The following is a 57,671-nucleotide window of genomic DNA, read 5'->3' as shown; positions in this document are numbered from 1 at the left end:
ATAATTATTGATTCAAGCATGTCTCTCTCCTTTGTTCAGCTTTTGCCATTCAAGATTCACTATCCAAAATAGCGTGTTGCAATTTGATACGTGATGAATGCCATTAAATAAGCCAAACCAAATAAATAGATGGTCATGAAACTCACCGTCTTCAAGGAGCCAGTTTCACGTTTAACTGTCGCCAGTGTCGCCAAGCAATGTGGCGCATAAATAAACCACACCAATAATGATAGACCGGTTGCCAATGACCAACCCAATGACCCATCGCTACTAATTAAATTTGCCAGACCTTGAGACATAGCATCGTCATCTGTTGCAGACAAGGCATACACCGTACCCAATGCCGCCACAACGACTTCACGTGCAGCCATCGCTGGAATTAAGGCAATACAGATCTGCCAGTTAAAACCTAATGGTGCAAAAATCGGTTGTAATACATGCCCAAGCATACCTGCCAATGAATAATCAATATCCGGCAAGGTTGCGCCTTCTGGCGGTTGCGGGAAAGTACACAAGAACCATAACAAAATCGATAAAGCGAAAATGATGCCACCGACACGTTTCAAGAAAATCTTGGCACGGTCCAGTAAACCAATCCAAACACTCTTAATATCTGGGAAACGGTAGCTTGGAAGTTCCATCAATAAGGCATGCTGTGATTTATCTTTTTGGAAGAATTTCAGCACTGTTGCCACAATTAAGGCACTCACAATCCCGGCTGCATATAATGCAAATAACACCAAGCCTTGTAAGTTAAAGACGCCCCAGACCATTTGCTGTGGAATAAATGCTGAGATCAGCAAAGCATAAACCGGTAAACGTGCCGAACAGGTCATCAATGGCGCAACTAAAATCGTTACCAGACGATCTCGGGGGTCTTGAATACTCCGAGTTGCCATGATGCCCGGTACAGCACAAGCAAAGCTCGATAGCAGAGGAATAAAAGCACGTCCACTCAGTCCGGCTTTAAACATCAGCTTATCTAGCAAGAATGCTGCACGTGGTAAATAACCTGATTCTTCTAAAACCAAAATAAAGAAGAATAAAATTAAAATCTGCGGTAAAAACACCACCACGCCGCCTGCACCCGCAATGATCCCATCAACCACCAAGCTGTTCAGGAGTGGATGTGAAATATGTTCACCGACCAATTCACCGAACCAACCGAAGAAGGTTTCAATACCATCCATAAACGGCGCAGCCCACGCAAACACCGCTTGGAAGATAATAAACATCATCACCGCTAAGGTAATTAAACCAAAGACTGGATGTAGAAAAATTTTATCAAGGAAGTCTGAGCGTTTATCTTCATGATCAACAAACATCACCACGTCTTTTAAAATTTGTTCAATTTTTTCGTGGTTAGTCCCAGAAAGATTGGTATCACTTAATGACGCATCTGGTTTTCTGAAACCTTCAGCATCCAAAGCACCCATTAAGTTTTCAATACCTGCATTACGTACAGCAACGGTTTCTACAACAGGAACGCCCAAACGCTGAGACAGCTTTTGGGTATTGATTTGCATGCCACGACGGCGTGCTTCATCCATCATATTGAGGACAAGTAAAATTGGTCGACCCAAATCGATCATTTCCATGACCAAACCGAGGTGCAATTTTAAGTTTGTCGCATCAACTACACATAAAAAGACATCTTGATGCCCTTCTTCTGCAATTTTACCTTGCACGACATCACGCGTAATGGCTTCATCAGGACTCGTCGCTTCTAAGCTATACGTCCCCGGCAAATCCAAAACTCGAACAGATTTACCCGATGGCAAAGTAAATTGACCAACCTTGCGCTCAACCGTTACCCCAGCATAGTTCGCAACTTTCTGACGTGTACCCGTTAAATGATTGAATAATGAAGTTTTACCACAGTTTGGATTACCAACGAGGGCAATACGTAACGCATCACTCATGCTGATGCCCCTTCCATTGCTATTTCCACTTTTTCAGCTTCTATTTTTCGCAGTGCGAAACGAGTAAACCCAACTTGAATTAAAATCGGGTCACCACCAAAAATACCTTTGGTAATCACCTGTACTTTTGTTCCGGGAACAAAACCCAAAGTCTCTAAACGGCTAGCGACTAAATCAGCCGGAGCATTGTTGCCATTCTGGTTACGATGCAGCTTATGAATGACTGCGCTTTGTTTCACTTTCAAATCAGATAATCGCACGCAACTAACCCTAAAAAATTTTGAACATTATACAAACAAATGAGAATAATTAACAAATCGGATTCGATTTCAATTCTCATTTAACAATCTAGCATCGACACGACTATTTTTTTAAATTACATTGCATTAAACCATTGTGATTTCTTGGTTTAATTTCGAAAATGAGCGGCACATGTTAAATAAAAAACCACGTATTCCAACCCCAGTCCAAATTCCAGAATCACTCAGTTTTTTACACGGATATCGTGATCATTTAATAGCTCAAACCGTCAGTCCACATACACGAAATGCATATTTATCTGATTTAATTCAATGCAGTGAGTGTCATACGCATGTCATGACTGATTGGAGCAGTGACGACATTTCAGATGTCTTGCTTAGCCTGACGAAACAAGGAAAAAGCCCTCGCTCGATCGCCCGCTCACTTTCTGCACTGCGTTCATTTTTCAAGTTCTTACGCGAACAAAAAATACGCAACGACAATCCTGTTGCAATCCACAAAACACCCAAATTGGGTCGTGCCCTACCAAAGGACTTATCCGAAACAGATGTCGAAGCCCTGATCAATGCCCCAGACCTCAGCACCGCTTTGGGTCTACGTGATCGTGCCATGCTCGAAGTGCTGTATGCCTGTGGTTTACGTGTCTCTGAGTTATTAAATTTAAGATTAGAACTGATCAATCTGAAACAAGGCTATTTACGGATTACTGGTAAAGGCAATAAAGAACGCTTAGTCCCTTTAGGACAAGTGGCGGTGGAATGGATCGAGAAATATTTAGCCGAATCACGCCCCGTCTTATACAAAAGCGCAACCGATGCTTTATTTCTCACTCAACTCGGTGGAATGATGAGTCGCCAAAACTTTTGGTACGCGATTAAACGCTATGCGCTCATTGCAGGCATTCAAGCCGAATTATCACCACATACCTTACGCCACGCCTTTGCCACGCATTTGCTCAACCACGGTGCCGACTTACGTGTCGTGCAGATGCTGCTCGGCCACAGTGACTTGTCTACCACGCAAATTTATACCCATGTCGCGCAGGTTCGTATGCAAAAATTACATGCAGACTATCATCCGAGAGCTTAACGGCAGGAAATATCAGACCAAGAAGTTCTATTGTGCCCGATATTTTTTGCTATGCTTACTCACCTGTTTGATAAAGCTAAAAGAAAAGGGTTGTTTATGTTATTTACCCGTTCAAAAATTTTTCTCGCATCGACACTTGTTGCCAGTATGGCGTTAGTGGCTTGTTCTAATTCAAATAATGACGAAAAGAAAGATGCGACATTAACGGCAAGTACGCCTGCAACTGGTGAAGCTTCGAATTTATCTGAACGTAATGCTCAGCAGCGTTTAATTGATACTTTGCAATCCAATCTGCAAAAAGCCAATATCAATGCCAAAGTCACTGGGGTGAAAGCGACTGAAGTTCCTAATTTGTTTTGGGTAAGCTTTGAAGGCATGCCTGCGGTCTATGCTACAGCTGATGGTAAATACATTTTCCAAGGCGACGTGGTTCGTTTAGGTGAAAAGCAACTCTTTAATGTAGGCGATACCCTACAAGCAGAGGCTAACAAAAAATTATTTGATCAATTAAAAACTGAAGACCTACTGATTTATAAAGCCAAAGGTAAAACCAAACACGTGGTTTATGTGTTTACCGATGTCAGCTGTCCTTATTGCCACAAATTACATGAACAAATGGATGATATTAATGCCCGTGGCATTGAAGTCCGTTATATCGCTTGGCCACGTGGTGAACAACACATGCCAATGATGGAAACTATCTGGTGTAGCAAAGACCGTCGTGCCGCATTTGATAAAGCCATTGCCGGTGAGCAAATCGAGCCAGCATCATGTAAAAACCCAGTGCGCAGCATGTATGAAATGGGTCTAAATATTGGTGTGAATGGTACGCCAGCGATCTATAACGCAGAAGGCAAACACATCGGTGCTTACATGTCGGCTTCCGAACTTGAAAGTGCGCTTAAATAACTAATTTTTATAGGCTAAATGAATGTTTTTTATGGGTGGGAATAAAGTGATTTCTACCCTAGAGTCCGAACGTTTTTTTAGCTATGATCTAAACTCACTTAAAGCAATGATGAAATAAATGGAGTGTGACGTGAAACCAGTTCGTCTGGCAATCCTCGGTCTTGGTACTGTGGGTGGTGGTGCCCTTAAACTACTAAAAGAAAATGCTGCTGAGATTAAACGTCGCACCGGTCGTGAAATTGAAATTACCCATGTGGGTACGCGTCGCCCTCGTCCTGATTTAGAACTGCCTGCTTCAGTGAAGCAAAGTGCTGATTTATTAGATATCGTCCGTCAACCCGATGTAGACGTTGTAGTTGAAGTTATGGGCGGCATTCACCCTGCGTATGAAGTGATTCGTGAAGCAATCGTTCATGGCAAACAAGTGGTCACAGCCAACAAAGCGTTATTAGCTGAACACGGTAATGAATTATTTAAATTGGCCGATGATCATCACGTTCAGATTGCTTATGAAGCAGCTGTCGCAGGTGGTATCCCAATTATTAAAGTCCTCCGTGAGGGTTTGGCAGCCAATAAAATTGACTGGCTTGCAGGTATCATTAACGGTACTGGTAACTTTATCCTGACTGAAATGCGTGAAAAAGGTCGTGCCTTTGCAGACGTTCTCAAAGAAGCGCAAGAACTCGGTTATGCCGAAGCAGATCCAACATTCGACGTCGAAGGGATCGATGCGGCGCACAAGTTAACATTGCTGGCTTCTATTGCTTTTGGTATCCCACTCCAATTTGACAAAGTCTTCACTGAAGGCATCAGCAAAGTTACTGCGCAAGATGTCAAATATGCTGAAGACCTTGGTTTCCGTATTAAACATTTAGGTATTGCACGTCGTGCTGCAACGGGTATTGAACTTCGTGTACATCCAACGCTGATCCCTGAAGACCAACTGATTGCCAATGTAAATGGCGTTAAAAATGCCGTATTGGTTCAAGCCAATGCCGTTGGTCCAACGCTTTACTATGGCGCAGGTGCAGGTGCAGGCCCGACCGCATCAGCGGTGGTTGCTGATGTTGTCGATATTGTCCGTGACATCTCATATACCGAAGATGGCGCAGGTACAATTCCACAGCTTGCTTTTGAAGCACTGACCGATTTACCAATTCTTCCACGTGAAGAAATGACCACTGGATACTACATCCGTATTAATGCCGAAGATCAAACTGGCGTTCTTGCTGATGTGACGACGATTTTAAGCCGTGCGGGAATCAGCATCGATGCGATCATGCAACAACCGCGCTTAAAAGACCTTATTCCTATCGTGATTCTGACTGATCCAGTCAAAGAATCTAAAATGGATGAAGCACTTCAACAAATTCAAGCATTGCCTGTCATTCATGGCGAAATTGTACGAATTCGTTTAGAATCGCTTGATAATTAATCGGGTCGAGGGGAATATTTCAGTTCCTCTCGCCAAGCTCTACACACAATTGGAACATCATCATGTCTAATGCCAATCGTTATACTGGTTTAGTTGACCGCTATCGCGACCGTTTACCCGTATCTGCAACTACTCGCGCAATTTCTTTGGGCGAAGGTAATACGCCACTGATTAAGCTTGAGAATATTCCACGCATTATTGGCAAAAATGTTGAAATTTATGTGAAGTACGAGGGCTTAAACCCGACTGGTTCATTTAAAGACCGTGGTATGACCATGGCTGTAACAAAAGCAGTTGAAGAAGGCTCTAAAGCAATTATCTGTGCATCTACAGGTAATACATCTGCTGCAGCGGCTGCTTATGCTGCACGTGCAGGCATTAAAGCATTTGTGCTCATCCCAGAAGGCAAAATTGCCATGGGTAAAATGGCACAAGCGATGATGTATGGCGCGGTAACAATGCAAATTCACGGTAACTTCGATGACGGTATGCGTCTTGTAAAAGAAGTTGCAGATCAAGCACCAGTTACGATTGTAAACTCAATCAACCCATACCGTCTGCAAGGTCAAAAAACCATTGCTTACGAAATCGTTGACGAATTAGGTCGTGCGCCAGATTACCACTGCTTACCTGTAGGTAATGCGGGTAACATCACAGCACACTGGATGGGTTATACCGAAGCTGTGGCGAATCAGCCTAAAGAAGAATTTGTACAAGTGGTTTATGATCCTGAAACTGATCAATTTACAGGTCCAAAACCTGCGGGTCTACCAACAATGGTGGGTTACCAAGCTGCTGGCGCGGCACCATTCCTACGCGGTGCACCTGTAGAAAACCCTGAAACTGTAGCAACTGCGATCCGTATTGGTAACCCACAAAGCTGGAACCATGCTAAAGCAGTAGTCCGCGACTCAGAAGGCTGGTTCGATGAACTTCAAGATGCTGAAATCTTAGAAGCACAGCGTCTACTGTCTATGTACGAAGGTGTATTCGTAGAACCTGCTTCTGCAGCGTCTATCGGTGGTGCGATTCGTGACATTAAAGCAGGTAAAATTGCTGAAGGTTCTGTGATCGTATGTACTGTAACAGGTAACGGTTTAAAAGATCCTGACACTGCCATCAAGCAATGCCAAGATGCAGTAATGTTGTCGATTGATGCAACTATGGATCAAGTTCGCGATTCAATTCTGTCAAATATGTAATTCATATGCTGACTAAATAAAAAAGCCCTGCTCTTGCAGGGCTTTTTATATCTTGCATTCACTTCAGCATTTAAACGTTGAGTAAATCCAAATACTGAAAGAATGAAAAATCTGAAATCTTATTAAATACGTTTTGGTAACTGGCTCGCCCAATTCATTAAACGAGTCGCATCATTGGTTCGTGCAACTGAAGAATCCGCACCCAATAACACCACCACCGCTGGACGGTTATTCAGTGTGGTATGCATCACTACACAGCGCCCTGCTTCATTAATAAATCCAGTTTTCGAAATATTAATATTCCAACCACCATTACGCACTAAAGCATTAGTATTGTTTGATTTCAACACGCGGTAGCCCAAATTAAAGTCATAACTTGGTGTGGTTGAAAATTGGCGAATCAAACCATACTGCGAAGCGGTATTCACCAAAATACCTAAGTCACGTGCCGAAGCAACATTGCCTGGATGCAAGCCAGTCGATTCCATATAATGAGTCGAGTTCATCCCCAATGAGCGTGCTTTCGCATTCATCGCTGCAATAAATGCAGAACGACCACCTGGATAAGTACGTGCTAATGCCGAAGCCGCTGGATTTTCAGACTTCATTAAAGCAAACAGCAATGCTTCTGCGCGGTTCATACTGTCGCCAGCACGAAGTGTTGAACTTGAGCTTTTACAACCTGAACATGAGAAATCAGACTGTTGTAAGGTAATCTTTTCAGACATGTTTAATCGGGCATCTGAAATCACTACTGCTGTCATGAGTTTGGTAATCGATGCAATCGGTAAAGCGGTATTGCTATTTTTGCTATATAGCACTTCACCAGTTTGACCATCCATAACCAGTGCTGCACGCGCATTTACAGAGGGCTGTCCTGCGTATTGATTGGTATCAATAATACGGACCGTTTTCGATGGTGCTGTCTGTACCACACCGCCTGTACTACGTACAGAAGTAGTCACTTTAGTTGACCCTTGAGGAGATGGCTCTTCAGCGCTATAAGACACGTCACCGTTGAGTAACTGGTTTGCATCTTCAGATGACCAGCTAATATTTGACTGCTGATTTGCAGCACTATTCATCACAATTTCAGCAGAACTGAAACTGCTCATACTGAATAAAATTGACATGCCCAAAACGTGCATGAAGGATTTATTTAATTTTTTCACCATTGCTCACTCAACTCAGGATACTAAACATTTGCGCAAGACCAGCAATATGCCGTACATTGGTCACAACTACGAACATTTTTTGCTCACACATTGTGTATGAAGTTTTTCATTTCATATAAGAATAGGATTGCTAATTTTGTCGTTTCATTGCAAGCTTATTTTGCTTTATGTAACAAAAAAAACAGGTTTTGATTTGAGGGAGAGTGTAGGTGATCACAGTTTTGGTGGTAGATGACCATGAATTAGTCCGTACTGGTATTTGCCGTATGCTCGAAGACCATGCAGATATCCAAGTCATTGGACAAGCCGAATCGGGTGAAGATGCGATTACACTTGTTCGCCAACACCATCCAAATGTTGTTTTATTAGATGTCAATATGCCGGGGATCGGGGGGGTAGAAACCACACGTCGCCTACTCCAAACAGCGCCAGATACAAAAGTCCTTGCAGTCAGTGGACTTGCTGAAGAACCCTACCCGTCTTTATTGTTAAAAGCAGGTGCCAAAGGCTATATCACCAAAGGTGCACCAGTTACTGAAATGGTCCGTGCGATTAATAAAGTGATGCAAGGTGGCAAATATTTCAGTGCAGACATTGCAGAACAACTGGCCAGCTCATATTTGTCTGATACACAACAATCACCTTTTGACGCCCTGTCTGAGCGTGAAATGCAAGTTGCCATGATGGTGGTCAATTGTATTAGTGCACAAGAAATTTCTGATAAATTATTCGTTAGTGTTAAAACAGTGAATACCTACCGTTACCGCATTTTTGAAAAACTGAATATTGATAGTGATGTCAAACTAACTCACTTGGCAATTCGCTACGGGTTAATCAAACCTTAACACAACGTACATCCTGTTACTTATGACACAGCGTTCAATTCATAGTGAATTGAACCAGTATCATTTGGGCCTTTGGTACAGTGCTTATCGCTTTATCATCAGTGCCTGTCTGTTACTGGTCTTTTTACTGACCTACACTCAATTCACTTCAGATTATGAATACCCACGTTTATACCTATATGTATTGACGATTTATTTGCTGTTTACCAGCATTCAATTCATGTCGCTTGGACGTTTCAAAGTCCGTATTCCAAACCAGCTACTGCTGTTATTCATCGTAGATGTGATTTCGCTGAGCTTACTGACCTTAGCCATCGATGGACCCAATTTACATTTGAGTTTGCTGTTTGTGATTACGATTTTTGCAGCATCCCTGTTATTAGATGCCCAAAAAGCTTTGGTCATCACCCTCATCGCTGTGATCTGTGTAGTATATCAACTGTTTTTAGGTTCAATTCTTGAATTTACCTCACTTAAAAATTTAACTAACAGTGCGATTTTGGCTTTTTTATTTTGTGTAGTATATGGCAGTGCGCAAATTGCCGTGAAACGTTTCCAGTTATTAGAAAATCTGAATTTTTCGCAATCTTTAGAGCTCCATCGGCTACAAAACATTAACCGCTATATTTTAGAACAGATTGATACGGGCTATTTGGTTTTGGATGAAAACTGTCATGTGGTGCTGAGTAATCCTGCTGCTTGCCATTTACTCGGCATGCCAAATTCTTATCATCATGATCAATATCCACTGTATACCACGCAGCCCGACTTATTTGAATTACTCAAGTTTGAAGATTTAAAAAGCGGGGAAAAATTTCAATTTGAATCGCAACAAAGCCAATACCACATTCAGGTACTGGTACAAAAACTCGTTGTGCCGCATCAAATGCTGACCTTGCTGATTTTACAAGATGCACAAAAACTCAATCAGCAAGTGCAACAACTAAAATTAGCCGCTTTAGGGCAACTCTCCGCCAGTATTGCTCACGAAATTCGCAATCCTTTAGCCGCAATTGTGCATGCCAATGATTTATATCCGCAAAGTGATACCGAACAACAGCACATGTTGAATCATATGATTTCACGTCAAGCGGTGCGGATTGATCGAATTATTCAAGACACCCTAAATATGGTGCGCAATAAGGAAACCCATCCGACTCGTCTGAATCTAGAGCAATTTTTACCGCTGTTCCTACAAGAAGATCTGGCAGACATTCAACAGAACATTCGGCTCAATGTACAAGCCAAAACCTTTATCGATTTTGATGAGGCACAGTTCAGACAAATTTTAATCAACCTGATTCGTAATGCGATTCGCCATAACAATCCGGACATGTCGTATATCGAAGTGGTGGCGCGTACGGATCAGAAAAAAGTCCAGATCGATGTCCGAGATTTCGGTCATGGGGTTGCTTTACAAAACCGCGCACAGTTATTTCAACCATTTTTTAGTACCGAAATTACTGGAACTGGTTTAGGATTATATCTTGCTCATAGCTTCTGTGAAGCGAATCAAGCACAGCTTTCCTATGTAGAACAAAAACAGGGAGCTTGCTTTAGGATTGAGTGCTTACAAGCTGTTATTTAATTGTTTTTAGGGGAAAACTGTGGATTCACAACCACTGGTATTATTAGTTGATGACGAAGAAGACTTATGTATGCTGATGCAAATGTCTTTATCAAGGATGGGGGTTAAAACGCATGTCGCACATCGCCTCGACGAAGCTAAAAAAGCCTTGTCTACCTATAGCTACGATGCCTGCCTAACCGATCTCAACTTACCCGATGGTAATGGTCTACAGCTCTTAGATTGGATGAATGAACACTGTCCTGCCCTTCCAGTTGCTGTGCTAACAGCCTATGGCAACATGGACATTGCCATTGCCGCATTAAAGGCGGGAGCATTCGATTTTGTCAGCAAACCGATCAATCCAAAACATCTTGAACAACTGCTACAAAAAGCCCTGAATAAGCCTTTGGCCGAAGACATTACTTCGCAAGATGCTTTAGAACATAAAATGTTGATTGGTGAATCACTTCCAATCCAGCAATTGCGTCGAACTCTAAAGAAAATTGCACGTTCACAAGCACCTGTTTTTATTACGGGTGAATCTGGTACGGGTAAAGAGGTCGTAGCCAATCTGGTTCACCGTTTAAGCAACCGTAATGAAGGGCCCTTTATTGCTATTAACTGTGGGGCAATTCCGACCGAGTTAATGGAAAGTGAACTTTTTGGCCATAAAAAAGGCAGCTTTAGTGGTGCCACCCAAGACAAGCAAGGTCTGATTCAATCTGCACATGGCGGTAGCTTATTTCTGGACGAAATTGCCGAACTACCTTTAGCCATGCAAGTTAAATTGCTACGGGCAGTACAGGAAAAACGTATTCGTCCTGTAGGTTCAGACTGTGAAATTGATGTTGATTTCCGTGTGATCAGTGCCAGTCATCAGGACTTAGAAGCGCTCGTCCAACAAGGTCGATTCCGCCAAGATTTATTCTTCCGTATCCATGTGATGGATTTAGTGTTGCCTGCCTTACGTGAACGTGGCGACGACATCCTCTTATTGGCACAACATTTTATTCAAAAAATTAGCCTTGAATGGGAAATTGCCACTAAGCCTCTGACTGAACGAGCGAAAAACTTCTTACTCAACCAATATTATCCGGGTAATGTCCGTGAACTCCGCAATATTATCGAACGTGCCATGACCCTCTGCGATGATGAGCAAATTGATCTTCAACATCTGCAAAGTGCGCCATTAAGACAACCGAGTGCTCAGTTCAATTCCGCTCCAACAACGAATGATTCTGCTCAGCTTGCTGTAAACAGCAACGAACAGAGTGTGGTTCCTCGTAAACTACCTGAAGAAGGTTTAGAACTCTTTTTAGAAAATATCGAAAAAGAAGTGCTCATGAATGCGTTAAACATCACCCACTGGAACCGAACCCTTGCCGCAAAAAAATTAGGCATGTCATTCCGTTCATTGCGCTATCGTTTGAAAAAATTCGGCTTAGATACCGAAGACGAAGAGTAAAAGCTTTCCTGCTTATTGCTGTTTATTTTTGATTCAGTAATAACTCTGCAACATGATCGACATAGTGATCTTCACGTGCATCATGTTGCAGCGGATAGTTATAGTCTGGCTGCACCCCGATTCCTTCAATCATTTTGCCATTCGGTGTCAGATATTGCGACACAGTCATTTGTAAAGCCGCACCATTACTCAATGGAAATAGTTTTTGAACCACACCTTTACCATAACTTTTCTCACCCGCTACCCATGCACGTTTATGCTCTTTTAATGCTGCGGTAAAGACCTCTGCGGCAGAAGCAGAACGATTGTTGATTAAAATACCAACTTTCATATTTTGAAATTCAAAACTCGGTAAAGCCTGAAACTGTTGGTCACCCTCAGATCGACTTCGAGTCGACACAATAATGCCCTGATTCAAAAATAAATCGGCAGACTCTACTGCTGCGGACAATAACCCGCCGGGGTTATTTCTTAAATCAAACAATACGGCTTTGACACGTGAACCATGACTTTCAATTAAACGCTTAATTTCATTGGCTGTATCTTGTTGAAAAACTTTAACGTGTAAAACTAAAACCTGATTATTTAATAATTTAGATTCTATATCTGTTTCAACTTTAGTGTTTCTGACCAAATTGACCGGTTGACTTGCAGTTATCAGCTGTAGATTCAGCGTCGAGCCTATACTGCCGGTAAGCAGGTGTCGCACTTGATCTTGATTGAGTTTTTTGAGTTCTTGATCATCAATTTTAAACACCGCCGCGCCATTTTTCAGACCTAGCTTTGCTGAGTCGGCATCAGGCTTTAAATTGGTGATGACCCATTGCTGTAGACCTGCATCAAAGCGCAAATTGAAATCGACACTCGCAATATCCCCTTCAGTGTATTGCAAAAGCTGCTTATAGTCTTCAGGTGAAAGATATCGTGAATAGCGGTCTAAACCACTGACCATGCCTTTGATGGCTTGTTGGAATAATGCATCGTCATTTTTTTCAACGACATAATTTTCTTTGACAATGCCATAGATCTGAACAAATTGTTGGATGGATTCGACAGGTACTTCGGCATAACTTTGTTCATAGCTGCCATCAAATTCATCGAAAGCCGACTTTGCTTTGTCGGCTCCCCATGTCGAATGACTAGAACACAGCAGCAAGGCTGTAAGGCTTACAACTGACGTCCAGTGTGCTTTAGTCATTCATGCTTCCTTACATTTTAAGATTCAAGAGTAATCAAGTTACGACCTTGCATTTCTGTTGGTACAGGAATGTGCATAAGCGTTAACAGTGTCGGCGCTACGTCAGCCAAAACACCACCTTCTGCAATTGTTGCATTGGTCGGACCAACATAGATAAATGGCACAAGTTCAGTGGTATGTTGAGTATGCACCTGACCACTTTGGTAATCCTGCATTTGCTCTACGTTACCATGATCGGCAGTCACTAGCATGTGACCTTTATTTGCCATCACAGCTTCATATACACGGCCTAAGCACGTGTCTACAGCTTCAACCGCTTTGACTGCTGCATCAAACACACCGGTATGGCCAACCATATCACCATTGGCATAGTTCACCACCAGTAAGTCGTACTCACCTGAATTAATTGCGGCAACCAATTCATCAGTGACTTCATAAGCACTCATTTCTGGTTTTAAGTCATAGGTCGCAACGTTTGGCGATGGAATCAAAATACGTTTTTCACCCGGATATTCATCTTCACGACCACCACTGAAGAAGAAGGTCACGTGTGCATATTTTTCAGTTTCAGCAATACGAAGTTGTGTTTTACCCAAATTAGACAGGTATTCACCAATCGAGTTATGCAACGCTTCTGGCATATAAGCCACAGGTGCATCAATTGTTGCTTGGTAACGTGTCAACATGACAAATTTTGATAAAGCGGGAACCACTTTACGTTCAAAACCTGCAAAATCTTTTTCCACAAAAGCTTTGGTAATTTCACGCGCACGGTCAGCACGGAAGTTCATAAAGACAACGCTATCACCATCTTGGATCGGTGCTAAATCACCAATACGCGTCGCTTTTACAAATTCATCTGATTCTTCAGCAGCATAAGCCTGCTCTAGACCTTCAACAGCAGTCGCTGCTTTACGCACTGCTTCACCTTCAGTTAAAAGACGATAGGCTTGCTCAACACGATCCCAACGGTTGTCACGATCCATTGCAAAGTAGCGACCAATCATGGTGGCAATACGACCTTGACCCGGATACTGAGCAAACAGCGCATCTAATTTTTCAAGCGAAGGTTGTGCGCTTTTTGGTGGCGTATCACGACCATCAAGGAATGCATGAAGATACACTTTTGCACCGCGTTTTAATGCCAATTCAGCCATCGCCACAATGTGATCTTCATGTGAATGCACACCACCTTCAGACAACAAGCCCATGATATGTACAGCACGATTTGCAGCTTTGGCTTTTTCAACCGCATCGACTAATACGTCATGTTCAAAGAAGGCACCGGTACGAATATCTTTGGTAATACGAGTAAAGTCTTGATACAGTACACGTCCTGCACCAAGGTTCATGTGGCCCACTTCAGAGTTACCCATTTGTCCATCAGGTAAACCAACGTCTTCGCCAGAGCCTGAAATCAATCCATGCGGATGCTTTTCCTGCATTGCAGTCAAGTTTGGTCGTTTTGCTGCTAAAAAGGCATTGTCCTCGACCGCTTCGCGATGACCCACACCATCCATAATTACCAATACGTGTGGGATTTTGCCAGCAGTTGCATCCGTCATAATGAACACTCTTTCGTTTATAAATTAATCATACTATCTTACCGAATTTTCGGTGAAGACTCTATGTGACAACCATGGTTTATCTAGGTCATCAACATTGTTTTACTCAATCTTGCATGCACTTAACGTGCGCGGTGCAGCAGATAACCACCCGCTACAAACATCAAAATAATTGGTATAAAGACGAACCATGCAGGCGATGGTGCGTACACCAAACTTGCATAACCTAAGAAATCTTGTAAGTAGTAAAAGCCCAGTCCAGCAAATAAGGCAATCACCAAGCGGAAACCCATCGACTGTTGACGTAAAGGTCCAAAAATAAAAGAACACGCGATCACCACCAAGGCAATTAAAGCAAAGGGTGAACCAAACTTTTGCCAAAACGCCAATTGGTAAGTCTTCGGGACTTGGCTATATTCATGCATATAGCTCATAAAGCTCACCAATTGACTCGGTGATAGGTCTTCAGGGTCAATGGTAACCATATGCACATATTTGGGTTGCAAGGCCAATGAAAGCGGCTGTTCAGCATTTTGCTTAGCTACAGCATCACCCGTCGCTAATAGGTCGACTTGGGTTGAATTTTGCAGTGTCCAAGAGCCATTTTTGACAAAATTCCCTTGCTCCGCATCCAAAGTGCCTCGCAAACGATATTTTTCATCAAAATCAACAACCTGAACATCTTTAATTTGACCTTGCGAATTAGCATAGTCAATATAAATAAAGCGCTGGCCTTCACGTGACCAATAGCCTTTGACTTCACCCAACTCAGCCGCAGTGCGGTGACTTTTGACGCTTTTGGCTTGTTCATTGGTATAGGGAATGACCCATTCGCTTAATGCAAAGGATAAAACCACCAAAATGAGTGCCGAACGAATCACCCAGCCCACAATCCGCCATAGGCTGATGCCGACCGAACGCATCACAATCAATTCACTGTTTGAAGCTAGAGTCCCTAAACCCAGTACTGCACCAATCAAGGCTGAAATCGGCAAAATTTCATATAAATAATTCGGTGAACTCCATAACACATACTGCAAAGCATTCCATGCGTTATAACCTTCTTTCAGCGAGCCCAATTCACCTAAATAAGTAAAAAGCACTTGTAAGCCAGCCAATACCGCGGTCGCACCAAGCATGGCTAAAGCAGTAGTTTTGGTCACATGTTTTGCAACTATACGACGTGCCAACATTTTAAGACCTCACTCGCTGAATTTGTTTCTTAATTTTGGGCGCTAATTTTTGTTTACGCGAGAACAATGCTGCTGCAATGCCGTAAATCACTAAGACCAGTGGATAAGCCCAGATGCCCATTTCATCTTTACTGATCCGCGTTTTGATCGCCATTAAGGCTACGATTAAACTGGCAAAAATAAGTAAAGCTGGGAACAGTTTCAGGTAACGCCCTTGACGAGGACTCACTTCAGACAAAGCGGTAGCGAGTAATAACGCCACCAAAATAGCGAACGGCACAAACATCCGCCAACCGAGTTCGCTGGCAACCACAGGATCATGACGGTTATCCCATAACTTCGAGGTAGGTAAAGCTTCTACTTCGGTACTTTCAAATTTTGCTTCTTTATCATTTTCTAAACGTAAACGATAACTTTGGAATTCTGCTTGAGAATAACGCGGTTGCCCCGGATAGATTTCGTAACGGCGGCCTTCAACCAAATCCACCACATTGGCATTGTCATCGGGTACTTCGACGCGGGTCGCTTCTTTTGCCAAAATAATGACATCAGGCTTACCCTCTTTTTCTGCACGCTGATAAAAGAAAATATCTTTTAAGTTTTTACGGTCTTCTGACAAGTCCCCTGCATAAATGGTATAGGGCCCAGAGGAAATAAACTCTTTTGGTCGAACCAAGTCAAAGCCTGTTCGTACCGCTTGCGAAGTCGTTAATGCTTCAAACTGACGGATGCCCCAAGGCGATGCCCACAGCATCAAAAATGCTTGAACAGCCATAAAGACCACAGTCATCGGCACCAATAAACGTGACAATTGATTTCGACTGACACCACTACCATTAAGCACAGCCATTTCATGATCGACATACAGACGACCAAAGACCAACATCAGACCGATAAAGAAACCGAGCGGAAGAATTAAAGTTAAAAACTCAGGCAAACGGTAGCCAATGATGCTAAATAAAATACTTGCATCTAAACGACCCTGCGCCGCCACACCAAAGTACTTGATCAAACGACCACCCATCATGATCAAGGTCAATAAGGCAATCACAACCAGTGATGTCGACACCACTTGCTTGACCACATAACGCCGAATAATCAAATTAATTCTTCCAAAAATAGGGCCAATAAAAACTAGCGTTAGTTTACCCGAATGTAGAAAATATAAAACCTATACCCTTGTTGCTCATTGAAACTCTATTCATATAAATGTTTCAATGGTTTAATGGTTTATAAATTTAAAAAGGCATAAATACCGCACATGAAACTTTCTATTAATACGTCATTCCAAGCGAATGCGTCCAGCCAATATTTGTTGATATTAGTAGATTCTGAGCACGTTACAAATGCAGCTACTTCATATCAAATCAATGATTTAGATAATTTAATTGAAGCAACTCAATTTAAAGCAGCACTCAATGAAAGCCTGCCTTTGGTGGCGAACATTGCCGCTTGTCGCAATAGCGCTCTTTTAGGCCTCGGCAAAGTTGCTGAATTACAGGTCAATAAATTTGCAAAAATTGCACAAACTATTATTAAAGCGTCACAAAAAAAATTCAAACAGATCAGTGTCGATATCTCTGCTCTACCACAAGAACAACATTATTTATTTGCACTTAGCCTGACGCAAGCGGCTTATGCATTTGATGAATACAAGTCTAAGAAAAATGAATTTGTTTTGGAGCAGATCCATTTAATCGCTACTGAAAGTCCATTAACCACTGCACAGCTTGAATTAATTTCTGCAGTGCAATCAGGTCAAAGTTTTACTCGTGACTTAGGTAACCGTCCGGGCAATATCTGTTTCCCTGAATATTTAGCCGAACAAGCTCAAGCGCTTGCAGCTGAATTCCCAGATCAACTCAAAGTGACTGTACTCGATGAACAGCAAATGGCTGATCTCGGTATGGGTGCTTTCCTTGCTGTGAGTAAAGGTTCTGACCGTCCAGGCCGTATTATTACCATCGAATACCTTTCAAATCGTGAAGAAGCCCCTGTAGTGCTTGTTGGTAAAGGCGTGACTTTTGATACGGGTGGTATCTCACTTAAACCAGGTGCGGGCATGGACGAAATGAAATTCGACATGTGCGGTTCTGCATCAGTTTTGGGTACCATCCGTGCGCTGTGTGAAGCGAAATTACCGATTCATGTGGTCGGCGCAATTGCTGCTGCAGAAAACATGCCGTCTGGTCATGCCACTCGCCCGGGCGACATCGTAACCACCATGAGCGGTCAAACCGTTGAAATTTTAAATACCGATGCTGAAGGTCGTTTGGTTCTGTGCGATACCTTGACCTATGTAAAACGCTTTAATCCTGCACTGGTGATTGATATTGCAACCCTCACTGGTGCATGTGTTGTGGCATTAGGTTCAGTCCTTACCGGTATGTTCACTCCGGATGATGAACTTGCGGCTGAATTGACTGCTGCGGGTCAACATAGCTTTGACCGCGTATGGCGCATGCCAGTGATTGAAGATTATCAAGAACAACTTGATTCTCCATTTGCAGATATTGCCAACATTGGTGGTCCAAAAGCAGGGTCTGTGACAGCCGCATGTTTCCTTCAACGCTTTACGCGTGAATATCGTTGGGCGCATTTAGACATTGCTGGTACTGCATGGAACTCAGGTGCAAATAAAGGCGCAACAGGTCGTCCTGTGCCATTATTAATGCAATTCTTAGCGAATCGTGCTCAAGCGAATGGCTAAAGTTAGCTTTTATTTATTTGAAAAAAGTCCTGAACGACAAGTCGAAAGCACTTGTCGTTTATGCCGTAAGATCCTGCGTCAGCCTGTACGTATTTGGCTACATTGTGCTGACCCAGACTTACAGCAACAACTTGATGAACGCCTGTGGAGTTTCGATCACACAGGTTTCATTCCCCATGGTATCGATCAACCCGAGGCAACGGTCTGTATTTCTGCCCAATTGCCTGAGCAAGCCGACTGGATTGTGTTTAATTTTAACGATCAAGCACTTGAACAGTTCGCAAGTTTTAGTCACATTATCGAAATTATTGAAAATAACGAACCCGCTAAAATTATCGGGCGTGAAAAATATAAACAATATCGACGTTTGGGCGTTCAACCGCAGACCCATAAACTTTAACGTGATATTGGTTTTACCCTATTTGCAAGGAGGTGCACCATGGCATTGAATGTCGGTCCAGACTTTAAACAGCGCTGGTTAAAAGTACCTGAAGCTATTCGTCAGACCTTTATTGATGACCTTGGTCGCGTTTGCGATGTACTCAATCCTAGTACAGACATTCAACAATGGCTGGTCAATGACCAACAGCAGCAGCAAGTGTCTTTTGACAAAATTGAGTCTGCCTATGCAGATTTGAAAGCACAGCTGATTGAAGATGCTCGTATTCGCAAACAACTGGCTTTAGAAAAAGCCTTAGAAGAAAAACGTGAAGCTGAACAAGCCTATGCAGAACAACTGAAACGTGACGAAGAGTTACGCTTTGCTGCACAAACGCAAGCGCTCACCATGATGCAGCATAATCTTAATCGTGAAGTACAACACTATGCCGCTCGCTATCATAAAAATCCTGAAACGGGTTTAGCGGGATTAAGTCAAAGCTTATCGGTGAGCGAAGGACAGATGTTGTCAGAACTCGAAAGTGTACGCGTGCGTTTGGAACTTGAAGCAGAAACGCAAATCGAAATGGCCGTCAGTGATTTCCGTGCAAAATTGAAAACAGCCGCACAAGAAGAAATTGACTATATCTTAGAAAACTCCAATTTTTCGACAGAATCTACATCGTCCCAAGCATCTTAAGCCGTGCATCGAAATCTGGTCACTGTCATTAAACTGACATGTATTTGCAACATGATGTTCATATGACTGAAGCATTGTCCCTCAAAATACAATGCTTCAGGCATCCTAAAAATATAATCATGCATCCAGATGGGAATTCAATATGGACATCATTCACCAGATTACCCAGAAAATATCCTCTCTATCTGCTGGAGAACAATGGGACATTCGTGCCAAAGATCTTTGGCTGAGTCATTCAGACTTTCACAGTATTTCGGTTTATCTCAGCCGTGAATCAGAAAAAGGTGGTTTTAGCATTCAGCAACCGCCCCACAGCTCGATTTTTCAAACCCTTGATGTAGTGACCGTTACAAAACATTAAGTGGTCATCTACTCCATAAAAAAAGCCCACAACTGTGGGCTTTTTTTATGTCTAAGTTTGGCTTAGACCAAATCTGCAACTGCAGAAACGGTATGTCCTAGGAAATAACCGATACCGAGTAATAATCCAATCCAGATGAAACCACCTAGCACGTTATAGAACATAAATGTGCCAAGGTTCATGCGTGCAGACCCAGCAGCAAAAGGCGCAAAAGAACGTACAAAGGGTACAAAGCGTGCGACTAAAATCGTTTTACCACCATGCTTCATAAAATATTTATTGGTTTTGACCATATATTCGGGCTTAAAGTAACGTGTGTGCTTATTAAAGTACTTAATGCCTAGCACGCTGCCCGTGTAGTAATTGACGCAGTAGCCCAAGACCGATGCGACAAATAACAGCAGCCCCATAGTGTGTAAATGCACCACTTCCGTCGTTGAGCATAATGCGCCGATGGCAAGCAATAGGCTGTCTCCCGGCAGGAAGAACATAAATACTGAACCCGTTTCTGAAAATATCACCAGAAATAAAATGGCATAAATCCACACACCATAATTTTCCAATAACATGGGTAACCACTGTTCCAGATTCAGTAAGAAATCAATCATTATCACCTGTCTGATTATTCATCATATATGTCATTCCGCGACGCATTATCACCAAAAATAAAAAAACAGTCTAATTTTTCAATCAGACTGTTTGGTTTTCTTCGGTATCAACTTATTTCAAGAAGCCATTTTCAGCGAGAAAATCTAAGCTAATTTTCGATTGCGCTGTGGTCTCAGCGGCTTTATCGCCGAGCAATAAACGCTCAATATAACGTGCTAAAACATCTACTTCCAAGTTCACTTTAGCCCCAGCTTTCCACGTACCGATATTGGTTCGTTCAGCCGTGTGCGGAATTAAATTTAAGCTCAGCACATTGCCACGTAAATGGTTAATTGTCAGGCTAATACCATCCACGGTCACAGAGCCTTTTTCTGCTAAATAGCGTGCAATTTCTTTCGGTGCGGTCACTTCAAAATAAATTGAACGTGCATCTGAACGAACTTGAGTGATTTCACCCACTGCATCGACATGACCACTGACAATATGTCCACCAAAACGCGTGGTCGGCAACATGGCTTTTTCCACATTTACTGCCTGCCCTGCTTTCCAGTGTTCCAAGGTGGTCCGATTTAAACTTTCACGTGATACATCAGCTGCATACCAATTGCTACCAAAGTCAATCACGGTTAAGCAAATGCCATTGGTGGCAATCGAGTCCCCCAAATGCACATCCGACATGTCTAAATCTGTCTGGATACGCAAGCGGACATCGCCACCCACGTTTTGAATGCTTTCAACTTTACCTAGACTTTCAATAATGCCTGTAAACATGTTCAATCCCTGAAAAATATGGGGCGATGATTTTTACCACAAATCAAGTTGCGTACTCACACCAGAGGTATCGACACCACCCAATTCAGCAAAATGGTGCAATTGACTCAACAACTGACGGATTGGTGGACCTGATTTGGCATGCGTATCCGTGATGACAATAAACTCTAGTACGCGTGCACGTTCAGACTGACGCTGCTTGCTCACACGGTAACGTGGCACATCTTGCGTCAATAAGCTTACTCGACCACGTTTTAAATTGGCTTGTAACAAATCTGTGGCGCTGATATTACCATCGGTTGAATAGCTCGTCAGGATGTAACGTGCATTGATGGTTTCTAATAATTTTTCATAAGCTTCTTTCGCATGCTTCGAAGAATTATACGGACTTGGACGTTCTTTACGCCATGCACGGTCGATTCCGCTCTTAAAGCCTTTGGTGTCTGGTGTTGGTAAATCCACCTGATCCCATAACGTTAAGGCATTCAACACATGGTAGTTACTGCTGTAAGCGTGCTGGTTATATGGTGGATCGAGATAAGCCACATCTACTTCAAAGCCACTCATCTGATTAGCCAAATGCTGTGCGTCGACACACCACATTTCAGCGGCGGGTTTTTTCGGATCACCAATTTCACAAAAACGACTTGGGGTCAGCCATAACAAAGAACCGATACGATCCAAGGCCGCTTGGGTTTTACCGCCCCAACCATGATGGAAGCTTTTAAATACACCGCTGGTATTACTGACAAAACTTGCTGAATACAATAACGGCGCTAATAAAGCACTCATTTCCACATCATCAATCGCGCCTTGAGCTTGCCAAGTTGCAATTTGCTGACGAATCGCATCGATACGCATACCGTTACGGCGTTTAAAGAATAAACGGTCACGTGCCGGATCGTAGATTTCATCATTACGTGGACACAAGTTATGGGTCACCCAACCTTTCACTTCTGGCAAACGGTTCAGATAATCAATGGCTTTCTGATAGCCACCCAACTCTTTAAACGCCGGTGCTTCAACACAAGAGAGAATCGCGCTGTTCAAAGCATGGCTGTAGGGTTCCCAGTCATTGGCAATAACACGATAGCCGTTTTGACGAGCCAACCGTGATACCACACCCGAACCTGCAAAAAAGTCAGCAAATATCGGCGCACGACCATCTTCGCGTTTTAAGGTTCCCGTTTGCTCAAGTGCTTCTAAAATCAGATGTAATAGACGGCGTTTGTTTCCCAAATAAGGAACCAATTGATGGAAAAGATATTCGTCTGTGGTACGAGCCGCATGACGACGTTTGTGATAAACCGTAGACTCTGAATTCATAGCGTCTCTTGAGAAGGGATTAACCTTAAGCGAATGTCATCACCCAATTGAGTGACATCTTTCAGCTTAAATCGAAGCTGCTCTGCCATGCGGTCAAATTCCGCATTAAACATCGCACGTGCTGACTGACCCAACAAGGTCGGTGCAACATAACTGATCATTTCATCGATCAAATGTTCTTGTAAGAAAGCGGTCGAAAGTGTCGCACCAGCTTCCACAAGGACATCATAAATTTGGAACTGTTGAACACAGACTGCTAACAGATCGGCCAATGGCTGAATTTCAAATTGTACCACGCCCAAGTCAGCAAGTTCCTGACGATATGGCCCCATGACCATCACGGTTTCAGGTTGCTGCAATATTTTTGCAGTTAATGGCAAGCGGCCTTGGCGATCTAGCACGATACGTTTCGGCTGAACCACGTTATGCATGTCAACAGCCTCATCGAGCTGACGTACGTTGAGTAAGCAATCATCGGCTAATACAGTCTCAATCCCAGTGATTACGGCACCTGATATCGCACGCCAATGTTGTACATCTTGTCGCGCCATTGCACCCGTAATCCACTTAGACTCACCCGAGGCCATGGCCGTACGCCCATCAAGGCTTGATGCAACTTTGAGGCGGACATAAGGCATGCCCGTCGCCATGGCTTTTAAAAAGCCCGAGTTCAATTGATGCGCTTCTGCTTCACAAATACCTGTGATCACGTCAATGCCAGCATCACGTAAGATTTGTACACCTTTACCCGCAACCAATGGATTGGGATCGGGACAGGCCACAACGACTTGAGCAACACCTGCTTCCACCAAACCTTTGGCACAAGGTGGCGTACGTCCATAGTGTGCGCAAGGCTCCAAAGTCACATAAGCGGTTGCGCCACGTGCGGCCTCACCTGCATCACGCATTGCAAAGACTTCTGCATGCGGCTGACCCGCTTTTGGATGAAAACCTTCACCAACCAATTGACCGTCTTTGACAATCACACAGCCCACATTGGGATTGGGACGAGTGCTGTATTGCCCCTGCTGTGCCAATGCAATTGCACGCCGCATCCACTGTTGATGCTGCTGCAACGTCACTTGATCTAACTCAGACATGTAATCACTCATGATAAAAATGGAGGCAGATGTGCATTAGTGCTCACGCTGCTGCATTTGTTCAATTTGACGACGAAAAGCTTCTACATCTTGGAAGTCTTGGTACACAGAAGCAAAACGTACATAAGCCACATGATCTAAAGCGAACAATGACTGCATGACAATTTCACCAATGGTGCGTGATTTCACATCACGTTCACCCAAACGGCGAATTTGCAATTGAATATCACTGAGTACCGTTTCAATTTGCTCTTGCGTTACTGGACGCTTTTGCAAGGCATGCATCAGCGAGCGGCGGAGCTTGGCTTCATCAAAAGGTTCACTCTTTGAATCCGACTTGATGACACGCGGCATCACCACTTCATAGCTTTCAAAAGTTGTAAAACGTTCACCGCAACTAATACATTCACGGCGGCGGCGTATCTGACAGCCTTCAGCAGCAAGACGTGAGTCAATCACTTTACTGTCTTCAGCGTTGCAAAATGGACAATGCATAGCGGTTAAATTGAACAAATCCGAATGGATTTAGAGTGTAGCAAAAATTTTGAAATTTGTAGAGCTTTACGCTAGATATGGAAAAAAAACAGCCCTTTCGGGCTGTTTTACACAATATATTGATTTACTGTGATCTTATTATTCTACACGTTCACCATGTTGACTTAAGTCTAGACCCATACGTTCGTCATCAGCTTCAACACGGATGCCAATCACTAGATCAATCACTTTCAAGATAATGAATGTCATCACAGCTGAGTAAGCAATAGTCGCTAGTACACCTTCGACTTGAACCCATAATTGATGCATTAAGTTGCTCGGTGCTTTATCACCCATGATGAATTCGCTGGCAAAGAATGCTGTAAGGATCGCACCCACGATACCACCGACACCATGTAGACCAAACGCATCCAAAGAGTCATCCGCTTTCAACGCACGTTTCAGCGCAGTAATACCCCAGAAGCAAACCACACCACCGATCAGACCCATCGCTAGAGCGCCGCCAACGGTTACGAAACCAGCCGCAGGTGTAATCACCACAAGACCAGCTACCGCACCAGAAGCACCGCCCAAGACAGACGCTTTACCACGAACCACTTTTTCAGTAATTAACCATGCCACTGCTGCTGCCGCTGCTGCAACTTGTGTTACCACCAATGCATAACCAGCTGAACCATTTGCACCCAGTGCAGAACCACCGTTGAAACCGAACCAACCTACCCATACAAGGCTTGCACCGATGACGGTTAACGTTAGATTATGTGGCGCCATAGATTCACGACCAAGCCCCATACGTTTACCAAGCATGTACGCTGCAACAAGACCCGCAACACCTGAGTTGATGTGAACAACCGTACCACCCGCAAAATCAAGCGCACCGTCGTTTCCTAACCAACCACCGCCCCATACCCAGTGGGTAATTGGTGCATAAACCACGACACTCCAAATTGCGATAAAAGCAACAAAAGCACCGAATTTCATACGTTCTGCAATCGAACCGCTAATAATGGCAACGGTAATGATGGCAAATGTCATTTGGAAAATAACAAAAAGAATCTCTGGAATCGTACCGGACAAGGCTTCTGTGGTGATGCCCGATAACATAAATTTGTCTAAGCTACCGATAAAGGCATTACCTTCACCAAATGCTAAGGTATAACCCACAATCACCCACGTTAAGCTCACGACACCTGCCGCAACGAAACTGTGTGCCATGGTGCTGAGTACATTTTTCTTACGGACCATACCGCCGTAAAATAATGCTAAACCGGGAATTGTCATGAGTAAAACAAGAGCAGTGGACACTAAAATCCATGCTGTATCACCTGTATCGAGCTTAGGCTCTTCTTCTGCAGGTGCTGGCGCTGCTTCAACTGGAACTGCAGCTTCTGTTGTATTTAGCGTTGTTGTATTTACAGTATCAACTACTGTGACTTCTTCTGTAGGTGCTGTTGCGCTTTCTTCAGCCCACGCAACAGAACCACCTAAAAGTGCACTGGACAAGCCGAGTGCAATTAGCATCTTTTTCATTCGTATCCCCCGACCTGATTTTCTGAGTTATTAGCTACTCAGCAAACTTCATGCCAATTTTTTAAACGGCATCTGCACCTGTTTCACCAGTACGGATACGGATGACTTGTTCCAGATTGCTTACAAAAATTTTACCGTCGCCAATTTTTCCTGTGCTTGCAACACGAGTAATTGATTCAATTACGGTATCGACCATTTCATCACTGATTGCGATTTCGATTTTTACTTTTGGTAAGAAATCAACCACATATTCAGCACCACGATAAAGTTCAGTGTGACCTTTCTGACGACCGAAGCCTTTAACTTCAGTGACAGTGATCCCTTGAACACCATTTTCAGAGAGTGCTTCACGCACGTCATCTAATTTAAAAGGTTTTACAATTGCAGTTACGAGCTTCATGTTTTGTTTTCCTTCGGCTTATTTCACCTGTAAGGTTTTATGTTCAATTTTCATGCCAATATGACTACAGTCGGGGGAAAATAGTCAGCCCAGCATGAGATTTCTTTATAACCTATTTTATACGGATAATCTTGCGTATGCTTATAAAAATAGACGTTTTTACTAGAAGAATTACGATTTTACTGATCGATTAAACGCATATTTAAATGAAAGCACTATGGTCATGAATGTGGCGATGTTAAACTGCTGCCACCAAATCACTGAGGATGGTCTAAACAATGATTGAAACCTTATTACAAGCGATATTAGAACAAATTGATCAGCCGAAAAAAGACGTCGAACATAATCTTCGCAGCTTACTCAATGAAGCTGTGAGCAAAATGGATCTCGTGTCGAAAGAAGAAATCGAACGCCAACGTACTGCACTGAATAATGCCAATTTACGTTTAAATGAATTGTTGAAACACGTCGAAGAACTCGAACAAAAAATTCAGAACAAAAAATAAGCACCTTTTTAGTGCAACAAAAGACGCATAACGATTAAAAATAATGCACCATAACGGAACAATAATATGTCTTTTGCCAAAATCTATACTCGGGGTTTGCTCGGCTTAAATGCACCCCAAATTGAAGTTGAAGTCCATGTCAGCCAAGGTCTGCCTTCATTGACCATTGTTGGCCTACCTGAGGCCGCCGTCCGTGAAAGTAAAGACCGTGTCCGCTCTGCGATTATTAATAGCGGCTTTCAGTTCCCAACCAAACGTCTGACCATTAATCTTGCACCCGCAGATTTACCGAAAGATGGTTCACGTTTAGATCTCGCCATAGCTTTAGGGATTCTGATCGCGTCGGGACAACTTCCTGAAAATGCAGCAGATGGTTTTGAATTTATTGGAGAATTGGCACTTGATGGTTATTTACGACCTGTCAGTGGCATCTTAAGTATAGCCATTGCCTGTCAGCATATCGGGCATCATCTGATTCTACCGGCACTCAATGCCGATGAAGCGGCGCAACTGCCGGAGTTCCAAGTCTTTCCTGCGCAGCATCTTAAGGATGTGTGTGAACATTTAAGTCGTTCAGCCTTAATCAGTAGCCATCCATCGACATCGTCAGCCAATCAACTCAGTTACCCTTTTGATTTATCTGATGTGAAAGGTCAACTCAGACCACGTCGTGCTTTAGAAATTGCAGCGGCTGGCGGTCATTCTCTACTATTTCGGGGTCCACCGGGCACAGGCAAAACTCTACTCGCCTCGCGTTTGCCCAGTATTCTGCCCCCCTTAGATATGCAAGAAAATTTGCAAGTCGCGAGTATTTATTCCATTGCAGGTGCAAATCATCATTTTGGGCAGCGTCCATTTCGTGCGCCACACCATACCGCATCTGCGATTGCCCTCGTCGGTGGAGGATCAAATCCTAAACCGGGTGAAATCACCTTGGCACATTTAGGAGTTTTATTTTTAGATGAGCTGCCTGAATTTGATCGAAAGGTGTTGGAGGTGTTACGGCAACCACTCGAATCCAAAGAAATTGTGATTTCACGCGCTTCTCGTCAAATCACCTTCCCTGCAAATTTTCAACTGATTGCGGCGATGAATCCTTGTCCATGTGGCTATGCCTTTAACCAAGACAGCCGCTGTCAATGTAGTGCTGAAAGTATTAAACGCTATCAAAACCGTATTTCAGGTCCATTATTAGATCGAATTGACTTACATATAGATGTCCCGCCACTGGCAGCGCATGAATTACAAAGTTCGCAAGAGGTTGAAAGTTCAAGTGTGGTTAGGCATCGTGTTATACAAGCTTATGAGTTACAAATAGAGCGTCAGCAAAAATCCAATATGGCGCTCACGCCGACGCAATTGGAGCAACAGGCGGTTTTGGATGCTACTGCACAGAATATTTTACAGTTAGCCCAGCAGCGAATGAATTTATCTGCACGTGCTTATCATCGGGTATTACGTGTTGCCAGAACCATTGCCGACTTGGCTCAAAGTGAACATATTCAAGCTCAGCACGTTTCTGAAGCACTGTCCTATCGAAGCCAGCTCAATGCTTAAACAAATGGCGACCCTAGGTCGCCATTTTTTAATGCTTTTTAACATTAGAATTCGTATTTCAAGCCAAATACGACTTTATTCTTTTGTTTTTCATCCAGACGGTCATAACCACCCACAATATAATCCATATTTACGCTCGCACCGGTGTCACCCAATGGATGGCTTAAACCTGCTGTAAAATGACGGAAGCCAAAGTCTTCAGTGGTTTCTACAAATTCGTCATCATCACCATATGCATATAGGCCCAATGAAGTATTTAGGGTGAAATCTTTTGGCAATGCATAGCTGTAGCTACCTAAGATATACGTATCGCCCTTGTTACCCCAAGTCGTATTTTGAGTTAAGGTTTGCGCAGTTACGCTAAAGTCTTTGTAGTTCAATCCTAAGAGAGTTTCGAAACCATCGGAATCAACATCCGATTCATAGTAGTAATAATACGTACCACCGACGGTATAACCTAAATCTTCAGTAATTTTGCCGTTATAACCTGCATAAAAGTCATGTTCAAAAGAATCACGCCCTTCTTCACCAAGTGCATAATCTAAGGTTGAACCCCAGTAACCTACATAGAAGCCTGACGCATGGCTATAGTCCAAACCACCTTGAATAGTTGCGCCGCTATTTTCAGGCACATTCGTAATACCACGTAAATTATAGCTAGACAGTACGCCGATATTTCCGGATACAGAATGCTCAGAAGCAGGTGCTTCAGCAAAAGTAAACGTCGATGCTGCTCCTAGTACAGCGATTGATAAAGCTTTAAGTGCAAATTTCATGGTTTGTTCCCCCACATCGTGCGACGACGTATTTTTTGGTTATTTCGTTGAACTCAATGAGGTATTAGCAAGCGCTGTGCCATGTTTAAAAATAAGCGCATATTTTTTTTATAAAAGCCACCATTTTGGTTTATCAAAAACCAATATATTACTGTTTTTATTTATTATTTTTTAATTATCCTGTTTGACCTTTTTTCTCTTTAATTTATTTTAGAATGCAGATTTTCATCTATTTAGATTATTTAAATCTTCAGGTTGATAGTTGTAACAGGATTTTAAAAATGCGCTTTTTTGAGTATATTTTTTCAACACCGATCTCAAAAATGCATAAAAAAAGTGCACAATCACCATTATGCACTTTCAAGAATATGACCGAATACGATCAACTCGTTAATGTTAGAAAGAATAGGTCAATCCAACCACAACGTTATCATCTAATTGCTCGCCTTCACGATCTTTACCGCCCCATACATAGTCAGCAGCAATTTCAAATCCAGTATCAGCAATCGGTTTACTCAAGCCTAAACGTGCTTCAGTGAACACCACATCTTCTGTGGTTGTTAATAGGCTGTCATCACGACTGTCATTAAAAACAGAAACACCAAGCGATGAATTTAATGAAACATCATAAGGTAATGCATAGCTATAAGCAGCATTCAGATATACATCTCCTGCGTTGCCATAATTAACATCAGACAACAATACAGCCATGCTTGCAGTTAAATCTTTATAACTTATGTCCTGAATAAATTCGATGCCCGTTGTGCGACGCTTTTCAGAGCGGTCATCGTTATAAACTGAACCGCCACCTTGATAGACATAAGCCATCACTTGTGACTTATAGCTCCAATCTTCATTCAGTTCACGTCCATATCCGACATAGAAATCATGTTCAAAACCATGTGACTGACTTTCGTCCGTAGGGTCATAGTTGAGTGTAGACCCCCAATAGCCCGCGAACAGCCCACTGTTGTGTGCATATTCAAGTCCGGCTTGTAATGCCGCTTGATCATTTTCTTCACTCGCACGGTACACATATTTGTTTACCACGCCTAAACTTCCAGACCAATTCCCTTGTGCCGTTGTGGCTTGTTCAGTTTGTTCTGCAAATGCAGGGACAGTACCTAGGGTCACTAAAATACTTAAAATTGCTTTTTTATAAAATTGAATCATGTTTAGTCCCCACATCGGATCGATCGTGGATTGGGTTAAGTAAAATTTAGCGCCGATTTTAATCGATTTTACCGCACTGTATAGCCCCTTTTTTCTTATTTTGATCAATTAAATCATTTAAAAACAAAGGTAAGATTATATAAAACAGTAAAAACTAAGCTTTTGATTCATAAAATATCTTTTATCGTGTTCCAGTCTTTAACAATGATTTAATGCATTCATTTATATGTATTTATCACGATTATTATCATCTTTTATTGAGCTAGATTTTAAGGAAAACATTTCTGACGACTTCGCTAAAAGTCATTCTCTATTTACAAAAAACACGCCAACAGTGCTTACTTTGCCTGAACATAGATGCCATGTACCTCAACCATTGATATACTTTTTGATCAAAATACGAATTTAGATTCGGCACAATTTGTCGCAAAGAGTGATGATAATTCAGCAAGTTAAATGAAAGTTTTTACCATTTTTTATATTTTTTTATGATAAGCAATGAATAAACTTCTCTTTAGCTTAATATATATTCAATTTAAATAAACTATTTGTTAAACAACAATAACATACGAAATATTTGCTTATTACAGATTGACCGATGATCTGAATGTTTTCTAACTTTAGTGTAATAAGCGCATTAAAAATAGTGATTTTTTTAAGAAAAAATATACAATCGCACTACATATTAACCAAATTTGCATGAGGCTCTCTCCCAATGCTTAAAGCTCAACAACTAACACTTGCAGTATTAGTAAACGCTGCTCTTATTTCTACTGCTTTTGCTAGCGAACAAAGTGAATCTAAAGGCTTTGTGGAAGATGCCGAAGGCTCTGTATTGTTTCGTACAGGTTACATCAAACGCGATAAACAAGATGTAAATCGCGGTGACGATACAAGTTCTTTTGCACAATCAGCAATTGTGAAATTAGAGTCAGGCTTCACTCAAGGTGTTGTTGGCTTTGGTGCCAATGTTGTAGGCGATGGTTCTTTTAAAATCGGTGAAAATAAACATGCTGGTAATGGCATGATTCCACAACATAACGACGGCTCAGCGTATGATCACTGGGCACGTGGTGGCGCAAGTGTTAAAGCTCGAGTATCAAATACTACTGTTGAATACGGTACCCAAGTTCTTGATATTCCAGTGCTTGCATCTAATACAGCACGTATGGTACCTGAATACTTCACAGGCGTTTTAGCGACAAGCCATGAAGTTGAAAATCTAGAAGTTATTGCTGGTAAATTCACTAAAAACCAATATTCAGACCAAATTAATTCTGACGGTAACGATCTAGATCGTGCTGTGGTTTGGGGTGCAAAATATAAGTTTAACGACCAACTTAATGCATCTTACTATGGCTTAGATAGCAAAAATGCGTTGGATCGTCATTACATTAATGCTAATTACACTATTCCGTTAGCTGAAAAACGCTCTTTAAATTTAGACTTTAGTGGTTATCACACAGAATGGGACAAAGCCGCTTCAACCTCTTCTTCATCACTTGGTGCTACAAATGTAGATGGCCGAAGCAATAATCTATGGTCATTGGCAGGTACATTAAATCAAGGCGCTCACTCAGTCATGCTGGCTTACCAACAAAACACTGGTAACACAGGTTATGACTATGGTAGCAATGCTGACGGTGCGCAATCTATTTATGTAGCCAACTCTTACCTTTCTGACTTTATTGGTAACCATGAGAAATCGGCACAAGTTCAATACAACTTAAACTTTGCTGATTACGGCGTGCCAGGTTTAAATTGGACGACTGCTTATGTATACGGTTGGGATATCAAAACTATTAAAGATGGTGTAGAGACATCAGACGATGCTAAAGAAAGCGAATTCTTTAACCAAGTGAAATACACTGTTCAATCAGGTTTTGCTAAAGATGCTAGCCTTCGTTTACGTTATTCACACTACCGTGCAGACCAAGCATACAATGACGTATATATGGCTGACACCAATGAATTACGTGTATTCTTAGACATCCCTGTGAAATTATTTTAATTTCGCAGCTACTCTAAGATAGCGAAAAAAAACCTGCACAGTGTGCAGGTTTTTTTATGAGCATCGTTTTCATATAAAAACGATGCTCAGCTTAAAACAATATTATTTGTTCGCAGCTTTGTAAGCTTCAATTGAGCTAAGTACTTCTTGTTTCGCAACATCAGCACCTTCCCAACCACTTAACTTAACCCATTTACCAGGCTCTAAGTCTTTGTAGTGTTGGAAGAAATGTTCAATTTGATTGATCAATAATGCTGGAAGATCTGTATATTCTTGAACATCTTTATAAAGCGGAGTCAATTTGTCGTGTGGAACAGCAACGAGTTTTGCGTCAACACCACCGTCATCTTCCATGTTCAATTTACCAACAGGACGGCAACGAATTACAGAACCTGGCTCTACTGGATGTGGAGTTACCACAAGTACGTCTAGTGGGTCACCATCCAAAGATAATGTATTTGGAACATAACCATAGTTCGCTGGGTAGAACATTGCAGTACCCATGAAACGGTCTACAAATAACGCATCAGAATCTTTATCGATTTCGTATTTGATTGGTGCTGCATTTGCAGGAATTTCAATAATGACATAGATGTCGTTTGGTGCATCTTTACCCGCTGGGATATTGCTGTAGCTCATAGCATCACTCTTTAAACAAAGTTAAATCTTTTAATCCGGCACAATTATAACGGTTTTATCGCTTTTTTTGTGATTTTAGCGATCATGCTGATAATTTAATCATCAAGCTGAACATTTAGCTTAATTTAATGACCAATAACATCAGGCAAATTGGGCATAACATCGACAAGGTCCAAATGATTGAACGTAAAGTTGCCCAATTCGCTAAATAACATAGCCCATAAATAACGCGTAAAACGAGATAGGCAATCCCAAAGGTCATGATGTATTGTTGATGAATCACCATGTATTCAGCCATTAGAATAGCCGCAATAAATAAAGGTAAACTTTCAAAACTATTTTGCTGCACTGCATGTGCGCGGCTCGCCAATCCTGTAGAGCGCGCTAAAACTTCACGTGGATTTTGATTATCACTCGACTTAAAACCTGCAGCTCGCTTCGCAATAAATGTAAATACATATGGCAATAAACAAGCGGCCAAAATGAGATAGATGATCCCACTGATGCTGTGCATGTGTTTTTTCTCAGGAAGATTTTTATGGCTGCTATAATACCATGGCATTTCGTGAATAATTTTTGTTAAATATAGTGTTTTTATAATCGGCAGATGAAAGGATCCTCTATGAGTACTTCTGATCAAGATCAATTATTTGAAGTTCTTGAAGAGCAAAAACGCCATCAGCTTCGCGTCGATCGTGTTTTAAAAATTGTCATTCCTGTGACTGCATTTTTACTTGCTGTGATCTGTGCCAACTTAAATGTATGGTCGACTGTTTTCAGCTTTGTCATCATGTGGATTGCATTCTATGCAGTTTCCATCAAGCAACTTCCCCTTTGGCATTGGGTCATTGTCATTGCCCTATATTGTTTAGTCGACAATATTTTAACCTATGGCAGCTATAACCAATCTGGCTTTAGTCGTCAGTTCGGCGCGATGTTTATTTTCTTAGGTGTTTTTGGTGTAGGACGTCGCTACTTTGATCGCTGGTCGATGAATAAAGGCAAGCTTTAATGATCTAAATTAAAAGCGATAAAAAAAGCGCCCGAAGGCGCTTTTTTTATGCATTATATTATGCTGTTTTACGCAAATCTTTACGTAGAATCTTACCAACATTCGATTTTGGTAATTCATCCATAAATTCAACATAACGTGGGCGTTTATAGCCAGTTAAGTTTTCTTTTGCGAATGCCAAAACTTCTTCAGTCGTTAAAGATGGATCTTTTTTCACAACGAATAATTTAGGTACTTCACCTGATTTTTCATCAGGAACACCAATCGCAGCAACTTCTAGTACTTTTGGATGTTTTGCAACAACTTCTTCAATTTCAGAAGGATAAACGTTGAAACCCGATACCAAAATCATGTCTTTTTTACGGTCTACAATCTTCACATAACCGCGTGGATCCATGACACCAATGTCACCAGTACGGAAGAAACCGTCCGCCGTCATTACTTTGGCAGTTTCATCTGGACGGTTCCAATAGCCTTTCATGACTTGAGGACCACGAATCGAAATTTCACCTTGCTCACCTTGAGCAACTTCATTGCCATCATCATCTAAAATAGCAACTTCAGTCAGTGGCAATGGAATACCAATCGTACCGCTGAATTCCATTGATGCTGGAGGGTTTGCAGTTGCAACAGGTGAAGTTTCTGATAAACCATAACCTTCGATGATATTGGTACCGGTAACTTTCTTCCACGCTTCTGCAGTCGAAGGAAGTACTGCCATACCACCACCCATCGCCATTTTTAGCTTACTGTGGTCAAGTTGCTTGAACTCTTCATTGTTCACCAAAGCATTAAACAAAGTGTTCACTGCTGGAAAGAATGAAGGTTGGTATTTACGTAATTCTTTCATTACCGCAGGTAGGTCACGCGGGTTAGGAATCAATACGTTCGCCTGACCTTTGTACATGCCGTAAAGTGCACACACCATAAATGCAAAGATGTGATACAGCGGTAATGCACAGAAGATACGATCATCTGGCTGACCATCTTGCTGACCAAATTTACTTTGGAAAATACCATCACACTGCAACATGTTTGACACAAGGTTACGATGTGTTAATTCTGCGCCTTTAGATACGCCAGTTGTACCACCAGTATATTGAAGTACTGCAGTATCACTTAGAGTTAAGTTTGGACGTTTGTAATTGTTTGCACTCACTTTAGACATTGCTGCATTAAAGCGAATATGACCTGGAATGTTCCAAGCTGGAATTTGTTTACGTACTGAACGTAATACAAAGTTAACCAATGTGCCTTTCAGCGTACCAAGCATGTCACCCACAGATGCCACGATCACATGTTTTACTGGGGTTTTACCAATAATCGCTTGGTAAACAGATGCAAAGTTTTCAATGATAACCAATGCCTCTGAACCAGAGTCATTTAATTGATGTTCAAGCTCACGAGAGGTATACAATGGATTCACGTTGACCAATACCAGTCCAGCACGGAATACACCTAATGCAACAACAGGATATTGAAGAACGTTAGGCATCATAACTGCAACGCGTGAACCTTGTGCCAAACCTAAACTTTGCAAATAGGTTGCAAATTTACGGCTTGCTTCATCAAGTTCTTTAAAAGTTAAGACTTTATCCATGAAGATAAAGGCATCTCTTGAGCCAAACTTCTGAAAATTACGCTCAAAAATATCGACCAATGAGGTATTTTCTGCGGGTAATTCTACAGTTTCTGGAATCCCTGTCTTTTGGTATTCAGCGAACCAAATCTTTTCCATAACGCCCAATTCTCCTGTCGTAATCCTTAATAATCCAACTGTTTTTTTTCAATATTAAGCGGTCATTATTTAACTTGTTTATGCTTAATATTGCATCCATTTCACGAATAACAGCATATATAACGTATTTCGTTCCATGGATGCTAGTATTATCTTTGAATGAACAGTTTATTTGCTTTTTGATATCCACGTGGTAACAACACGCCTTTCGATGCACGTTTACCCACATATTTTTGCAGATCGTCGCCTTTAAGCTTTAATTGTTGATTTCCTGCAAGCACTTGAATTATTTCATCTAAATTCAAAGTTGTCATGAATACTATTTGATCTTTTGCCTCAAGTTGTATCAATTTATTACCTTTACCCTTATTCAATACTGGTAATTCATCAAGTTCAACCAACAGCAAACGACCCGCAGAACTGAGGAGTGCAAGATGTGTTGCATTCTCAATCGCCGTTAAATTCATGACCGCCGCGCCTTCAGATAAACTAAGGAAGGCTTTACCCGCTTTTGCATTGGTATCGAGGTTTTTGGCTTGGGTTTTAAAGCCATAGCCTTTACTACTCATCGCCAAAACTTCTGTTTCATCTTCAGCAATAAACACTTGTTTAAAGCCGACCCCACTTGCAGGTGCAAGTTTAGAACTCAGAGGCTCACCTAAACCACGCGCAGATGGCAAGGTATTGATGCCCAAAGCATAGCTTCGACCGGCATCATCCAATACATAAACGCGTTGATTCGATTTACCTTGCGCATGGCTGAGATATTGGTCACCTGCACGGAAATTTAAGTTCTCAGCATCGACTTCATGACCTTTCGCCGAGCGAATCCAACCCGCTTCAGACAAAACGACAGTTACAGGATCTGCAGGAAGCATATCCTGTTCATTAATCGCATGGGCTTCTGCACGTTTCACAATTGGAGAACGGCGGTCATCACCAAATTTCTTCGCATCTTCTTTAAGTTCATTAATGATCAATGCTTTTAATGATTCAGGGTTCGCCAATTGTTCACGAATAATGGCTGCTTTGGCTTCCAATTCTTCTTGTTCACGGCGCATTTCCATTTCTTCAAGTTTTGCCAAATGACGTAACTTAAGTTCTAAAATCGCTTCGGCTTGAATTTCATCGATATTAAAATGCGTCATCAACACCGGTTTAGGCTGATCTTCTTCACGAATAATTCGAATCACTTCATCAATATTCAGATAGGCAATGATCAAGCCTGCAAGTATATGTAACCGTTTTTCAATTTTATTCAGATGATAAGTCAAACGACGTGTTACGGTATTTTTACGGATTTCGATCCATTCCAACAAAATACGGCGGATCGATTTCACTTGCGGACGACCATCGGCGCCAATCATGTTCATATTGACACGATAGCTCGACTCTAGATCGGTGGTTGCAAATAGATGACTCATCACCGATTCAGCATCAATACGGTTTGAGCGCAGGACAATCACTAAACGTGTTGGGTTTTTATGATCTGACTCATCACGTAAGTCCGTGACCAATGGCAACTTCTTCGCCTGCATTTGATCTGCAATCTGCGTGATCACTTTCGAACCTGAAACCTGATACGGCAGCTCCGTAATCACGATTTCATTTTTCTCAATACTGTACACCGCACGAGTTCGATAACTACCGCGACCCGTGGTTTGAATTTTGAGTAATTCTTCTGGAGAAGTAATAATTTCCGCACGTGTCGGCAAATCAGGTGCAGGAATATATTCTGCGACTTTTTCATCGGTTAAATTAGGATTGCGAATTAAGGCGATGGTACCCTTCACCACTTCACGTAAGTTGTGCGGTGGAATATCGGTTGCCATACCCACTGCAATACCCGTTGTGCCGTTGAGTAAAATATTTGGAACACGTGCCGGTAAATTCACTGGCTCTTTCATCGAACCATCAAAGTTATCCTGCCAATCACAAGTCCCTTGTCCTAACTCAGACAATAATAAATCACTATAAGCAGACAGTTTTGCTTCGGTATATCGCATTGCTGCGAAGGATTTCGGATCATCTGGTGAACCCCAGTTTCCCTGACCTTCAATAAATGGATAGCGATAACTAAACGGCTGCGCCATGAGTACCATGGCTTCATAACAAGCTGAGTCACCGTGAGGATGGTATTTACCCAGTACATCACCAACCGTACGTGCAGATTTTTTTGGCTTACCCGTTGGCTTTAACCCAAGCTCGCTCATCGCATAGACGATACGACGCTGAACGGGTTTTAGACCATCACTGATATGTGGCAATGCACGATCCATAATCACGTACATGGCGTAGTTGAGATATGCTTGTTCGGTAAATTCTGCTACGGAACGGTTTTCTGTCGCATGATGCGCAAGGCTTGTCATAACAACCTGTAATCCTAAATTGTTCGTTCTTTATTGGGTTCTTATGCTATGTCGCAGGTGTCCCCTATACAAGGGGATGATCTAACACTCTGCGACAAATTGTGTCTTATGGCGTAAAAATATCCATTTTATTCACCATGATCAACTAAAAATTCAACAGTCTTTATAGACCGATGGATTCTAAAGTTTTGCCCTTGGTTTCTTCACCTAAAACCAGAATCACCACGGCAACGGCAATTAAGACTGCAGTAAACATCATAAAGACATAGCTAAAACCATGATCCATATCCATCATATGTGTCACGGCAAAAGGTGCTGCAATGCCCCCGATCCGACCAATGGCACCCGCCCAGCCCGAACCAAAGGCACGAATATTGGCCGGGTATTGTTCTGGTGTATAGGTGTAAAGTACGCCCCAAGCACCGAGATTAAAGAAGGACATTAAACAGCCCCAGATCACGATCTCTGTCACACTGCCAGACTGACCGAAGAAATATGCCGAAATGGCACACATCCCAATGAAGCCCGCCAACGTAGCTTTACGACCTAATTTTTCGACCAACCATGCAGCTGCAATATAACCCGGTAATTGTGCCAAAATCATGACCAAAACATATTCAAAGGATTGAACAATGGTGTAGCCTTCTTTGACCAATAAGCTTGGTAACCATGTAAAAATACCGTAATAAGAAAAGACGATACCGAACCAAATGAGCCACAGCATTAAAGTACGACGTGCAAAAATGCCTGACCACAACTGTGAAAAACTGATGTCATGTTTTTCAGCAACCGGTTTGACCTCAAAAATTTCAACAACTTCTACACCACATTTGGCTTCAATCTTTTTCACCAATGCATGCGCTTCATCAAAACGTCCACGGTTGATTAAATAAGGCACCGATTCGGGCACCATTTTCCAAATCACGATTGCATATAACGCAGGAATACCGCCAATCAGGAACGCTGCATGCCAACCAAAATCCGGAATAATAAAGCGTGATACCAATGCAGCAACCAACCAGCCCAGCCCCCAAAAACTTTCTAGTAAGACAATAAAACGTCCACGTACATGCGCTGGAATATATTCACTGACCAAAGTCACCGCGACTGGGAGTTGTCCACCTAAACCTAGGCCGACAATAAAACGAAATACCAACAACCAAGTTAGATTAGGTGCAAATGCACATGCAGCGGTAGCTAAGCTATAAATTACCAATGTCCATGCAAAGATTGTTTTTCGACCGAAGCGATCTGCCAGTCCACCAGAAAACACCGCACCAATCGCCATCCCAACAAAACCAATCGAGACCACCCAACTTTTATCATTTGGCGTCATGGCCCAATCTTCAGCCATTTTCGCTAAGATGAAGGAAATGAGTCCCGTATCCATGGCATCAAACATCCAGCCAAGGCCAATAACCCAAAGTAAAGTGTAGTGAAACTTACCGATGGGTAAGCGTTGTATACGTGAGACTAAGTCCATAACAAGATCTCTGAACTGGTGGAAGGATGAACACTGCTTTCCCAACAGGATGTATGATTTTGCGTTTTTTAGTATAGATCCATGCAAAAGACCGACCATTGATCCGTCTTTTTAGCATTTTAATGTGATGTTATAGCAACGCGGCTATGACAAATCTTTTGAAGATACTGACTGATCATCATCATCTTTATAAATAAATTTAGGCATTTCTAAGCCAAAGTAAATGGCGATCAGACGTAAGGTGAAACCGAAAATGAGCGTCGCAATGACGGTCAATTCTAGCGATAAGCCAATCTCAATGCAGAGCCAATAACAAATCACGGACACAAAAGAAATACTGGCATAAAGTTCACGACGGAACACCAGTGGGACATCGTTACACAGGATGTCTCGTAAAATACCGCCAGAGACCCCAGTTAACACCCCTGCTACCGCAGAAACGACAAAACCATGTCCCATTTCTAAAGCGATTTGACAGCCAATAATGGTAAAACCAATGAGACCAAGGGCATCGAGAACCAAGAAGATATTACGAAGATGACGCATCCACTTTGCAATCAGGATGGTGACAAATGCAGCAAAGCAGGTCAGCATGAGATATTCTGGATGCTTAACCCAAGTCAGTGGATAGTGCCCAAGCAGCACATCACGAACCGAACCGCCCCCCAGTGCCGTGACACAGGCAATCAATGTTACCCCAAACCAGTCCATACTCCGCCGACCCGCAGACAATGCACCTGTCATTGCTTCTGCCGTAATTGCGATAATATAAATAACGGTAAGTAACATCGCCCTTCTTCCACTGAGGGTTGAGATGCGCGCTATTCTAAGCTAAATCTGCTCAAATGTTATAAAAATTGCGCACAACATTGTTTAAATTTTCGTCCAGAGCCACAAATACATGGTTGCTTCATGGTGATTTGCATCTCTGTGGTCGGATCAAGGAAATACCAGCGCTGCTCGAACTTCACAAAGTGTGAAATTTCATGATGTACCTGCGCTTGCTGCCCATCGTGATAATGGGCTTTAAATTCAACTCGAGCATGGTTTTTATCGAGTTTTTCTTGGGCTTGTACCACCTCAAGCTTTAACCACTGATTGGCCTGACTCCACGCTGCAATGGCACTCACATCCAAGGCTTGCTGCTGTCCAATTGCAGTTGTTTGTACAATATAATCAATCTCATGTTGTGCAAATGCACTATAACGTGATCGCATCAACTGCTCTGCGCTCTGTGCATTTTCACGCCCCGTATGTAAGGGCTGACAACAGCTACCATACTCACCTTTGCCACATGGACATTGGACTTGTGACATGTTTGTTTCCATAAAAAAAATAGCCTGACAATGCAGGCTATTTTAACGGATCTTTCCACACAATTTTCATCAGCAGTATGTTAATCAATATTGATCTATATAGATTAAGCTGAATGTTCTCTTGGCCTCAGCTTAATCTTCAGTTGGCATGGGAATGACATGCACTTTTTCGATCTTATGGCCATCCATTGTGACCACTTCAAAGATGTGTTCATCCGCTTTGAATTTTTCACCATTGGCTGGTAAACGGCCCAAATGAAATAAGATATATCCGGACAATGTCGAATACTGTTCAGCATCATCCACCAAGTCACGACCTAACAATAAAGACACATGACGAATGTCGGTTGAGCCATCGAGTAACAATGAACCATCATCGAGACTTTCTGCTGCCGTCTCTGGTTCATCTTCATCAGGGAACTCACCAGCAATCGCTTCTAAGACATCAATCGGTGTTGCAATCCCTTCAATTGAACCGTATTCGTTCAACACCAAAGCCATTTGCAACGGTGCTTGACGTAGCTGTTCCATCACCATCAAAACTTGAGCATTTTCATGCACCACCACAGGCTCACGGAGATGTTTTTCGAAATCGAGTACGCCTGTTTCAATATAGTCATTCATGACTTTATGAGTCAGTACCGCACCCGCAATATTGTCAAGCTCACCATGTGCCACAATTAAACGTGAATGCGTGGTACTGAGTAATTGAGCACGAATCGCCTCAGGTTCTTCATCTAAATCAATCCATTCCAGTTCAGGACGAGGTGTCATCACGGACTTTACTGGACGCTCAGATAAACCCAGTACCCCTTGTACCATGACACTGTGGTAAACCCCGTTGTCTTCATCAAAGACTTCATCAGCAAAAGCACGTGTTGCAAGCACATCTTCATTTTCATTTTGATTGTCTGCAACATTTTTCCCACCGAGCATACGCATCACTGCTGAGGCTGTGCGATAACGTAAGTCTGTGGTTGTCACCATTTTTTCCTGATTATGACGCATGGTTTGGTTCAAGAACTCAATCATGACAGAGAAACCAATGGCTGCGTATAAGTAGCCTTTTGGAATATGGAAACCAAAGCCTTCGACCAAGAGCGAGAAACCGATCATCATCAAGAAGCATAGGCACAGAATCACCACCGTTGGATGACGGTTCACGAAGTTCATCAGTGGTTTAGATGCCCACAGCATAATGCCGACAGCAATAATGACCGCAATCATCATGACAGAAAGGTGTTTCACCATCCCGACAGCGGTAATCACACTATCGAGCGAGAACACGGCATCGAGCACCACAATCTGCACAATCACCATCCAAAACGTCGCATGTACAGGATTTTCTTCCTTTAGCATGGGCTTGTTTTCAAGACGTTCACGCAGTTCCATGGTGCCTTTAAACAGTAAGAATACCCCACCAAACAGTAAAATTAGATCTCGACCGGAAAATGGATGGTCGAAAATATGGAACAGTGGGTTGGTTAGAGTCACCACCCATGCAATCGAGGCCAGTAAGACCAATCGCATACACAGTGCAAGCAATAAGCCGACAATCCGTGCAGTATTACGCTGTTCTGGAGGTAATTTTTCCGCAAGAATCGCAATAAAAACCAGGTTATCGATACCTAAAACAATCTCAAGCACCACCAGTGTCAATAAACCCACCCATGCAGATGGGTCGGACATCCATTCAAAGATCATAATTGTATCTCCTGAATGTTATTCACACGTGGATCATACTGAATTGAAGATGATATGCATTGGACATGCGCAAACGCTTTTAATAGCGTTCTTTCTAATATTTTAATGTGTGCTGAGTGACAACAACCACTACCCATGACGGTTCTTTAGCTTGAAATGAAGTTTTAAGTATAGCAAGTTAAGGTAAAAATTCACCCTTTTTTACCAAAGTACAATCTCTGTATGGAAGAATTTAAACCCAGTGATGACATTAAATTGTCATATTTAGCTGCCAATGTAGTGTCATAAAAAATAACATGCTAAGGTAAAATTAAAACGTAATGAATAGCGGATTAAAAATGACAGAAAAACGTGGTAATCCTTCTCCTGCTACAACACAACCTTTAATCGCACTGTATTGCGGCTCCCGCTCTGGTAACAATCCAATTTATCAAGAAAAAGCCATCGCTTTGGCGCAAGGCTTGGCTGAACATGGTTTTGGTCTGGTCTATGGTGGCGCCAGTATTGGTCTGATGGGTCAAGTCGCTGACGCTGTGGTCGAACATGGCGGCGAAGCCGTAGGTGTGATTCCTGAGTTTATGTTGGATTATGAAATTGCACATAATCATTTGACTGAACTACACGTCGTGCGCAGTATGCATGAGCGTAAAGCCATGATGGCAGAACGTGCAAGTGCCTTTGTTGCTCTGCCCGGTGGTCTCGGTACATTCGAAGAAATTTTAGAAATCGCCACTTGGGGACAGTTGAATCAACACCAAAAACCGATGATGCTTTATAACGTCAATGGCTTCTATGATGCACTGATTGCACAATTAGACCATGCGGTCGCTGAAGGTTTCTTGCCGCCGCAGCATCGTGCCAAACTGATCGTATGTAATTCTTCGAAGCAGATCTTTAGTGCACTAAAAAATTTAGATTGCCCAAAAAATTTCGTGGTCTAACTGTATTTTAGATGTCAAAAAGGGGAATAAATCATTCCCCTTTTTTATTGCTCGATGTCCTAATTCAAATCGAGATCGTGTCGACTTAACCTGACACCATACGATAGAACCATGGCAATGTTGTCGCTAAGAAAATACTCATCAACAAACCAAGCATCAATTTCATCGCATCTTTGCTGACATTTCGTGAAGTTCGATATTTATTCACTTCATGTAAATGCATGGACATGGCAAATTCACGTCCTGCGAGTAAACCCAAGAACACCCAAGTGGTACTCATTGGAATATTACTCCACTCTTTGAACACCAATAAAATCAAGGCATACATAAAGTCGATAATGGTTGCCGAGCGGATATCAGCCACACCCGTTTTGGTGTCGATAATGCCCTGAATCGCCCCACCACGTTGGTACAAAATGATCCCAAGCAGTACGATAAATACCACAATTGCAAAAATCAGGAACTCCAGCGGCACCTGACGAGGGACGTAGACAAAAATATTGGCCAAATCCTGAATCAGCCACTGACTCCATAAAAATGCAGTCGAAACCCACTGTAGTCCAATCCAAATATTCGAGGGTGTTTCATCACGTGTTTTACTGAAATAAACCGAAATGCCTTTAATCACAAAACGGTAAATAATAATCGCGACAACAAAAGCAACCGCGTAACCCATCATCGACTTGGTTAACATCGACCCGAGACTACTCGGAGAGAAAATCGTCAACACTAAGAATGTGGTACTGACTGGAATACCGTAGCGAGTCAAAATGATCAGTAAGATCGGTGGCACAATATAGAGCCACGTTACCCCTTCTGCGGGAAATGGAATCGTTTCTAAACGACCATAAGATGCATCCCCCACGCCAGAACTGTACCAACCATAAACCAATACAATGGCTAGAATACTGCTGACATAGATCCACAACAGCCACCAAGGGCGATGCGCATTGGATGAAATAAAGGTTCCCAATGTCTGTGGCACATCATTACCGACAATAGAATAGGCCGCGAGACAGAAGCCTATGACCATCAGAATTTCGATTGTCATGAAAACAAAACACCTTTGCCATAAAGAAAAAGCCCTCCAATAAATGAAGGACTTGAGCGCATTATGACAGTTTATCTGGCGTTCATACAATTTTGTGCCGTGCTTTTCTCGACATTAAAATAAAAATTTTAGATAAAACAACAATTTAAAATTAAATTATTTCAATTTAATCTGATAAACCGCAGTGCTACCGTTCACTTCATTTCCAACCACCAACAAAGGTTGGGCATTGGGCGAATCTTTGGCCGCAATAAAAATCAGACCTTCAGGTCCCACATCGCCTTGTTTAACCATATCAGTACCGAAACTTGTAGTTTCATGTTTTCATTCGTCTTTTATTAAAATATGACCAATTTATAAACATTAGGTTGCATAGAGATGAAACTCTCATTGCATTTTTCTTGCAATTTTTTGGCTCAATTATGCAAAGCTTTTACTACATCCAAATGGCAATATTCATTTAAACTGTTTAAAAATCTCAGCTTTATTGACTTATGAATAGCACGCCAACGCATCAGGCTTTACAACCCGAATTTAGACTTCTAGTGCTATTGGTCTCTATTGGCTTTTTTATGCAAGGCCTGGATACGACCATCGTCAATACCGCAATCCCAGCGATGGCGAGAAGTCTAGGTGAAGACCCACTTCAAATGCATAGTGTGGTCGTGGCCTATGTCTTGTCTGTCGCAGCATGTATTCCCTTAAGTGGTTGGTTGGCCGATCGTTTTGGTGTACGAAATACCTATTTCACAGCCATCATTATTTTTACGTTAGCATCGCTGGGCTGCGGCATGGCCAATAGCCTGAATGAGCTGCTGGTTTATCGGGTAATTCAGGGCATAGGTGGCGCATTACTGCTACCTGTTGGGCGTTTGGCGATGCTTAAAGTGATTCCTCGGACACAGTTTTTATCGGCCATGAGTCTAATGAGCCTTGCTGGTTTAATGGGGCCCTTAATTGGTCCTACCCTTGGCGGTTGGATGGTGGAAGTCGCAACATGGCATTGGATATTTTTAATAAACATTCCAATGGGACTGCTAGGGGTACTTATTACCTTTAAAGCCATGCCCAATGTGACCGAACCGAGCGTAAAACGATTCGACTTTATGGGTTTTTTCTTATTGGTCGTCGCCATGGTGGGTTTATCATTAGGCATTGAAAACTTTGCCAGCCCGCATCTGCCGCTATGGTGGAGCCTGCTTTTGGTCGCTGCGGGGATCATCGCTAGTTTGATCTATGCCTTTCATGCACATACCCACGCCAATGCGCTGTTTCGCAGTAAATTATTTCAAAATCGGATCTATGCTATCGGTATTATCGGCAACTTCTTTGCCCGCCTTGGCGGCAATGCCATGCCATTTTTGATTCCCTTAATGCTACAAGTGGCTTTTGGCTTTGAGCCCTTTATCACAGGGTTATTGATGATACCGACGGTACTCGGCTCATTGGCATCTAAACCGATTATTCGTCAAATTATTCAACGCTTTGGCTATCGTAAAGTGTTATTGGTAAATACCTTCTTGGTCGGCGCCTGTATTTGCAGTTTTGCACTCTCTACGGCTGAAACCCCCACTTGGTTACGTGCCTTACACTTTTTCATTTTTGGTATTTTAAACTCGCTGCAATTCGTTTCGATGAATACCTTAACCCTCAAAGATTTACCCCAACAAGATGCCAGCAGTGGCAACAGTTTCTTGTCGATGATTATGATGGTGTCGATGAGTATCGGTGTGGCTTTGGCAGGGACTTTAGTCAACGTATTTACGGCCTATTATGGTCCTGCACAAATCGAAACGGCATTCCATAGCACCTTGATTTTACTCAGCTGCATTAACCTGATTACCGCAGCGATTTTTTGGCAGATTCCTAAACATGTGGATGTCTAAACCTGTGTCATCGGGCAAATCTATGACAGATCAGCCCTTAAAGGGTTATGATAAAATGGATACTTGGATACATTTTCATGCCTAAAAAAGCCAAATCACGTACCTCTAAAAGTTCACTCAAAAAATACAGCCCGATTATTGCACTCAGCGCTATCAGCGGCGTCTTGGCGGTGGCTGGATTAGGTTATTCAGCCGTGATGCCACATCGCCCTGCATCTGCAGAAGAATATCCCGTAAAAGGCTTTGATGTTTCCCATCATCAAAAAGATATTCAATGGTCAAAAATTTCACCAAAAAAATACCAATTCGTTTATCTCAAAGCCACAGAAGGTGGTGATTTTAAAGATCGGAAATTTCAAGATAACTGGTTACAAGCACGGGAAAACGGCTTTTTAGTTGGGGCCTATCATTTTTACCGTCTGTGCCGTGATGGCAAGATTCAGGCGGAAAATTTTATTGCTTCCGTGCCGAAAAAAGCCGATGCCCTTCCTCCCGTGATTGATTTGGAATATGACACCAACTGCATTAACACCTACAGCAAAGAGCAGTTACTCAAAGAAATCAGCTATATGCATGATCGCTTGCACCGCCATTATGGCAAACAACCGATTTTTTATACTTCGAAGTCTTTTTATAATATTGTCTTAGCTGGCGAGTTTAAACAGACGCCGCTGTGGGTCCGCGAATATAAAGGCCCACCCGATCTAAAAAACAATCCGAAATGGCTGATTTGGCAACATACTAATCAAGGAAAAATTCAAGGCATCTCGACCACCGTCGATTTAAATGTATTTTCAGGTGATGCCAATGCATGGACTGATTTTTTAGGCAAAAATGGCGTTTCCCCGATCAAACCCCGTTGATTTATTCACCGACTCAGGACAACATCGAAGCAAATAATCCATGAAAACTGAGTCGCAGGATGCGTATTTTAAAAATTTTTCTTATTATATTTTCAGTCTTTATAGTCCTCGCCATCGGGATGTTGGCTTATATGGTCCAACCTTCGGGGACCTTGGCAGCGTTTAAAACGTGGCATTATCAACATCCCACACAAAGCACTACAGATACTCACTCAGCGGCACCCTATCACGTAAAATTCTTTGGTGTTTCGACCTTACTGTTTGACGATGGCCAAGAGCAAATCCTCATCGATGGCTTCTTTAGTCGGCCATCGCTCAGTCGAACTATATTCACTCAAATCCAAAATGATCAGCCTTTATTACACAGCTATATCGACCAATACGACTTAAAACGCACTCGAGCTATTTTCGTGACTCATTCACATTATGATCATGCGCTCGATATTCCAATGTTGGCCCACCAGCTCCCCAAGGCCATGATTGTCGGCTCTAAAAGCACCTTAAATATCGCACGGGCAATGCCAATCGCTGAATCACAATTGCACGAAGTTCAAGCTTGGCAGCCGATGCAAATCGGTAAATTCACCATTACTGCGATCCCTTCACAGCATACTCCGCCAACGGCTGTTAATGATGATTTGGGGGAAGAAATTTCGCAGCCACTACAACTCCCTGCACATTTTAGCCAGTTTAAAGAAGGTGGATCATATGATTTATCTCATTCAATATGGGCCGCATTATAGTTTGGTCAAAGCCAGTACAGGTGCTGTGCCCAAACAATTGCAAAAACTAAAAGTCGATACTTTATTTCTAGGCATCGCCCAACTTTCCAAGCAAACGGCAGCGTTTCAACAGCAATATTTCAAAGAAACCTTAGCGACTCTTCAACCCAGCACCGTGATTCCAATTCATTGGGATAATTTTTTCAAACCACTGAATCCAGAGCTCGAATTTTTGCCCCGTTTTGCCGATGACACCCCTCAAAGCCTAAATCTTTTGATACAGTCGGCAGCAGCTCAAAACACCAAGGTGGTTTTAATCAGTCAACCTGTGTCGTTTGAGTTAAAAAATTGAGGAAAGCGTTGGATTGACTGTGCGATACTGACATTCAATTTTCAGGCACTGATCTAACTAGGCATGAGGAAAATCATACATATCGACATGGATGCATTCTTTGCATCAGTAGAGCTGCGGGAACGTCCAGAACTCAAGCAGCTTCCTGTTGTTGTGTCTTCACATCACCCTCGTGCAGTCATCTGTGCCGCATCCTATCCTGCACGTGAGTTTGGTTTACGTTCTGCAATGTCGATGGCACAGGCCCGTAAACTCTGCCCACAGGTCGTGGTGATCGAACCGAATTTTGAAAAATATCGTGCCGTTTCGGCGCAAATTCATACCATTTTTCAACGCTATACGTCGCTGATTGAGCCACTATCCTTAGACGAAGCTTATTTGGACGTCACAGTAAATTTACAACACATTCCGAGCGCCACCGAAGTCGCTATGCGAATTCAGGCAGAGATTTTACAAAGCACTGGTTTAACTGCCTCCGCAGGTGTCGCGCCCAATAAATTTTTGGCTAAAGTCGCTTCTGATTGGAACAAACCCAATGGCATTTGTATTATCAAACCTTCACAAGTTCTGCATTTCATCCATGACTTGGCACTGAAAAAAATACCCGGTGTGGGAAAAGTGACTCAAGAAAAATTAAAAGCTATGCAACTCAATACATTGGGGGATTTACAACAAATTGAAGAAGCCGTTCTGATTCATCATTTCGGTAAATATGGCCGACAACTCTATCTGTATGCACAAGGGATTGATGAACGACCGGTTCAATCTAGCCGTGAACGTCAGCAAATTTCCAAAGAAACCACTTTTGATGATGATCTCACCCTGAGCCAATGTCAGCCCTATTGGCCCAAACTGATTGACCAAGTTTGGTCTAGTTTAGAAAAAAAGCAGTTAAGCGCGCGCGGTGTATCGGCCAAATTAAAACTGAAGAATTTCCAAGTGCTACAGCACAGTAAAAGTTTTAAAACGTCACTGAATCATCGTGAAGACCTTGCGCAGGTATTGCAGCAATTACTGCATGAAATGCATATTTCTGAGGACGATCAATTTCGTCTGATTGGCGTAGGTGTCTATCAATTAAGTGCGCAAAACCAAGAAGCACAACTTTCGCTGCTCTAAAAACTTCAAGAAGATCGTATTTGCTTAAGATTTAGGCAGAAGAACAAAATTAAAGCAATTTGCTATTCACAAAGCCTAAAATTAGAGTACTCTATCAGCGCACTACATTATCCGTGTATGCGCTGAGATGCTGAAAATCACCTTTACTTTCAGCATGCTGTCCTGTGATTGGCGTGACGATCAAATCCGAATATTACAGGGCAACTCTGTTGTCAATCATGGAATACCCCGCTGTATGCCTTCTGCAAAATCTGCTCTAAACCCTCAAAATATTTCACAAAATCAAGAACAACGCGCTCGTAAAGCCGCATTAAGTAGCTTCATTGGTGCCGTAGTCGATTGGTACGATTTTTTACTTTATGGCATTGTTGCCGCACTCATTTTCAAAGATCAGTTTTTCCCCAGTATTGGCAACAATATGGGCACACTTGCTGCTTTAGCGACCTTTGGCGTTGGCTTCTTGTTCCGCCCCTTAGGCGGCATTGTGTTTGGACATTTTGGTGACAAGCTGGGTCGTAAGAAAATGTTGGTGCTCACCGTCATCCTGATGGGGATTTCGACGGTCGGCATTGGTTTATTACCCAATTTTGCGGCCATCGGTTGGTGGGCCCCGATCCTGCTCGTGACACTTCGGGCAATACAAGGTTTTGCGGTCGGTGGAGAATGGGGCGGCGCTGCCCTGATGGCCGTGGAAAATGCCCCGAAAGGCAAAAAAGCCTTTTACAGTAGTGGTGTACAAATTGGCTATGGCGTCGGACTCGTTCTGGCAACAGGCGCTGTGTCTTTGATTATTGCCACTTTGGGTGAAGATGCTTTTGCTGATTGGGCGTGGCGAATTCCCTTTATTGCCAGTATTGTCTTGCTGGCTATCGCAATGTGGATCCGACGTGATCAAGACGAATCTCAAGAATTTGTCGACCATGTGGTCAAAGCTCAACAAACGCCACAAAAATTACCGATTCTGCAAGCGATTAGCCAACACCCCAAAGCCTTTTTCTACATTATTGCGCTGCGCTTGACCGAGTTACTCACCATGTATTTGGTGACGAACTTTGCACTGAATTATTCCACCGCTCAATTGGGCATGGACAAACAGTTCTTCCTCAATATCACCTTAATGGTTGGTGCCATTAGCTGCTTCAGCATTCCGCTCTTTGCGTGGCTAGCAGATCGATTTGATCATCGTAAAATGTGCGTATTGGGTGGCTTAATTGGTGCGCTTTCGGCCTTTCCTTTCTTCATGGCCCTTGATGCACAAAATACTTGGCTGATTATTATCGGTGCAATTTTCCTTGCCAATATTGCCCATGATATGGTGGTGAGTGTACACCAACCGATTTTCACCTCCCTGTTTGGTACCGCCTATCGCTACAGTGGCGCAGGTGTCGGCTATCAAGTGGCTAGCATTATCGGTGGTGGCTTTACCCCAATGATTGCAGCAGCTTTGGTAATTTGGGGTGATGGTTCATGGCATTATGTGGCAATCTACCTTGCTGTCGGCTGTTTATTGACGGCCTTAGTTGCAGCTACGATGCCTAAAACTCAAGATTAAGTGCTCTTTTTGCTTTCAGGATATTCCGCATGACCATCCAACGCCTGCATGTTTCAAAACGCTTTTCCGAAATCGCTATTTCAGGTCAATTGATCCATTTGGCAGGTCAATTGGCAACAGACCTTGATTTAGACATCAAAGGACAAACACAGCAAACATTTGAGCTTATTGATCAGTTCCTTGCAGATGCCGGTACAGATAAAAGCCAGATTATGTCAGTGACCATTTATCTTAAAGATATTGAACAGGATTATGCCGCATTCAATGAGGTATGGGATACGTGGGTTTCAGATATTGAAGCATTACCCAGAACTTGTGTTGAAGCCAAATTATACGACCCGCGTGTACGGGTAGAATTAACCGTCGTAGCCGTTAAGCCTGAATAACCATTAAGCCCGGACAGCGATAAAAAAGCATGTCTGAAGACATGCTTTTTTTTTGCAAAAACTTTTGCTCTTTGAATCCCTAAGATCCAATAATTTTGATCTTTTTACGTTCCAAATCTGAATATAAATGATATTTTTTCAGATCATTAACCGGCACAAATGGCGCTTGTACACGCTGCTCATTTAAGAAATCTTCGCGTAATTGAACGTACTCAGGCACATCATCATAACGAATGACACGATAGCCTGCCAAAGCGAGCAAAGCATCTTGATATTGCGACTGCTGCATCCGTTTTAGCACCATTGGATCATCTAAAGCTACGATCGCCAAGATCTGATGCTGTTCATCTAGGACGACAAAGTCCGCCACCATATTTCGATACTTATTCCGCGTACGATAGTATTTCGTGGTCAACAGTGCATCAAAAGACACGTGCGCAAGGATCGTATGCTTAGGCAAAATTTCTTTTAAACGCGTGTAGGTTAATTGCTCATTAATGTTGAAAATAGCACGTTGTTTCAATGCGCTATCTTGTTGCTTAGAATCACCTTCTAAACTTTTCCAAGCCATTATGAGCACACAGAAGAGTAAAATACTCCCTATTACTATGTATATAGTCATCTCATAATCCTTTATATTTCTTATATTTTTGGTTTTTGACATACTTCTTATGAAGACGAAGTATACAACCAGTATTATTTTTTTAATTTCCTATTAAAAAAAATAACTCTAACTTTCACACAATACGTATTTAAACTGACAAAAAGTTGCAAACTTAAAGCGTCAAACATCACATGCCACTTCGTTCAGAGTAATAGCATCCATTGCTATATACAGATACTTTAGATCATTCGCTAAAACGACAGCAAGTGCATTTCCTCTCACTGTCAGACTATTCCGATAAGCTGTCAAATTTTGCTCGTATTTCATTGAGGTAACCGACACACATATGGCATTGAGCTTGTAACAGCATATAAAAATGCAAATTGTCTGATGCTGCCGAGCATAACACCCATAAAAAAAGACACCGAAGTGTCTTTTTTTATCTATCCATTTTAAGCGCGTGATTTAGACTTCGATTTTCCTTTGGGTTTCGGACCGCCAAAAGGTTTTTTCGCATCACCCGTTTCACGCGGCGGCAGACCAGTATGCTGCGTCAAGATTTGACCGCGCTCAGGACGCTTCTTGGTATTTGAAGGACGCGATTGAGCAGCCTTCGTCCGATTACCTTGTTCACCTGTACGTTTTTGTGAATCACCCGCAATGCTTGAGTTCTTTTTACGTGCAGATTGGTATTGACCCTCAGCACTGCCAGCCGGTTGATACGTCGGAATCAAATGCTGTTTTGAGTTCCCTATCAGATCCTGACGCCCCATTTCTTTAAGCGCTTCACGTAGCAACGGCCAGTTGTTTGGATCATGGTAGCGCAAGAAGGCTTTATGTAAACGGCGGCGTTTTTCACCTTTCACGATATCGACATTTTCGGTATAACGCGCCACTTTAGCCAGCGGGTTTTTACCGGTGTAATACATGGTGGTTGCAGTCGCCATTGGTGATGGATAGAAGGTTTGTACCTGATCGGCACGGAAACCATTCTTCTTCAGCCAAATCGCCAAGTTCATCATGTCATAGTCCGTCGTACCCGGATGCGCTGCAATAAAGTAAGGAATGAGATACTGCTCTTTCCCTGCTTCCTTACTGAAACGATCAAACATTTGTTTGAAACGGTCATAGGTCCCGATCCCCGGCTTCATCATCTTCGACAATGGGCCTTTTTCGGTATGTTCTGGCGCAATCTTCAGGTAACCGCCGACATGATGTGTCACCAATTCTTTGACATATTCTGGGTTTAACACTGCAAGGTCATAGCGTAAACCAGAACCGATCAGAATCTTTTTAATCCCCGGCAATGAACGCGCTTTACGGTATAACTGGGTTAAAGGCGCATGATCGGTATGTAAGTTTTGACATACACCCGGGAATACACACGACGGCTTACGACAGTTCTTTTCAATCTCAGGATCTTTACATGCCAAACGGTACATATTGGCCGTTGGTCCGCCTAAGTCAGAAATGATCCCGGTAAAGCCCGGTGCTGTATCACGAATTTTTTCAACTTCACGCAAAATCGATTCTTCAGAACGGTTTTGGATGATACGCCCTTCATGCTCTGTAATTGAGCAGAAGGTACAGCCGCCAAAACAGCCGCGCATAATGTTCACAGAGAACTTAATCATGTCAAAGGCAGGAAAACGCGCTTCACCATACGCAGGATGTGGCAGACGTGCATAGGGTAAATCAAACACGTAGTCCATCTCTTCCGTCGTCAATGGAATCGGTGGTGGATTTAACCAGACATCACGTTCACCATGCTTTTGCACCATCGCGCGCGCATTGCCCGGATTGGTTTCCAAATGCAAAATACGGTTGGCATGTGCATACAGCACAGGATCATTCGCCACATCTTCATAGGCAGGCAAACGAATCACCGCCAATTCACGCGGCGGCAATTTATGCTTAATGGCTTTTGATGCAGGTTGCAGCTGCACGATTTGCGTGTCGGCGTCTAAATTATCGCCTTCACGAACAATCGGATTTGCTACCGCCTCTTTTTGGAAGCCCTGATATTGCGTAACGCTGTCTTTGCCTTTCTCGATTTCACAGCCTTCAAGGTCTTCAGTCATCACGTACGGGTTAATGATCGGATCGACACGGCCAATCGCATCGACATCATTTGATGCGATTTCAACAAACTTCGCTTTTGAAGCCCGGTTATTTTTATTCACAATAAATGCAGTACCGCGGACATCCGTAATCTCTTGGATTTTTTCACCGCGAGCCAAACGATGCATGATTTCCGTGATTGAACGTTCACCATTACCATACATCAATAGATCGGCTTTCGAGTCCATCAATACTGAACGGCGGACTTTGTCTGACCAATAATCATAATGTGCAATACGGCGCAGCGAGGCTTCAATACCGCCCAATAATACAGGCACATCTGGATAAGCTTCACGCACACGTTGGCAATATACCGTTGCTGCACGGTCTGGACGTTTATTCGGTTGATTATCCGGAGAATATGCATCATCCGAACGGATTTTACGGTCAGCTGTATAACGGTTGATCATCGAATCCATGTTGCCGGCAGTCACGCCCCAAGCAATATTCGGTTTACCTAATACACGGAAGGCTTCTACATTGGTCCAGTCTGGCTGAGCAATAATCCCGACACGGAAGCCTTGCGCTTCAAGGGTACGGCCGATGATCCCTGAACAGAATGATGGGTGATCGATATACGCATCGCCACAAACCAAAATAAAGTCGCAGCTGTCCCAACCGAGTTGATCCATTTCTTCGCGTGACATCGGCAAAAATGGCGCAGGGTCAAAACAAGACGCCCAATATTTGTCGTAATCAAACAACGCTTTTGGCGCAGTCTGCATAGTATAAGCAGTAGACATGGCTAGCAATTCTCGGCTGGCAGATGGAATGATCTGAAAAAAGATCAAAGAAGATGAAAGCCGATCATTTTACCATGAATTCCATTCATCATGCTTGATTATAATTTATACAATAGCTACAGAATCATTGAATTGTTTTATATAGACATCAGATGTAATAGTGCTGTAGCACAACTATAAAACAAGATTTAAATAAATCACTTGTAACTTTGCTTTAGTTTAAATCAACCTAGAATGTGCCATGAGTTATCGCATTTTATTCAACATTAAAGCCTGCGCCTGTTGAAATTTGATGTGCATTTCAGGTAAATATTTTTCAATATAAATCTTACGCTTATCTATATTGTCTTGAGTCATCAATGGTTTTACATCAAGCATTTGACGGCGTGTCGTTTCCTGCTGATATTTTTGCCAAAAACTCAATGCTGCATTTTGATCAAAGCCTGCTTTCGACATCAGATCAAGTGCGAGAACATCAGCTTCTAGTTCAAATTTTGAAACTTTAGGCAGAAAAACCACTTGCCCAGTCACACTACTGGCAGCCGTTGCAAGCGCGCCGATACCCGCAGTTGAAGAAATCATCGCCACCTGACTTGCAAACAGCAAAGAAATCTTTTCACGATGATGATCACGTAATGCATGTGCCATTTCATGCGCCATCACAAATGCCAATTCATCTTCAGTCAGCTTTAAACTCCAATACAAACCCGTGTTAATGACAATTTTCCCACTCGGGAAACCATGTGCATTTAAATCTTTATTGAGATTCCCACTGACTTGCCAATCCCATTGACTCGAACCATGGCGGTAAAACTCCGCATTTTGCTTAAGTTTATTTAAAATTTGATCCAATTTCGGATCTATGATCAAAAGTTGCTTGTTTTTCGCTTGATGAATAAATTGTTGATAGGTTCTATCTGCCTGTTTAGTTAATAACTTTTGAGGAACGATAAAAAACTGTTTACGCTCTGCACCTGCTGTCCCTAAATTCGTGGTATTTGCATAAGCTGAGATTAAGATAAAAACCAAAGCCATCATTAAAATAGTTATATTTCTCATAATCACCTTCAGTTTAAAACCAATGATGATCTATATATAATTCCAACTAAAAATAAATGAAAAAAAAATACGAAAAATACATATAAATGATAAATATCAAAAACTTGAAAATATATTATATTTTAAAAAATGATAACCAAAAATATTTTATTTATTATATTTTGATGCGTTTCATTATTATGAGGCACCTTTTAAAAGAAATATTAGACCAAAGTTGTATAATCATAAAAATAGTAAATTCAGCCATTTTTATAGTGTTATTTATATTAAAAAATAGATGTAAAACGAATATTAAATAATAGCTTATTCACATATTCCTATTTTAATTTATTCAATTTTATTGCTAAAAATAAACCGATCATCAAAATAACAGCAATAAAGCTCGTCAACCCCATCCAACCAGACATTTCCCAAACTAAACCACTACTACTACCCAAGATACTAGAACCTAAATAGTAGCAAAATAAATACAGCGATGAACCTACGGCACGGTACTGCAGAGATTGAACCGAAACCCAACTACTCGCAGTGGAATGCGTTGCAAAAAAAGCGAAAGTGAATATAATCAGCCCCAAAATGACTGACCAAAATGCCGGAATGAGCATAATCAACAGTCCCAACAACATCATGATCAGCATCGCAGGTAAAACTTTTGCCCGTCCAAAGCGTTTTCCCCAACTTGCAGCACGAGGTGAACTATATATTCCTGCCAAATATGCTATGGAGATTAGCCCAATCCAAGTTTGAGAAAGTTGATAAGGTTCTTCTAATAGGTGGTAGCTCATATAATTAAATATAGAGACAAAACATCCCATGAGGATAAAACCTTGAAGGAATAAGATTCTAAGCTTAGGATCTGCTAAATTTTTAACGAAAGATTCATAAAATCGGTTGAAACGAATAGGATAAGCTTGAAAATGTTGAGATGCCGGAAGTAATAAAAAGAACGCTGTGGCTATACAGAGGTTAACCATACCGATAATCATCATGGCATTTTGCCAACTGATATAATCAATCAATACCCCAGCAATGAGACGCCCACCCATTCCGCCAATTGCGGTACCTGAAATATACAGGCCCATTGCAAAGCCTATATCTTTTTGCGCAATTTCTTCACCTATATAAGTCATTGCAACAGCAGCAACACCGCTAACACTTAATCCGATCAACACTCGATTCAGTAAAAATATTTCCCAAAGTGGAAATATAGAACTGATAATTGAAAGTGATGCTGCCAAAAATAAAGCGGTGACCATCACAGGCTTACGACCGAATCGATCTGAAATCAAACCAGTGAACAGCAGCCCTACCGCTAAGGCAATGGTTGAAAAAGATAATGGAAAGCTGCTATGTGTCGGACTGACATGAAAGAAATCCGCAAAGATGGGCATCATCGGTTGTACACAATACAACGATGAAAAAATTGCGAAACCTGCTAAAAATAAAGAAAATAAAATGGCAAGAAATGGCCGTGTGCCATATTCAATATATGGAGAATTTGAGGCTAAATCAGACATGAGCTTTCCATCAATGACGAGGATAGTATACGCCTTTCTGCCTTTAATTTAAAAATCACATAAAAATGAATGAAGAATTCTTTATTTTCTCCCCCTTCCCTCCCTTTTTCCCGACATAAAAAAACACCCCCTGATATATCAGGGGGTGTTTTCGAATAATGAGCTGGCGATGACTTACTCTCACATGGGTAACCCCACACTACCATCAGCGCTAAGAGGTTTCACTTCTGAGTTCGGGAAGGGATCAGGTGGTTCACTCTTG

At 42.3% G+C, this 57,671-nt stretch carries 52 protein-coding genes, 1 rRNA gene and 1 pseudogene (1 of these 54 running past the window's edge); 22 read left to right on the top strand and 32 right to left on the bottom strand.

The annotated features are described in order from the left end of the window. The 3 genes in view from FTU02_RS08295 to FTU02_RS08285 are tightly spaced (at most 39 nt apart) and all read right to left on the bottom strand, a layout consistent with a single transcriptional unit that may run on beyond the window. Nucleotides 1–20, bottom strand: partial view of a DUF6587 family protein gene (locus FTU02_RS08295; RefSeq protein WP_180039944.1) — the start only. 232 nt of this gene lie to the left of the window's left edge; only the first 20 of its 252 coding nucleotides appear in the window; the start codon lies at nucleotides 18–20; the stop codon falls past the left edge of the window. 39 nt (nucleotides 21–59) lie between these two features. Further along, the gene (feoB, locus tag FTU02_RS08290) at nucleotides 60–1,922 is read right to left on the bottom strand and encodes a ferrous iron transport protein B (RefSeq protein ID WP_180156693.1); all 1,863 of its coding nucleotides are present in this window, start codon (nucleotides 1,920–1,922) and stop codon (nucleotides 60–62) included. After that, nucleotides 1,919–2,182 carry a FeoA family protein gene (locus FTU02_RS08285; protein ID WP_180156691.1) on the bottom strand — a complete coding sequence of 88 codons (264 nt, stop codon included), beginning with the start codon at nucleotides 2,180–2,182 and terminating at the stop codon, nucleotides 1,919–1,921. The genes feoB and FTU02_RS08285 overlap by 4 nt, the downstream gene beginning before the upstream one ends. Nucleotides 2,183–2,354: 172 nt before the next feature. Here FTU02_RS08285 and xerD point away from each other — a divergent pair, with 172 nt between their 5' ends. From xerD to thrC, 4 genes are all read left to right on the top strand, one after another. Next, nucleotides 2,355–3,272: a site-specific tyrosine recombinase XerD gene (gene xerD, locus FTU02_RS08280; RefSeq protein ID WP_180156689.1), complete on the top strand. Its 918-nt coding sequence runs from the start codon at nucleotides 2,355–2,357 to the stop codon at nucleotides 3,270–3,272. A gap of 96 nt (nucleotides 3,273–3,368) precedes the next feature. Beyond that, a complete protein-coding gene (locus FTU02_RS08275) occupies nucleotides 3,369–4,181 on the top strand; it encodes a DsbC family protein (RefSeq protein ID WP_078189446.1) in 813 nt (270 codons plus the stop codon). A gap of 130 nt (nucleotides 4,182–4,311) precedes the next feature. Beyond that, nucleotides 4,312–5,616 (top strand): homoserine dehydrogenase, encoded by a 1,305-nt coding sequence (locus FTU02_RS08270; protein WP_078192857.1) that lies wholly within the window; start codon nucleotides 4,312–4,314, stop codon nucleotides 5,614–5,616. 62 nt (nucleotides 5,617–5,678) lie between these two features. Then, complete coding sequence (thrC, locus tag FTU02_RS08265; protein ID WP_078192584.1) at nucleotides 5,679–6,818, top strand: threonine synthase; 1,140 nt, start codon at nucleotides 5,679–5,681, stop codon at nucleotides 6,816–6,818. Nucleotides 6,819–6,940: 122 nt separating this feature from the next. On the opposite strand, the gene FTU02_RS08260 is transcribed toward thrC, so the two are convergent. Next, nucleotides 6,941–7,990 carry a serine hydrolase gene (locus FTU02_RS08260; RefSeq protein WP_180084632.1) on the bottom strand — a complete coding sequence of 350 codons (1,050 nt, stop codon included), beginning with the start codon at nucleotides 7,988–7,990 and terminating at the stop codon, nucleotides 6,941–6,943. A gap of 212 nt (nucleotides 7,991–8,202) precedes the next feature. Here FTU02_RS08260 and FTU02_RS08255 point away from each other — a divergent pair, with 212 nt between their 5' ends. From FTU02_RS08255 to FTU02_RS08245, 3 genes are read left to right on the top strand one after another with little or no spacing between them, the layout of a single operon-like run. Then, nucleotides 8,203–8,838 carry a response regulator gene (locus tag FTU02_RS08255; protein ID WP_180024243.1) on the top strand — a complete coding sequence of 212 codons (636 nt, stop codon included), beginning with the start codon at nucleotides 8,203–8,205 and terminating at the stop codon, nucleotides 8,836–8,838. A gap of 22 nt (nucleotides 8,839–8,860) precedes the next feature. Continuing rightward, complete coding sequence (locus FTU02_RS08250) at nucleotides 8,861–10,426, top strand: PAS domain-containing sensor histidine kinase (RefSeq protein ID WP_180156687.1); 1,566 nt, start codon at nucleotides 8,861–8,863, stop codon at nucleotides 10,424–10,426. Nucleotides 10,427–10,445: 19 nt separating this feature from the next. Beyond that, entirely contained in the window at nucleotides 10,446–11,873 is a 1,428-nt protein-coding gene (locus FTU02_RS08245; RefSeq protein ID WP_180156685.1) for a sigma-54 dependent transcriptional regulator, read from the top strand. Nucleotides 11,874–11,895: 22 nt separating this feature from the next. Here FTU02_RS08245 and FTU02_RS08240 read toward each other — a convergent pair whose 3' ends face one another. The 4 genes from FTU02_RS08240 to lptF all read right to left on the bottom strand — a co-directional run bounded on the left by FTU02_RS08240 (nucleotide 11,896) and on the right by lptF (nucleotide 16,931). Then, nucleotides 11,896–13,071, bottom strand: a complete 1,176-nt coding sequence (locus FTU02_RS08240) for a S41 family peptidase (RefSeq protein WP_078192589.1) — start codon at nucleotides 13,069–13,071, stop codon at nucleotides 11,896–11,898. 17 nt (nucleotides 13,072–13,088) lie between these two features. Continuing rightward, nucleotides 13,089–14,636, bottom strand: a complete 1,548-nt coding sequence (gene gpmI / locus FTU02_RS08235) for a 2,3-bisphosphoglycerate-independent phosphoglycerate mutase (protein ID WP_180156683.1) — start codon at nucleotides 14,634–14,636, stop codon at nucleotides 13,089–13,091. A gap of 122 nt (nucleotides 14,637–14,758) precedes the next feature. Next, nucleotides 14,759–15,829 (bottom strand): LPS export ABC transporter permease LptG, encoded by a 1,071-nt coding sequence (gene lptG / locus FTU02_RS08230; RefSeq protein ID WP_168378229.1) that lies wholly within the window; start codon nucleotides 15,827–15,829, stop codon nucleotides 14,759–14,761. Between the two features lies 1 nt (nucleotide 15,830). Beyond that, on the bottom strand, nucleotides 15,831–16,931 hold the full coding sequence (gene lptF, locus FTU02_RS08225) for an LPS export ABC transporter permease LptF (protein WP_180156681.1): 1,101 nt from the start codon (nucleotides 16,929–16,931) through the stop codon (nucleotides 15,831–15,833). Between the two features lie 159 nt (nucleotides 16,932–17,090). On the opposite strand from lptF, the gene FTU02_RS08220 reads away from it, so the two are divergent. From FTU02_RS08220 to FTU02_RS08205, 4 genes are all read left to right on the top strand, one after another. Continuing rightward, a complete protein-coding gene (locus FTU02_RS08220) occupies nucleotides 17,091–18,539 on the top strand; it encodes a leucyl aminopeptidase (RefSeq protein WP_111884849.1) in 1,449 nt (482 codons plus the stop codon). Next, complete coding sequence (locus tag FTU02_RS08215) at nucleotides 18,532–18,939, top strand: DNA polymerase III subunit chi (protein WP_078192594.1); 408 nt, start codon at nucleotides 18,532–18,534, stop codon at nucleotides 18,937–18,939. Before FTU02_RS08220 ends, FTU02_RS08215 begins: the two co-directional genes overlap by 8 nt. A gap of 39 nt (nucleotides 18,940–18,978) precedes the next feature. Then, on the top strand, nucleotides 18,979–19,617 hold the full coding sequence (locus FTU02_RS08210) for a hypothetical protein (protein ID WP_180156679.1): 639 nt from the start codon (nucleotides 18,979–18,981) through the stop codon (nucleotides 19,615–19,617). A gap of 142 nt (nucleotides 19,618–19,759) precedes the next feature. After that, nucleotides 19,760–19,978 (top strand): hypothetical protein, encoded by a 219-nt coding sequence (locus FTU02_RS08205; protein WP_078192596.1) that lies wholly within the window; start codon nucleotides 19,760–19,762, stop codon nucleotides 19,976–19,978. Between the two features lie 62 nt (nucleotides 19,979–20,040). On the opposite strand, the gene FTU02_RS08200 is transcribed toward FTU02_RS08205, so the two are convergent. From FTU02_RS08200 to glnK, 7 genes are all read right to left on the bottom strand, one after another. Beyond that, on the bottom strand, nucleotides 20,041–20,586 hold the full coding sequence (locus FTU02_RS08200; RefSeq protein WP_078192597.1) for a VTT domain-containing protein: 546 nt from the start codon (nucleotides 20,584–20,586) through the stop codon (nucleotides 20,041–20,043). Between the two features lie 112 nt (nucleotides 20,587–20,698). Continuing rightward, nucleotides 20,699–21,358, bottom strand: coding sequence for a riboflavin synthase (locus FTU02_RS08195; protein WP_078192598.1), 660 nt, complete (start codon nucleotides 21,356–21,358; stop codon nucleotides 20,699–20,701). A gap of 33 nt (nucleotides 21,359–21,391) precedes the next feature. Beyond that, entirely contained in the window at nucleotides 21,392–22,684 is a 1,293-nt protein-coding gene (locus tag FTU02_RS08190; RefSeq protein ID WP_078189462.1) for a DNA adenine methylase, read from the bottom strand. Then, nucleotides 22,681–23,784 carry a bifunctional diaminohydroxyphosphoribosylaminopyrimidine deaminase/5-amino-6-(5-phosphoribosylamino)uracil reductase RibD gene (gene ribD, locus FTU02_RS08185; RefSeq protein ID WP_180133266.1) on the bottom strand — a complete coding sequence of 368 codons (1,104 nt, stop codon included), beginning with the start codon at nucleotides 23,782–23,784 and terminating at the stop codon, nucleotides 22,681–22,683. The genes FTU02_RS08190 and ribD overlap by 4 nt, the downstream gene beginning before the upstream one ends. Nucleotides 23,785–23,820: 36 nt before the next feature. Beyond that, nucleotides 23,821–24,279: a transcriptional regulator NrdR gene (nrdR, locus tag FTU02_RS08180; RefSeq protein ID WP_067763170.1), complete on the bottom strand. Its 459-nt coding sequence runs from the start codon at nucleotides 24,277–24,279 to the stop codon at nucleotides 23,821–23,823. Nucleotides 24,280–24,417: 138 nt separating this feature from the next. Then, nucleotides 24,418–25,809: an ammonium transporter gene (locus FTU02_RS08175; protein ID WP_180156677.1), complete on the bottom strand. Its 1,392-nt coding sequence runs from the start codon at nucleotides 25,807–25,809 to the stop codon at nucleotides 24,418–24,420. A 61-nt stretch (nucleotides 25,810–25,870) separates the two neighbouring features. Then, nucleotides 25,871–26,209 carry a P-II family nitrogen regulator gene (gene glnK, locus FTU02_RS08170; protein WP_067763174.1) on the bottom strand — a complete coding sequence of 113 codons (339 nt, stop codon included), beginning with the start codon at nucleotides 26,207–26,209 and terminating at the stop codon, nucleotides 25,871–25,873. Between the two features lie 278 nt (nucleotides 26,210–26,487). On the opposite strand from glnK, the gene FTU02_RS08165 reads away from it, so the two are divergent. Together FTU02_RS08165 and FTU02_RS08160 are read left to right on the top strand one after the other, a co-directional pair. After that, nucleotides 26,488–26,715, top strand: a complete 228-nt coding sequence (locus tag FTU02_RS08165) for an accessory factor UbiK family protein (RefSeq protein WP_078189551.1) — start codon at nucleotides 26,488–26,490, stop codon at nucleotides 26,713–26,715. A gap of 66 nt (nucleotides 26,716–26,781) precedes the next feature. Next, entirely contained in the window at nucleotides 26,782–28,272 is a 1,491-nt protein-coding gene (locus FTU02_RS08160; RefSeq protein ID WP_078192601.1) for a YifB family Mg chelatase-like AAA ATPase, read from the top strand. 44 nt (nucleotides 28,273–28,316) lie between these two features. On the opposite strand, the gene FTU02_RS08155 is transcribed toward FTU02_RS08160, so the two are convergent. Both FTU02_RS08155 and FTU02_RS08150 read right to left on the bottom strand, forming a co-directional pair. Then, the gene (locus FTU02_RS08155; RefSeq protein WP_180156675.1) at nucleotides 28,317–29,048 is read right to left on the bottom strand and encodes a TorF family putative porin; all 732 of its coding nucleotides are present in this window, start codon (nucleotides 29,046–29,048) and stop codon (nucleotides 28,317–28,319) included. 396 nt (nucleotides 29,049–29,444) lie between these two features. Further along, complete coding sequence (locus tag FTU02_RS08150; protein ID WP_180156673.1) at nucleotides 29,445–30,221, bottom strand: TorF family putative porin; 777 nt, start codon at nucleotides 30,219–30,221, stop codon at nucleotides 29,445–29,447. 715 nt (nucleotides 30,222–30,936) lie between these two features. Here FTU02_RS08150 and FTU02_RS08145 point away from each other — a divergent pair. Then, nucleotides 30,937–32,232 carry an OprD family outer membrane porin gene (locus FTU02_RS08145; protein ID WP_180156671.1) on the top strand — a complete coding sequence of 432 codons (1,296 nt, stop codon included), beginning with the start codon at nucleotides 30,937–30,939 and terminating at the stop codon, nucleotides 32,230–32,232. A 102-nt stretch (nucleotides 32,233–32,334) separates the two neighbouring features. On the opposite strand, the gene ppa is transcribed toward FTU02_RS08145, so the two are convergent. Both ppa and FTU02_RS08135 read right to left on the bottom strand, forming a co-directional pair. Further along, on the bottom strand, nucleotides 32,335–32,871 hold the full coding sequence (ppa, locus tag FTU02_RS08140) for an inorganic diphosphatase (RefSeq protein ID WP_078189469.1): 537 nt from the start codon (nucleotides 32,869–32,871) through the stop codon (nucleotides 32,335–32,337). Between the two features lie 115 nt (nucleotides 32,872–32,986). Beyond that, complete coding sequence (locus FTU02_RS08135; RefSeq protein WP_078189470.1) at nucleotides 32,987–33,385, bottom strand: MAPEG family protein; 399 nt, start codon at nucleotides 33,383–33,385, stop codon at nucleotides 32,987–32,989. A 108-nt stretch (nucleotides 33,386–33,493) separates the two neighbouring features. Between FTU02_RS08135 and FTU02_RS08130 the strand changes: the two genes are divergently transcribed. Then, nucleotides 33,494–33,883, top strand: a complete 390-nt coding sequence (locus FTU02_RS08130) for a hypothetical protein (RefSeq protein ID WP_078189471.1) — start codon at nucleotides 33,494–33,496, stop codon at nucleotides 33,881–33,883. A gap of 58 nt (nucleotides 33,884–33,941) precedes the next feature. Here FTU02_RS08130 and FTU02_RS08125 read toward each other — a convergent pair whose 3' ends face one another. The 6 genes from FTU02_RS08125 to FTU02_RS08100 form a co-directional block, all read right to left on the bottom strand. After that, a complete protein-coding gene (locus tag FTU02_RS08125; RefSeq protein WP_078189472.1) occupies nucleotides 33,942–35,621 on the bottom strand; it encodes a long-chain-fatty-acid--CoA ligase in 1,680 nt (559 codons plus the stop codon). A 149-nt stretch (nucleotides 35,622–35,770) separates the two neighbouring features. Beyond that, nucleotides 35,771–37,990 carry a DNA topoisomerase IV subunit A gene (gene parC, locus FTU02_RS08120; RefSeq protein ID WP_180156669.1) on the bottom strand — a complete coding sequence of 740 codons (2,220 nt, stop codon included), beginning with the start codon at nucleotides 37,988–37,990 and terminating at the stop codon, nucleotides 35,771–35,773. 163 nt (nucleotides 37,991–38,153) lie between these two features. Next, nucleotides 38,154–39,473 carry an MFS transporter gene (locus tag FTU02_RS08115; RefSeq protein ID WP_180156667.1) on the bottom strand — a complete coding sequence of 440 codons (1,320 nt, stop codon included), beginning with the start codon at nucleotides 39,471–39,473 and terminating at the stop codon, nucleotides 38,154–38,156. 144 nt (nucleotides 39,474–39,617) lie between these two features. Further along, nucleotides 39,618–40,262 carry a trimeric intracellular cation channel family protein gene (locus FTU02_RS08110; protein WP_078189475.1) on the bottom strand — a complete coding sequence of 215 codons (645 nt, stop codon included), beginning with the start codon at nucleotides 40,260–40,262 and terminating at the stop codon, nucleotides 39,618–39,620. A gap of 59 nt (nucleotides 40,263–40,321) precedes the next feature. Beyond that, a complete protein-coding gene (locus FTU02_RS08105; protein ID WP_180156665.1) occupies nucleotides 40,322–40,789 on the bottom strand; it encodes a YchJ family protein in 468 nt (155 codons plus the stop codon). 132 nt (nucleotides 40,790–40,921) lie between these two features. Continuing rightward, entirely contained in the window at nucleotides 40,922–42,493 is a 1,572-nt protein-coding gene (locus FTU02_RS08100) for a TerC family protein (RefSeq protein WP_180005207.1), read from the bottom strand. A 320-nt stretch (nucleotides 42,494–42,813) separates the two neighbouring features. Between FTU02_RS08100 and FTU02_RS08095 the strand changes: the two genes are divergently transcribed. Next, on the top strand, nucleotides 42,814–43,434 hold the full coding sequence (locus tag FTU02_RS08095; RefSeq protein ID WP_078189478.1) for a TIGR00730 family Rossman fold protein: 621 nt from the start codon (nucleotides 42,814–42,816) through the stop codon (nucleotides 43,432–43,434). Nucleotides 43,435–43,519: 85 nt separating this feature from the next. Here FTU02_RS08095 and FTU02_RS08090 read toward each other — a convergent pair whose 3' ends face one another. After that, entirely contained in the window at nucleotides 43,520–44,485 is a 966-nt protein-coding gene (locus FTU02_RS08090) for a hypothetical protein (protein ID WP_180156663.1), read from the bottom strand. A gap of 156 nt (nucleotides 44,486–44,641) precedes the next feature. After that, nucleotides 44,642–44,779, bottom strand: coding sequence for a hypothetical protein (locus FTU02_RS08085; RefSeq protein ID WP_180008096.1), 138 nt, complete (start codon nucleotides 44,777–44,779; stop codon nucleotides 44,642–44,644). Between the two features lie 200 nt (nucleotides 44,780–44,979). On the opposite strand from FTU02_RS08085, the gene mdtD reads away from it, so the two are divergent. The 6 genes and pseudogenes from mdtD to FTU02_RS08055 all read left to right on the top strand — a co-directional run bounded on the left by mdtD (nucleotide 44,980) and on the right by FTU02_RS08055 (nucleotide 51,365). Continuing rightward, on the top strand, nucleotides 44,980–46,371 hold the full coding sequence (mdtD, locus tag FTU02_RS08080) for a multidrug transporter subunit MdtD (RefSeq protein ID WP_180156661.1): 1,392 nt from the start codon (nucleotides 44,980–44,982) through the stop codon (nucleotides 46,369–46,371). 77 nt (nucleotides 46,372–46,448) lie between these two features. Further along, a complete protein-coding gene (locus FTU02_RS08075; RefSeq protein ID WP_180156659.1) occupies nucleotides 46,449–47,234 on the top strand; it encodes a GH25 family lysozyme in 786 nt (261 codons plus the stop codon). Between the two features lie 59 nt (nucleotides 47,235–47,293). Beyond that, nucleotides 47,294–48,308 (top strand): annotated as a pseudogene (locus tag FTU02_RS08070) (MBL fold metallo-hydrolase). Between the two features lie 63 nt (nucleotides 48,309–48,371). After that, nucleotides 48,372–49,427 carry a DNA polymerase IV gene (dinB, locus tag FTU02_RS08065; RefSeq protein WP_180156657.1) on the top strand — a complete coding sequence of 352 codons (1,056 nt, stop codon included), beginning with the start codon at nucleotides 48,372–48,374 and terminating at the stop codon, nucleotides 49,425–49,427. Between the two features lie 235 nt (nucleotides 49,428–49,662). Further along, nucleotides 49,663–50,979: a shikimate transporter gene (shiA, locus tag FTU02_RS08060; RefSeq protein WP_180156860.1), complete on the top strand. Its 1,317-nt coding sequence runs from the start codon at nucleotides 49,663–49,665 to the stop codon at nucleotides 50,977–50,979. A 29-nt stretch (nucleotides 50,980–51,008) separates the two neighbouring features. After that, nucleotides 51,009–51,365 (top strand): RidA family protein, encoded by a 357-nt coding sequence (locus tag FTU02_RS08055; RefSeq protein ID WP_180156655.1) that lies wholly within the window; start codon nucleotides 51,009–51,011, stop codon nucleotides 51,363–51,365. Nucleotides 51,366–51,444: 79 nt separating this feature from the next. On the opposite strand, the gene FTU02_RS08050 is transcribed toward FTU02_RS08055, so the two are convergent. The 5 genes from FTU02_RS08050 to rrf all read right to left on the bottom strand — a co-directional run. Further along, the gene (locus tag FTU02_RS08050; protein WP_078189487.1) at nucleotides 51,445–51,987 is read right to left on the bottom strand and encodes a DUF2726 domain-containing protein; all 543 of its coding nucleotides are present in this window, start codon (nucleotides 51,985–51,987) and stop codon (nucleotides 51,445–51,447) included. Nucleotides 51,988–52,421: 434 nt separating this feature from the next. Continuing rightward, nucleotides 52,422–54,833 carry a YgiQ family radical SAM protein gene (locus tag FTU02_RS08045; protein ID WP_180156653.1) on the bottom strand — a complete coding sequence of 804 codons (2,412 nt, stop codon included), beginning with the start codon at nucleotides 54,831–54,833 and terminating at the stop codon, nucleotides 52,422–52,424. 246 nt (nucleotides 54,834–55,079) lie between these two features. Then, nucleotides 55,080–55,892 carry a M48 family metallopeptidase gene (locus FTU02_RS08040; RefSeq protein ID WP_180156651.1) on the bottom strand — a complete coding sequence of 271 codons (813 nt, stop codon included), beginning with the start codon at nucleotides 55,890–55,892 and terminating at the stop codon, nucleotides 55,080–55,082. Nucleotides 55,893–56,209: 317 nt separating this feature from the next. Next, the gene (locus tag FTU02_RS08035; protein WP_180156649.1) at nucleotides 56,210–57,409 is read right to left on the bottom strand and encodes an MFS transporter; all 1,200 of its coding nucleotides are present in this window, start codon (nucleotides 57,407–57,409) and stop codon (nucleotides 56,210–56,212) included. Nucleotides 57,410–57,570: 161 nt separating this feature from the next. Then, nucleotides 57,571–57,671: ribosomal RNA gene (gene rrf, locus FTU02_RS08030) — 5S ribosomal RNA — on the bottom strand; the annotation flags it as partial.

The sequence above is a fragment of the Acinetobacter sp. YH12045 genome (assembly GCF_013419925.1).
Lineage (GTDB): Bacteria > Pseudomonadota > Gammaproteobacteria > Pseudomonadales > Moraxellaceae > Acinetobacter > Acinetobacter amyesii.
This window is presented reverse-complemented; position numbering and strand designations above follow the sequence as displayed.

Excerpts from the sequence above, each read along its gene's own strand:
- feoB (WP_180156693.1), bottom strand. The coding sequence starts at position 1,922 with ATGAGTGATGCGTTACGTATTGCCCTCGTTGGTAATCCAAACTGTGGT.
- xerD (WP_180156689.1), top strand. The coding sequence starts at position 2,355 with ATGTTAAATAAAAAACCACGTATTCCAACCCCAGTCCAAATTCCAGAA.
- FTU02_RS08275 (WP_078189446.1), top strand. The coding sequence starts at position 3,369 with ATGTTATTTACCCGTTCAAAAATTTTTCTCGCATCGACACTTGTTGCC.
- thrC (WP_078192584.1), top strand. The coding sequence starts at position 5,679 with ATGTCTAATGCCAATCGTTATACTGGTTTAGTTGACCGCTATCGCGAC.
- FTU02_RS08250 (WP_180156687.1), top strand. The coding sequence starts at position 8,861 with ATGACACAGCGTTCAATTCATAGTGAATTGAACCAGTATCATTTGGGC.
- FTU02_RS08240 (WP_078192589.1), bottom strand. The coding sequence starts at position 13,071 with ATGACTAAAGCACACTGGACGTCAGTTGTAAGCCTTACAGCCTTGCTG.
- gpmI (WP_180156683.1), bottom strand. The coding sequence starts at position 14,636 with ATGACGGATGCAACTGCTGGCAAAATCCCACACGTATTGGTAATTATG.
- lptG (WP_168378229.1), bottom strand. The coding sequence starts at position 15,829 with ATGTTGGCACGTCGTATAGTTGCAAAACATGTGACCAAAACTACTGCT.
- FTU02_RS08220 (WP_111884849.1), top strand. The coding sequence starts at position 17,091 with ATGAAACTTTCTATTAATACGTCATTCCAAGCGAATGCGTCCAGCCAA.
- FTU02_RS08215 (WP_078192594.1), top strand. The coding sequence starts at position 18,532 with ATGGCTAAAGTTAGCTTTTATTTATTTGAAAAAAGTCCTGAACGACAA.
- FTU02_RS08210 (WP_180156679.1), top strand. The coding sequence starts at position 18,979 with ATGGCATTGAATGTCGGTCCAGACTTTAAACAGCGCTGGTTAAAAGTA.
- FTU02_RS08205 (WP_078192596.1), top strand. The coding sequence starts at position 19,760 with ATGGACATCATTCACCAGATTACCCAGAAAATATCCTCTCTATCTGCT.
- FTU02_RS08200 (WP_078192597.1), bottom strand. The coding sequence starts at position 20,586 with ATGATTGATTTCTTACTGAATCTGGAACAGTGGTTACCCATGTTATTG.
- FTU02_RS08195 (WP_078192598.1), bottom strand. The coding sequence starts at position 21,358 with ATGTTTACAGGCATTATTGAAAGTCTAGGTAAAGTTGAAAGCATTCAA.
- FTU02_RS08190 (WP_078189462.1), bottom strand. The coding sequence starts at position 22,684 with ATGAATTCAGAGTCTACGGTTTATCACAAACGTCGTCATGCGGCTCGT.
- ribD (WP_180133266.1), bottom strand. The coding sequence starts at position 23,784 with ATGTCTGAGTTAGATCAAGTGACGTTGCAGCAGCATCAACAGTGGATG.
- nrdR (WP_067763170.1), bottom strand. The coding sequence starts at position 24,279 with ATGCATTGTCCATTTTGCAACGCTGAAGACAGTAAAGTGATTGACTCA.
- FTU02_RS08175 (WP_180156677.1), bottom strand. The coding sequence starts at position 25,809 with ATGAAAAAGATGCTAATTGCACTCGGCTTGTCCAGTGCACTTTTAGGT.
- glnK (WP_067763174.1), bottom strand. The coding sequence starts at position 26,209 with ATGAAGCTCGTAACTGCAATTGTAAAACCTTTTAAATTAGATGACGTG.
- FTU02_RS08165 (WP_078189551.1), top strand. The coding sequence starts at position 26,488 with ATGATTGAAACCTTATTACAAGCGATATTAGAACAAATTGATCAGCCG.
- FTU02_RS08160 (WP_078192601.1), top strand. The coding sequence starts at position 26,782 with ATGTCTTTTGCCAAAATCTATACTCGGGGTTTGCTCGGCTTAAATGCA.
- FTU02_RS08155 (WP_180156675.1), bottom strand. The coding sequence starts at position 29,048 with ATGAAATTTGCACTTAAAGCTTTATCAATCGCTGTACTAGGAGCAGCA.
- FTU02_RS08150 (WP_180156673.1), bottom strand. The coding sequence starts at position 30,221 with ATGATTCAATTTTATAAAAAAGCAATTTTAAGTATTTTAGTGACCCTA.
- FTU02_RS08145 (WP_180156671.1), top strand. The coding sequence starts at position 30,937 with ATGCTTAAAGCTCAACAACTAACACTTGCAGTATTAGTAAACGCTGCT.
- ppa (WP_078189469.1), bottom strand. The coding sequence starts at position 32,871 with ATGAGCTACAGCAATATCCCAGCGGGTAAAGATGCACCAAACGACATC.
- FTU02_RS08135 (WP_078189470.1), bottom strand. The coding sequence starts at position 33,385 with ATGCACAGCATCAGTGGGATCATCTATCTCATTTTGGCCGCTTGTTTA.
- FTU02_RS08130 (WP_078189471.1), top strand. The coding sequence starts at position 33,494 with ATGAGTACTTCTGATCAAGATCAATTATTTGAAGTTCTTGAAGAGCAA.
- FTU02_RS08125 (WP_078189472.1), bottom strand. The coding sequence starts at position 35,621 with ATGGAAAAGATTTGGTTCGCTGAATACCAAAAGACAGGGATTCCAGAA.
- parC (WP_180156669.1), bottom strand. The coding sequence starts at position 37,990 with ATGACAAGCCTTGCGCATCATGCGACAGAAAACCGTTCCGTAGCAGAA.
- FTU02_RS08115 (WP_180156667.1), bottom strand. The coding sequence starts at position 39,473 with ATGGACTTAGTCTCACGTATACAACGCTTACCCATCGGTAAGTTTCAC.
- FTU02_RS08110 (WP_078189475.1), bottom strand. The coding sequence starts at position 40,262 with ATGTTACTTACCGTTATTTATATTATCGCAATTACGGCAGAAGCAATG.
- FTU02_RS08105 (WP_180156665.1), bottom strand. The coding sequence starts at position 40,789 with ATGTCACAAGTCCAATGTCCATGTGGCAAAGGTGAGTATGGTAGCTGT.
- FTU02_RS08100 (WP_180005207.1), bottom strand. The coding sequence starts at position 42,493 with ATGATCTTTGAATGGATGTCCGACCCATCTGCATGGGTGGGTTTATTG.
- FTU02_RS08095 (WP_078189478.1), top strand. The coding sequence starts at position 42,814 with ATGAATAGCGGATTAAAAATGACAGAAAAACGTGGTAATCCTTCTCCT.
- FTU02_RS08090 (WP_180156663.1), bottom strand. The coding sequence starts at position 44,485 with ATGACAATCGAAATTCTGATGGTCATAGGCTTCTGTCTCGCGGCCTAT.
- FTU02_RS08085 (WP_180008096.1), bottom strand. The coding sequence starts at position 44,779 with ATGGTTAAACAAGGCGATGTGGGACCTGAAGGTCTGATTTTTATTGCG.
- mdtD (WP_180156661.1), top strand. The coding sequence starts at position 44,980 with ATGAATAGCACGCCAACGCATCAGGCTTTACAACCCGAATTTAGACTT.
- FTU02_RS08075 (WP_180156659.1), top strand. The coding sequence starts at position 46,449 with ATGCCTAAAAAAGCCAAATCACGTACCTCTAAAAGTTCACTCAAAAAA.
- dinB (WP_180156657.1), top strand. The coding sequence starts at position 48,372 with ATGAGGAAAATCATACATATCGACATGGATGCATTCTTTGCATCAGTA.
- shiA (WP_180156860.1), top strand. The coding sequence starts at position 49,663 with ATGCCTTCTGCAAAATCTGCTCTAAACCCTCAAAATATTTCACAAAAT.
- FTU02_RS08055 (WP_180156655.1), top strand. The coding sequence starts at position 51,009 with ATGACCATCCAACGCCTGCATGTTTCAAAACGCTTTTCCGAAATCGCT.
- FTU02_RS08050 (WP_078189487.1), bottom strand. The coding sequence starts at position 51,987 with ATGACTATATACATAGTAATAGGGAGTATTTTACTCTTCTGTGTGCTC.
- FTU02_RS08045 (WP_180156653.1), bottom strand. The coding sequence starts at position 54,833 with ATGTCTACTGCTTATACTATGCAGACTGCGCCAAAAGCGTTGTTTGAT.
- FTU02_RS08040 (WP_180156651.1), bottom strand. The coding sequence starts at position 55,892 with ATGAGAAATATAACTATTTTAATGATGGCTTTGGTTTTTATCTTAATC.
- FTU02_RS08035 (WP_180156649.1), bottom strand. The coding sequence starts at position 57,409 with ATGTCTGATTTAGCCTCAAATTCTCCATATATTGAATATGGCACACGG.